The following is a 57,671-nucleotide window of genomic DNA, read 5'->3' as shown; positions in this document are numbered from 1 at the left end:
GCTTTTGCTCGGTTTGCAGCATGGTCTGCATTTGCTCTCGAAGGTGCATGATGTCAAAGAACTTCATGACCTGCTCGCTTGAGGGTGGTTGATTGGCAGCAGTTGCAGATTGCTGGCTCCACAACGAACACGTCGATAGCGCGAGTAAACACGCGATCACGAGAGAACGCCTCATAGAATCCTCCTCAATAACTTTTATCCCTTGTAGTTCAATGCCTTCAGTCCCAGGAACCTGGCCGCGCTACCCAATTCTTCTTCAATGCGAAGCAACTGGTTGTACTTTGCGACGCGATCGGTACGCGATGCCGAGCCGGTCTTGATTTGTCCCGCGCCGGTAGCGACGGCGAGATCGGCGATGAATGTGTCTTCACTCTCGCCGGAGCGATGCGAGATCACGCTGGTGTATCCGTTACGACGGGCGAGGTCGATGGCATCGAGGGTCTCGCTGACGGATCCAATCTGATTGACTTTGATCAGGATCGAATTCGCTACGCCTTTGTCGATGCCTAGCTGGAGGCGCTCGACGTTCGTAACGAACAGGTCATCGCCTACGAGCTGAATCTTGCTGCCGACTTCTCTGGTCAGCAATGCCCAGCCGTCCCAGTCATCTTCTGCCAGTCCGTCTTCGATCGACACAATCGGGTAGTCCTGCACCCACTTCGCCCAATACTTTGCCATCTCTGCGGAAGTCTTGGCCGACTTGTCGGATTTCTTGAATACGTATTTACCATCCTGATACAACTCGCTCACCGCCGGATCAAGCGCCACCGAAATATCTTTGCCGGGCTTGTATCCCGCTTGCTGAATCGCTTCCAGCACCACTTCGATCGCTTCCACGTTCGATTTCACCGACGGCGCAAATCCGCCTTCATCGCCGACCGAAGTGTTATAGCCGCGTTTCTTCAGGACGCCCTTGAGCGTGTGGAATACTTCCACTCCCCAGCGCAGTGCTTCGGAAAAAGACGGCGCGCCGACCGGCATCACCATGAACTCCTGGAAGTCGACGTTGTTGTCGGCGTGAGCGCCACCGTTCAGGATGTTCATCATGGGAGTCGGCAGCGTGTTCGCACCGGCTCCGCCGAGATAGCGATAAAGAGGCTGCTGAAACGCATTTGCCGAGGCCCGGGCGGCGGCCATCGAAACGGCGAGGATGGCATTCGCGCCCAACCGGCCCTTGTTGGCTGTGCCATCAAGCTTGATCATTTTGGCATCAAGGGCTCGCTGGTCGGCAGCGTCCATGCCGTGGAGGGCTTTTGCGATCTCGCCATTCACATTTCCCACCGCCTTCAAAACGCCTTTGCCCTTGTAACGCTTCTCGTCGCCGTCCCTCAGTTCGACGGCTTCGTGCTCTCCGGTCGAGGCGCCGCTCGGTACGATCGCGTGCGCCCTGGCTCCACCCGCAAGTAGGACTTCCGCTTCCACCGTCGGATTGCCACGCGAGTCGAGCACCTGGCGTCCGCGAATTTCGGTAATGCTGGTAACAGGCATGATTGCTTCCTTTATGGTCTGAAATATTTTCTTCGAAAGGTTGGGACTGGAAATTATAACGGACAGCCGTTGCCTTCGATGGTTCTCTTGCCCTTTCCACCGTTGTTCCCGCAATTCACGTGGCTTACAGTCAATGCAGCGTATTGGAAAGTCCCATCGTTGCCGGCGGACGCCGGCGTAACAAAAGTATTGAGGAGGTTCTGTGAAGAGATTTCTTGGAATTACGACTTTGGTTTTGTTGACGAGCGCGGCTTACGCGCAAACTTCCCTGCCTACCGGCACCGCACTCAAGATGAAGCTTGAGACCACGCTTGCCAGTTTCAGCAACCACGCCGGCGACCCGTTTCAGGCGCGCCTGACGGAACCTGTCGTCGTCGATGGCAAGACCGTGATTCCGATCGGCACGACCGTGCAGGGACGCGTCACCCAGACCAGCGAACCTCGCCGCGTCGCGGGCAAGCCGACCATTGCGCTCTTCCCTGAGAATCTAGTCCTACCCAATGGGGATCGCTTCATGCTCAACGCGACCTTGGTCGATACCAGCATGCGTCGCGGCACCGATGTCAATAACGAAGGGCAATTCAAAGGCGCTGGCCATGACGGTAAGGACTTGACGGAAGTCGGTATGGGCACAGGCGCTGGCATGTTGATCGGCGGCCTCGCAGGTGGCGGCAAAGGATTGCTGATCGGCGGCGCGATCGGCGCCGGAGCAACCGTAACCCACTGGCTCTCCAAACACCGCTCTGCAACACTTCCGGCGGGCACCGAACTGGTAATGGAACTGAATCGCCCGATGGTGATGAATCCGAGCGGACAATGAAAACCAGTGGATAGTGGTTAGTGAATAGTTCTCAGGAATTTTACTAACCACCAATCACTATCCACTAATCACTTTCTTTCACTGCCCCACCAGGTCCTCTTCTCGCAGTAATTCCAGATCGATCCATCCTTCTACAGGCAATGCGTCCACCGGCAAACGGTTGGACCAGAGACTGAATCGCATGCGCACGCGAAGCGCGAGTTCCGAGTTGTACGGATTTCGTATCTGGTGCAATTCCAGCGGCGCCGCCTGCAACGCTGCGAGAGGCAGGCCAAATTCAAAATTGCGCGCCAGCGCGACGCGTACCTCTCCGGGTTCGCTGGACGATGCCAATACTTTGTCCGTCTCCTGGCCGGTAACCTTCCACGAGATCATGCGGCCTTTCTGAACTTCTGCTTCGAGGCGCAGTTCACGGCGAGCTGGTGATCCGTGGTTCACCCATGACTCGAGGTTGACGACGACCTGAAAATCATCTTCCGGGACCTTTCCAACAAAATCCAACCGGCCATAGACGAACTTTTCGTCAATGCCAGCGTGTACCGCGTCCAGAAGGAACTGTTTGCCATGCATGGAGCCTGATCGCCGGTCGGCCGTGTAGCGAGCAGCTCCCATCCACTCAAAGTAGCGAACCATGTCGCCCGTGACGCGCGGATGGATATAGGCGCTTTGTGGAGTGAATGAAGGGCGAGCCACCGCGCCCGCGATCGGTTGCGCCAGGTAATCCGGCGGAGTGCCTCCAAGCGCCTGGTAAACGTTGGACAAATGCTTGCGATAAAGCTCGTCGAAATCGCGATCGTTGGCAGAGTGATGTTCGGGGCCGTACCACCAATTCCAATCACTGCCCTCGGCAATCAGGATTTCTTCGAAGGCCAGCTTCCGCTGTTCTTCGCTCGCGCTCGCCGCTCTCTCCGCATAAAACTCTCGTGCGCGATGGAGGTAGTCCCAAGCCTTGTTGTCCTCCGGCGCACCAATCCAGACGTTGAAGTTGGCGTTGATCCACGATCCCGGCACCAGCGAATTCAGATAACCAAAGCTCTGATGACGAGCAATCGCCTCAGTCACCGTCACCGCTTCAATCCCCGGATCTTTCGCCAGACCGTCATAAAAGCGGCGTAAGAATTCGCGCCCGGACTGCGGGTAATATTCCCATGCGTTCTCGCCATCCAGGATGATCGGAATCATGGCGTCTTGACCATGCGAGAGAAGCGGTTGCGCACATTCCCTAATCTTTTGGATGAGATTATTGGCGGCCTCTTGCGGCGGCATTCCGGAATACACGAACCCAACCAGATCCGACAGGGTGTGGTCCCGGAAGATCATGTTCATGCGAGCGTCGGCGTTCTCGTAACGATGAATCGTGTAGAGGCGATGGGCCTGGTCGGAATGCAGATGCCCGTAGCCGTCGCGCGAAAAGTGAAATCCCAAAGTGCGACCCAGCACGCCTTCGTCAGTCGCCATCCACTGAATGCCCAGGCGATGAGCAATCGCGAGCACTTCCTCGGAAACACTGCCCTCCGACGGCCACACTCCGGTCGGACGCATGCCAAAGACTTTTTCCTGAAAGTCCAAGCCGCGCAGCAGTTGTTCGCGAGCGTCTTCGGGACGTCGATAGCGACTCTGCGGAAGCGGCAGCCCCGGCGACGACGCTGCGCCCGCTTGGGTGTCGCACACGAGTGGCAAGATCGGATGGTAGAACGGCGAAGTTGAAATCTCGATTGAGCCCTTCTTCGCTGCATCGGCGTGGGCTGGGATCACCCGCCTCACCAGCTCCCGTTCCGTCTCGATGACAAATCGCTGGTCTTCCAGCGAGTAGTTCTGTCCCTTGCGAACCAGTTCCGCGATGTTTTTTTCCTGCAGAAAGTACTCGTCGAACCAGCCGATCTGCGAAAGAACCTGGAGATCCGTATAGTCCTGGTTCTGAAAATGCTTCTCTGCGCGTTCCGGAGAATCTCCAGAGCTATGAAACCTCTCCCACAGTTCGCGGTAGCGCGGATAGCGCCCGATCACATTCACGGGATGCGCCTGAAACAGGTATTGCAGGGCGAAGCGCCGCTCTTCGGCGGACAGATCCTTGGCCGGCTTGGAGGCCACTTGCAAAAAAGGATCCTGCGCGTTGCCCGAAGCGTAGTCTTGTATTTGCGTGACCAGCGAAGGCACGAGGTTGAACGTCTGGTGGACGTTCGGGAATTCGTCCAGCAGTTTGACCATGCCGTAGTAGTCTTTCAGGGCATGGAGGCGCGTCCAGGGCAGGCGGTACTCCCCTGTAACCAGGTCTTTATAGAACGGCTGATGCTGGTGCCAAAGAACGACAACTCGAATTTGAGCCATACCGTGGGTCTGTCTACCTTATCGGCAATTTTCCAGTATGGCATAGCCGTCCGCGATATCCTGATGAGTATTCGAATACACTAGACGCCTCGACAACCATGAGCCCGAAACTCGCACCCCCCGATGCCAATCCCGTCCGTTACGACGTATCCCTGTTGACTGCCGAGGACCTATATCTTTTCAACGAAGGCAGTCACTATCGCCTGCATGAAAAAATGGGCGCTCACGTGGTTGAGTCGAAGGGCGTGTCGGGCACAGTGTTCAGCGTCTGGGCGCCGAATGCCCGCAGCGTGAATGTGATTGGCAGCTTCAATGGCTGGAACCACACGTCTCATCCGCTCCATCCCCGTGAAAACTCGGGCATCTGGGAAGGCTTCGTGCCCGGCATCGGCAAGGGAGAGGGCTACAAGTTCCACATTGTGTCGAACCAACATGGCCACCGCGTGGACAAGGCCGACCCCTTCGGGCTGTTCATGGAAAAGCCGCCGCGCACCGCGTCGGTGGTGTGGGATATCGAGTATGGATGGAACGACTCGGCTTGGCTTGGCAAGCGTGCGGAACGTAATTCGCTGCACAGCCCGATGTCCATTTATGAAATCCACATGGGTTCGTGGATGCGCGTGCCCGAAGAGCATGATCGCCCGTTGAGTTATCGCGAGGCCGCTCCCCGCCTCGCCGAATACGTCGGGCGCCTGGGCTTCACGCACGTGGAATTTCTCCCCATCATGGAGCATCCGTTCTACGGGTCCTGGGGATACCAGACCACCGGCTACTTCGCGCCCACCGCGCGCTACGGCACACCGCAGGATTTCATGTACCTGGTGGACTACCTGCACCAGCACAACATCGGCGTCATCCTCGACTGGGTGCCCTCGCACTTCCCCACCGACGCGCACGGACTCGCATACTTTGACGGCACGCATCTCTACGAGCATGCGGATTCGCGCCAGGGCTTTCATCCAGACTGGAAAACGCTGATCTTCAACTACGGTCGCGCCGAAGTCCGCAGCTTTCTCATGTCGAGCGCGATGTTCTGGCTGGAGCGATACCACATCGATGGCCTGCGCGTTGATGCCGTCGCGTCCATGTTGTATCTGGACTACTCGCGCAAAGAAGGCGAGTGGATTCCCAACCAGTACGGTGGACGTGAGAATCTGGAAGCGATCGACTTCCTGCGTCGATTCAACTCCGAGAGCTACAAAGAGCAGCCCGGAATTCAAACCATCGCCGAAGAATCCACGTCGTATCCGATGGTCTCGCGCCCCACTCACCTGGGCGGTCTGGGATTTGGCCTGAAGTGGGATATGGGCTGGATGCACGACACCCTCGACTACTTTCAGCATGATCCGATCTTCCGCCAGTACCATCACAACTCGCTCACGTTCCGTATGCTGTATTCCTTCCACGAAAACTTCGTGCTTCCGCTGAGTCACGACGAAGTCGTCCACGGCAAAGGCTCATTGATCAACAAAATGCCGGGCGACGACTGGCAAAAGTTCGCCAACCTCCGCCTCTTGTTCGCATACATGTTCGCGCAGCCCGGCAAGAAACTGATGTTCATGGGCTGTGAGTTCGGCCAGTATCGCGAGTGGTCGCATGATCGCAGCCTCGATTGGAACCTGCTGGAAGGCCCGCTGCATCGCGGACTGCAGTCATGGATGGAGCAACTGAACCGCGCCTACCGCAGTGAAGGAGCCCTGCACTACTTCGACAACGATCCGCAGGGATTCGAATGGGTGGACTGCAATGACGCGCCCGCCAGCGTGATCTCCCTGCTGCGCAAGGGCAAGTCTGAAGACGACGCCATGTTGATCACGTGCAACTTCACACCCGTGCCACGAGTAGGCTACAAAGTCGGAGTGCCGTCGGGCGGCTACTGGAAAGAAATCCTAAATAGCGACGCCCGCGAATACGGTGGCAGCGGGATTGGAAACATGGGAGGCACCGAAGCGCTCAACGAAAGCGCGCACGGTCGCCCACACTCTTTGCGCCTGACTTTGCCGCCGCTGGGAGCGCTGTTCCTGAAGAAGTCCTAGGTGGTAGCGCCGGCAGCGTGCCGGCGCTGCAAGTGGCTACGGTTTCCAAATTCCCACGTAGGTCAGAAGGTCATCCAGCTTCGCATCTTTCAGAATGTCGCCGACCGCCTTATGGTCGATGTGGGCTGCGATCGGCTTGTCACTTTGCGCGACCGCGTAGGCCGTCACGGCGACGATTGCTTCTCCCGCTTTGAAATCCAGCGCGTCGACTTTGTCGATTGTGTCACTGGATTTGTGGTGGACCGGGAAATATCCAGCCATATCAACCCACAAATCAAGCGCCGGAACCCCTTGCAGCACGAACGGACCGTGATCTGTGTCGTAGGTCGTCTCCAGAGAGAGCTCCCCACCACTCAGGTCCTTGAGCAGTCCGTCACTCCACGGCTGCATGGCTTCTTTCAAGTCCTTCCGGCCTTCTACCTTCCAGCCCTTGGGATGTCCCGAACCGTTGTCCGTGTTCAGCAGTGCGACGCAGTGACTCATCTCATTTTGGTGGGCAATCGAATACGCGTAGGAGCCGAGCAGACCTTGTTCTTCACCGCCCCATAGGGCGAAACGAATAGTGCGGCGTGGAGCCTTGCCCAGGGTCGTCATCGCGCGAGCCACTTCGAGGACGCTGACCGTTCCGGCGCCGTTGTCTTGCGCGCCGGTACCGAAGTCCCATGAGTCGAGGTGCGCGCCGATCAGGATCCACTCATCGGGACGCTCACTCCCGCGAATCTCAGCAATGACGTTGTTTACTTTGGTCTCGCCTGCAGTTTCATTTTGGAGGGAGAACTGAAGCACGACCGGGCCATGGTCGAGTTCCCTCTCGATCAACTTTCCATCTTCCATTCCAATTTCCGCTCCTGGCAATGGAAGCAGTTTTGCGCCCCACGTCATGTCATGCGCATTCAGGACGTTGTTCTTTTCGCGATCGGTAGTGATTACCGCGAGCGCGCCAGCTTTTTGAAATATCGGCCATGCCGCGTCGAGTTTGGGCAGAGCTTTTGCGTATCCCTCGGCGAAAATCTTACTGGTGTCGATCAGCAGTATCTTTCCACGATATTGCTCGGTTTCTTTAAGCTTCTCGGCAGAAACATCAGAAACGACCAGGATGTTTCCTTTCACGCCGCCTGCGGGAGTCGAGGGCGACCAGCCTAGGGATGCAATCGAGAGCGGCCGCGACATCGGGGAAATCATTGCGCCGCTGGCTGTCCCGCGCTGCCATCCAGCCGGTATGGTGAATGGCTCGAGCTGAACATTCTGGATCCCATAACTGCGGAACTTGGCAGCCGCCCAGTCGGCGGAACGTTGATAGGCAGGGGAGCCGGTCAGCCGTCCTCCGTAGGTGTCGGTTAGCTCACGCAGCGTGGCCATGGACGGACCGGTATAGACCGACGCCGCCAGCTTGTCCGTGACCGGCTTCATGTCGGACGGGGATTGTCCCCACGAAAGCATCCCCAGGCAACCGCTAGCAATTAATACGACTGTGCGACGAATCATCAATTCCCATCTCCTGAACTCGAATCTGCCAAACCTCGCCACATACCGCAACCGGGCATTGTCTGATGAACCCCACGTGGAATGCAAACGGCACTTTCTCCTTCATTCCCGCATGCTAGACTCGCAATGAGTTCACAACACTGCGGATGCGCATCCTTACCCGCTACATCCTGGGCGAAGTCGTCTCCCACGCGCTGATCGGCGCGGCAGTTTTTACGTTCGTGCTTTTCACGCGCGACCTTGGACGCATTCTCGAACTCGTAGTCCGCAACAGTGCTCCGCTGCCCAGCGTTGCCCAAGTATTCTTCTTCACCGTTCCCGTAGCCCTTACCTACACCATTCCGATGGGAGTGCTGGTCGGCATCTTGATTGGACTCAGCCGCCTGGCAGCAGACAGCGAAATCACCGCGATGCGCGCCAGCGGCATCGGCGTGTGGACATTCCTGCGCGTGATCCTGATCTTCGTCATCGGCGCGTGGATGCTGGCCCTTGGCAACAGCGTTTATCTGGCACCTCGATCTCTCGCTGCGTTGGGAGATTTGCAAGCCAAGCTCAAAACCTCGCAAGCATCATTTGAAATTCAGCCACGCGTTTTCTATGAGGGATTCGCTAAGCACGTTCTCTACGTCCAGGATGTCAAAGCCGCTTCGGGTGCCGCCATCTGGAAGGGCGTGTTTCTTGCCGATTTAAGTCAGCCCTCTGCGCCCCGTATCACGCTTGCGCGTGAGGGGATTCTGTCCAGCCAGGGGCCAGACACGCTCGACCTGCATCTCGTTGACGGCTCGACCCACGAGACTGATCCCAAAAATCCGGACCAATACCAGATCTCAACGTTCGCGACCACGGACATCCCGATTCAGATTCCAGCCGCGCAGAATGGACAAGCACCCGAACCGCCGACGCTCGGCGAAATGGGAGTCGCGGAATTGCTCGAGAAGTCTCACAGTCCCGATCCGATGGCACAACGCTGGGCATTGCTCGAATATCATCGCCGGCTTTCACTGCCCACCGCGTGCCTGGTACTGGCGCTGGTTGGGATTCCACTTGGACTCTCATCCAAGCGCGGCGGAAAATCTACCGGCTTTGTTCTGACGATCCTGCTGGTATTTGCCTACTATTCGATTTCGCTGATCGGAGTTTCGCTGGCGCGGCAGGGGCGGGTTCCTCCCGGCGTCGGCGCATGGATGGCCGATATTGTCTTCCTTGTCACTGGACTCTTTCTGCTCTGGCGATCCGAGCGCCGCCCGATTGATCTTTCGGTCTTCCGGTCCTGGTTCAAAATGTGGAAGCGAAAACCTTCCGGGCAGAGCGCGGGACCTGCACTCTCCATCCAGAACGAAAGTACCGCCGATCGCCTGTCACGCCGCTGGCGATTGTTCAACCTGCACTTTCCGACGATCCTCGACGACTACGTGCTCCGGGATTTCGCAGTCTATCTGGGACTGATTGTCTCTTCGTTCATGATGTTGTTGCTCGTGTTCACCCTGTTTGAACTTTTGGGAGACATCCTCCGCAACCAGGTTTCTCCTTTGACGGTCGGTGAGTACCTGCTGAATGTCGTGCCGTACTTCCTCTACAACACGACGCCGTTGTGCATGCTGCTCGCCGTGCTGGTCACCTTCGGACTGCTGCAGCGCTCGAACGAGATCACCGCGATCAAGGCCACCGGCATCAGCCTGTATCGAATCATTGTTCCGGTCCTGATTGCGGCCACGCTGGTCTCAGGAATTCTTTTTCTTTCCGATCAGATTTATCTTCCCTACACCAACAAACGCCAGGACGCCCTTCGCAACCTGATTAAAGGCAAACCAGCCCAGACTTACTTGCGGCCCGATCGCAAGTGGATCTTTGGCGAGAACTCGACGATTTACTACTACCAGTTCTTCGATCCTGATCGGGACGTCTTTGGCAGTTTGTCGGTTTTTCAATTCGATCCGCACACTTTCCAGATCACCCATCGCGTGACGGCAGAACGGGCACACTGGTCCGAGAGCATGTCCCGCTGGCTCTACGAACAGGGATGGGAACGCGCACTCAACGGGTCGAGTATTCAGGACTACCGCAAGTTCGATGTGGCGACGTTCCCGGTGTTTGCCGAAACGCCGGGATACTTCAAGAAGGAAATCAAGCAGTCGTCGGAAATGAGTTATGACGAATTGCGCCGTTACATCCACGACCTGGAACAGAGCGGCTTTGACGTCGTGCGCCTGCGCGTACAGTTGCAGAAGAAACTTGCCTACCCTCTGATCACACTGGTGATGGCCGTGATCGCCATTCCCTTCGCGCTCAATGCGGGAAAGCGAGGCGCCCTTGCCGGTGTCGCCACGGCGATTGGCATCGGAGTCGTCTACTGGACGGTGTCAGGCCTGTTCGAAGCGATGGGTAATCTGAGCCAGCTTCCACCGGGAGTTGCGGCATGGTCACCGGACCTGGTCTTCGCCTTTGTCGGAGGCTATTTGATCCTCCGAATTCCCACTTAAATCAGATTCCAACTTAAATCGGGAGGGCATGGCTTCAGCCATGCCGTAGTGGACCCCGAAGAAACTTCAGCCCGTTGCGTGGGAAAGCCGGCGCTAATGCGCCACTCAATGTAGACGAGTAACGGCACGGCTGAAAGCCGTGCCCTCCGAAACATCAAGGTACGGGGAGCCTGCGAGCCCCGTCTCTGCGGTCGATTTACTTGGTCACCAATCCGGCCGGCTGCGCGGAACTCGTTACGGTGACCGCATTGCTTAAGGCCCCGCTGGTAATGTCAGCGTTAAAAGCGGACACATTGCTCGAGGAGTTATTCGATACAAAGAGAAACTTCCCGCTGGAGTGCATCGCGATCCCAACCGGACCTGATCCCGTCGACACGGTCGACGGATTCAAAGCGCTGAGTGCGCCGGTCGTCGGATTAATCCGAAACCCCGAGACCGAACTCGAAGTGTGGTTCACCACGTAGAGAAACTGATTGGTCGGATCGGCGGTCATCGCAATCGGATCCAGACCCACCGAAATTCCCGCTCCTCCCGAGATCATCTTGCCATTCTGAATATCGTCCGTGGTGCAATTCGTTCCATCCGCCACCGTACAAACTTGATATACGGTCACGTTGTTGGTCGTGACATTGGTGACATAAACGAAAAGGCCGCCCGCCCCGCCGGTGGGTGTGGTCTTCACGGCAAGCACCGAAGTAGGAGCCGATGCGGTCGTGTAGGGCGATCCGAACAGCGGACCAACCACCGCACCGGAACTTTGTACCGCAAATTCCGAAATCGTGTTGTCGCTCGTGCCCACCAGATCTTGGTTCCCGGTAACGTGGACCAGCGTTCCCGCAACTGTGCCGCCCTTCGGATTGTTGTAGGTTCCAGCGACTGAAGTCGTTACTGACGTTGGGACGAAATCGAGTGAAAACGGATCGCCGACCTGGCTCAAAGTTGCGGAGCCGGATTGTATTGAAAATACTGTTAACGCGGGACATTCGGTGTTTGGTTCGGGGTGTGGGCAAGGCGAACTGCCCGGCGGTAAGGGTATCGCTCCCTGGCTCACCACCACCAAGAATGTCCCGGCTGCGTCGCGCGCCATGGCCACCGCATGCTGAACCGTAAGCGCAGTGGGGGTCGGCGCGCTTAGGCTACCATCGTCGTTAAGCGTATAGCTCGTGAGAGAGCTCGGGTTTGATTTGTCTCCGGCATTGAGTACAAACGCAGCCTTGCCGCTCGGATCGAGAAGGATGCTGGATGGGGCGGTGTCGGATTCAGCCTTCTTGTTCGTGAGCGATAACTTACCGTTGCCCAGGTCGATCGCGTAGGACTCAACGTTATTCTCGCCCTGGCTGAGCACGTATAGCAGGCCTGCCGGCCGCGAGGACGAACTGCCGCAGTTCACAAGAAATATGGTGAGGCCAAGGAAGGCCAACAACGTAAGACATCCGGATATTTTCTTCGACATCTGTTCTCCCAGCCGCTTCCCGTCCGCAGGCGTTCGCCCGCCTGCCATCACGGCGATTGAAGCATTGAGCTGAAACATATTTGTGTATCAGGAATGGGCGGGAAGAGCAAACGCCGGAGCCGCTGGAATCCGGATTTCGACCTCTAAACCACCCTCAACACGGTTGGATGCACGCACCCGGCCGCCGTGTAACCGAATTGCCCTGTCGGCTATGGATAATCCTAATCCAGCGCCGCCTGTTTGGCGATTGCGGGCATCGTCGATGCGGTAAAAAGGCTGAAATATCTGTTGCAGAGACTCCTCGGGTACGCCCGGACCGGAATCGAGGACGCGAATCGCAATTTCTTCGCCCTGATCCCCAATTCGCCGCTCCAAGTGGACTTCGACGGTGGTACCTGCCGCCGTATAGCGGACTGCATTGCGCACCACATTTTCGATCGCGCTGCGCAACAAATCCGGAGCCGCTTCGACCCAATATTCGTCGGTCGGTTCCGCGACGACGCAACACCTGCGTCCCTGTCCTTCGTATTCCGCATCGTGGGCAATCGCCTCGCACAGTTCTCGCAACGAGAGGCGCTTCTTCAGGATTCCGTTGGAGCCGGTTTCCAGCCGCGAAATTGTCAACAGCCGTTGGATTAACTGGTTGAGGCGATCGGCTTCCAGCTCGATACGATTCAGCGCAGTCTCGGCTTCCGGAGCCGCCTTCTGGCGCGCCAGCCCGAGCGCGACACTGAGCCTCGCCAGCGGAGACCGCAGCTCGTGAGAGACATCTTTGAGGAGCCGCGACTGCGCGTCCATCAAAGCTTCAATCCGTTCCGCCATGCGGTCGAAATCGCGCATGAGTTGTGCGAGTTCGTCGCGCCGTCCGCCCTTGGGAGCTCCCGTGCGAGCCGTCAGGTCACCCGCCGCCAGCCGCTGCGCCGCACTGCGCAATCGCGTCACCGGATTGGTGAGCGACCGGGCCAGTAGAAAACACACCAGGCCCGAAGAGATCACAAGGATGGTGAGGCCGAGGCCAGGGATTTCATGGGGCCCAAAAAAAACAGTGGACCCGGTAAACACTTCCACAACGATCATGTAGGGCTGGCCGTCGATGGTCAGGGACTGGCGGGACAGCCGCGGCGCCATCATGGCCTCCATCCAGGAATGATGACGGTGCTGCCCGGTGCGCCGCATCTCTTCTATCCAGGGCGGCGCCAGGCGGCCGGTGATCTCACGACCGGATGGATCGTAGACATAGGCCCGGATGTGTTGCGCATGCTGTAAGTCTTCGAGGTATTGGCCCGCCGCGTGCTCCCCGCCACTGCGAAAAGCGTTGACCGCTTCCGCGAGCGCCTTGGCCAGCTCGACGCCCGGTTCACGCGCGGGGGTTGTGGCGCGAATCACGATCAATGCCAGCAGAAGGAACAGCACGACCGCCGCCCAGAACGAAAGAAATATTCGCAGGAACAGGCTTCTCACTTCTGCGCCCTCGCTCCCGGCCTCGCGAACATATACCCGACGCCGCGGATCGTCTTGATATGGTCGCCGTTCTCCTCCGAGTCGCCGAGTTTCCGCCGCACTTTGCTGACGTGCATATCGATGCTGCGATCGAATGGCATGAACTTCCGGCTCAGAACAGCGTTAACCAGCCGCTCGCGAGTCACGACTCGTCCCGCCTCCCGCAACAGGACTTCGAGCAAATTGAATTCGACGGAAGTCAGGTCCACCGGAGCACCGGCGCGGTAGACGTTGCGCGTTGCAGGATCCAATTCCACATCGCCGACGGCGAGAATCTCAGGAGCGGCGTCAGCAGCCTTGCTCGGTTTGGCTCGCCTTAGAATCGCTCGAATGCGTGCCACCAGTTCGCGCGGATTGAACGGTTTAGGAAGGTAGTCATCGGCTCCGATCTCCAAGCCGACGATGCGGTCGACGTCTTCTCCCCGCGCGGTGAGCAGCAGGACGGGAATCTTCGACACGCTGCGCAGGCGGCGCAGCACTTCAAAGCCATTGATCCCCGGCAACATCACATCGAGCACGACAAGGGCATATTCTCCCGAGAGCCCTCGCTGCAAGCCCTGTTCCCCGTCGTGGACAGCCTCCGACGTGAATCCTTCCGAGGTCAGGTATTCCTGCACCAAGCCACACAGCTCGATGTCATCGTCTACCACGAGTACACAATCCATATTCCGGTTCGTCATTCCGCGCCGCTCATTCTTCTTCATTAAACACCGCGCCAGGGCACCGCTCGGTAAAGATTTGTGATTGTATTCCGTTATCTTCCAGGATTCGCTTTACAAAACTTTACCGCGCTTGACCGACTCTTTACCGCGTCCATTGCGAAGACGTGTTCCTATCAACATGACAATCCGGTCTGCCCCGGACTCAGGAGGAAACATGAAAGTAAATCGTACTCGGTTTTTCGCAGCCGGAACCGCCTTGGTAGTCGTACTGGCAGTAGCCGCCGCGCTGGCGCAGGGCATGCATCACCACGGTGGATCGATGGGTGATTTCGGATTTGGCGACCACATGTTCAACTATCTTTCCGACGCCCTCGACCTGACCCAGGCTCAACAAGACCAGGCCAAGGCCATCAGGGAAAAGGATAAGGCCACGGTCCAGCCGCTCATGAAGCAGCTCATGCAAGCCCACAAGGACATGAGCGCCCTGGAAGACAGCGGCACGTTTGACGAAGCCAAAGTCCGCGCACTCGCGGCGCAGAACACTCCGATATTGACGGAACTGTTCGTCCAGAAGGCTCGCACCCACGCGGAACTCATGCAGATCCTAACGCCCGAGCAGAAAACAAAGCTGGCCCAGCTCAAGGCGAAACATCAATCGCGCATGAGCGAACATATGCAGAATCACGACCAAGAGTAAGAGTTTGACGCAAAGCAAGCGACTTCTCTCCTAACACCCCGGCCGAGCGGGAGGCAATCCGTCTCGACCGGGCACTTTTGCCGGGACTCAAGCTGTGAGCGATTCATACGAATTTGCGATGATCTTTCACAGCCTGGAGTTCGTAGCTCGGAGCTGACCATGCATCTCGCTGAGATCCTCTCCGCAGGCATGACATTCTTCGCGGAAGGCATGCTGTGGCTCTGGACGGCACTGCTGCTAGCCTCCGCTTACGTAGTGCTATGGCCCACCCTGTCAAAAAGCGCACCCGCCGCTGCTACAATCTCATCTACTACACTGCATGGTGCCAAAGAGTTTACGCCCGCTCGTCCCCTATCTAACGCGCTACCGTCGCGGCCTGATGCTGGGCGGAATTTGCGTCCTCTTCAATAACGGCGTCTGGATTCTCTTTCCACAAGTGCTGCGCAGGGCCGTGAATGGCCTGAACGCCGGAGTCACACCCAAGAAGCTAGCAACCTACGCCTTAATGGTGATCGGCGTCGCGCTCGTAAAGGGTATCTTCCAATTTCTGACTCGCTGGGTGGTCATCGGCATCTCGCGCGACATTGAATTTGATCTACGCAATGACCTCTTCGCGCACCTCGAGCGCCTCTCGTACTCCTACTACCAGCGCAATCGCACGGGCGACATCATGGCCAAGGCGACGAACGATCTGAACGCCGTCCGCAACCTGCTTGGTCCGGCGATCATGTATTCGGCCAATACCATTGTCTTTACCGCCGGAGCACTGGCCTTCATGCTGGCGATCAGCCCGAAGCTGACGCTCTACGCATTTCTGCCCCTGCCCGTTGCCAGCATCGTCATCCAATATTTTGGACGCCGCATCCACGAGCGGTTCGAACGAATTCAAGCAATGTTTTCGGACATTTCGGCCCGAGCGCAGGAGAATTTTTCTGGCGCCCGCGTGATCCGTGCGTACGTGCAGGAAGACGCTGAGATAGCCAACTTCGAGGCTGCCAACCAGGAATACATCCGCCGCAGCCTGGGACTGGCCAGATTGATGGGGATGCTCTGGCCGACGCTCGAACTCATGCTCGGGATTGCAGCCGTCACTGTTCTCTGGATGGGCGGACGCCTAGTCATCCAGGGTCGCATGAACGTCGGAGACTTCGTCGCCTTCACGACCTACATGGCGCAACTGACGTGGCCCGTAATCGCGCTCGGCTGGGTCATTAATATTTTCCAGCGTGGTACCGCCTCACTCGTTCGCATCAACGAAATATTTCTGGAGAAGCCGGAGATCGCTGACAATTCTGAGTTGTCTCCCGTCGCTCCCGAATCGCAACTCACCAAGGCCACGGAGAGTTCTGGGAACGGTCAGCCCCACGAAGAGCTGCGCGGCGAAGTTGAATTCTGCAATCTGAATTTCGGATACAACGGAGTTTCCGTTCTGCGGAACGTGAACCTCCGCATTCCCGCTGGCTCAAGTCTTGCGATTGTAGGACCGACTGGAAGCGGCAAGACGACTCTGGTCAGCCTGATCGCGCGCATCTACGACGCGGAATCTGGTGCAGTGCTGATCGATGGCCGCCCCATTCGTGAGTTCCCTCTCGAAACTTTACGGCGCAATATCGGATTTGTTCCCCAGGAAACGTTCCTGTTCAGCCTGACCATTCGCGAGAACATCGCGCTCGGCCGGGGCGAGGCTAGCCTGGATGAAATCAAATCCGCCGCCGAAGCCGCGAACATCGCACAGGATATTGAGAGCTTTCCCGAAAGTTACAACACTACCGTCGGCGAGCGCGGGATTACACTTTCCGGCGGTCAGAAGCAGCGCACTGCCATCGCCCGGGCTCTACTACGCGGCCCACGCATTCTGGTACTGGACGATGCTCTTTCCAGTGTTGACACCCACACTGAAGACAAGATCCTCAATCATTTGCGCGAGATTATGCGCGGACGCACGACCATTTTTATTTCTCATCGCGTCTCCACCGTTCGCAATGCCGATCGGATCGCCGTCCTCCACGAAGGCAGCATCGTTGAACTTGGCACCCATGACGAACTGATTGCTCTCAACGGGTATTACACGGACCTCTACAACAAACAGTTGCTGGAAGAAGAACTGGCGGAAGTTTAGGAGCTCAGTTGATCAAGGCCCAGGCGCCCCTTCCTCGATCAATCCCACACCAGCGTGGTCACGGAATCCCTGGCAACGCTGATCGCCGCCTGCATGGTATCCATCTGCACCGTCACTGTCTGGTCGGCCCCAGTATTCGAAAGAACCAAGACACGCCGGCCGCCGGGATTCTCTACTCCAATATGACTTACATCTCGGCCAGTGCTTTGCGAATCGAATCGCTTCGCGTCGCGGCGAATAAACCGTGAAAAATGTGCGAACGCCCAATATTGTCCGCTGCGCGTAATTTCCTTGCTTTGCGAATCAATGGTTACGACTCCACCGCACGGAAACGGTCCCAGATTCGGACGGCCTTTCTCGTCGAGCGCAAGGTTCCAGGCGGTAATCGACCGGCAGCCATTGCGAAGTACTGCAGCAAATGTCTTGCCCCATGACGCCCAGTCCGTCAGATAGTTGGGACTAGTGTAGTCAGGGCCACCCTCGGTCCAATGCATTGCCGCATCCGGATACGCCGTCTGGACCTTGCTCATCATCTCGGCGCCGCCAACATAGCCGTGCCATGCAATCGCGTTCGAATACTTGCGTACTGCCGGGTTGTCGAGTTCACAGATGGCCCGGCCCCATAGGTTGTAGTTGTGGTCGAGCATCCAGATCTTTGTGTTCAGTTGGTTCTGTTCGAGCAGCGGTCCCAGATGCTGAACAAATTCGATTTCATATTCCTGCGGCCAGATGCACGCGGGCATTCGACCGTCCTGGTCGGTGTCGACTTCATTCTGCGGAGTGACTGCTTGCACCGGGACGCCCTCAGCCGCATACGCTTGCAGAAACTTGACGAAGTATTGCGCGTACGCCGGCAGGTAACGCCGCCGCATCGAACCGCCCAACATCGAGCCGCCTGATTTCATCCATCCCGGCGGACTCCACGGGGACGAGAACAGGAACAATTCCGGGTTGGCGCTTCGCGCCTCCCGCAAAATCGGCAGAATATATTCGCGATCGTGTGCGATCGAAAAGCGCTCCAGCGTCGGATCGGCCTCTCCTTCGTCGTAGCTATACACGCTGGTGGAGTAGTCGCTCGCTCCCATACAGGTGCGGCAGACATTCAGTCCCAACTCGGAAGGGTGGAACATTTCGTGGAACAACAGCGCGCGCACACGAGTGGAGAGCTGGTTGAACATGTAACAGGCGGCGTCCGTGAACGCCGCGCCAAAGCCGAGCACGGTCTGAAACTGTTTCTTCGGATCAATCGTGATCACGTTCTCCGCGAAACCGCCGGAAGATGTCTTCCACGAAATGTCCGGCGCACGCGTGCAACGCAGATTTTGATTGGTTACCCACATCGACAACTCGCCGGTTGGAGGTGCGCTCGTGGCTGCGCCTCCTTTAAACGGATTTCGGGCGGCCGCAGCGGTTGCGGTCAGGCCAACGGCCGAAAACTTCAGAAAGTTTCTTCGAGTAGATTGGCGTGGCATTTTTCCCTCGCGTACATAATCGATTTTGTTCTGCGAAAAAATCAGATACTGCCCGACTCGCTGGATTCGAAACACAGCAGTCATGTCATGATCGCGTCTCCGCACCCGATTCAGTAACTATACAAACGTATAGTGCGCTCACCATTCGATCGTATGGTAGACAGGCTGCTCCTCGTTTCATAGACTTTGGTCGCGTCTGCGAGTGCTCTGCTTTCCAGTCGTATTGCCTCCACAATCGTGTGATTGTCATCACTGAATTCCGGTGCGAATCGTGTCAGAACTTAATGAGAGCGCACCATGTCCGTTGAAGGAGATAACATCATGAACCGTCCGCCCTGCATCAAGACCGTCCTCATACTCTGTATCGCAGTACTCGCGATTGGGAGTGTCCTCTGCTCCACTTCATTTGCCCAGGTCACATCCGGCACGATTTCCGGAAGTGTGAAAGACCCTAGCGGTGCCATGGTGAAAGGCGCATCGGTCACGATCACGAACCCCGCCAATGGATTCACGCGCACGGTCATGACGTCGGAAACCGGCGACTTCGTCGCTCCAGGTTTGTATCCCGGAACTTATACAGTCACCGTGGAGGCTTCCGGCTTCAAGAAGCTGGCAACTTCAGGCTTCGCCTTGAGCGCTGCCGACAAACTGAACGCGGGCGAATTTGTGCTGACGATGGGCGCGGCCGCTGAGTCTGTGACGGTCAGTGCCGACGCCGGTCAGGTCCAGTTGCAGTCGAACTCGGGCGAGCGATCGGATTTGATCAACAGCAAGCAATTGAACGATGTCGCGATGAATGGCCGCAACGTACTCGACTATTTGAAACTGGTTCCCGGCATGTCCGGGACGTTCGACGGGCATCAGTCGGGCACGGGCGGCATCGATTCTTACAACATCAACGGCACGCGCGCCAACCAACATGAATTCACGATCGACGGCGCTTCCAACGTCGACACAGGAAACAATGGCGGGACCCACGTCACCATCAATCCGGACGCGATCGAAGAAGTGAAGATCCTGACTTCAAACTACCAGGCGGAGTTTGGCAAAGCCGCGGGCGGCCAGGTCGCCATCACTACCAAGAGCGGCAGCAACCAGTGGCACGGTAACGGACGCTTCTTCCATCGCAATGAAGGATTGAACTCGAACGAACCATTCAATAAGTACAACCAATTACATCCAAAGGATCCGATCGCAAATCCGCCACACAACGACCCAGGCTTATATCGCTACAACTACGTTGGCTACCAGTTGGGTGGTCCCATCAAGAAAGACAAGTTATTTTTCTTCTGGAGCCAGGAGTTCTTCCGGCAATTGGTGCCGGGCGCAACTACAACTTTCTATACGCCCACGGCCCTGGAACGGCAGGGTGATTTTTCGCAGTCCACCGACGGTGAGGGCAAACAGATCGCCATCGCGGGTCCGAATATCGTCAACAACAAGATCGTCACCGATGGGATGACTGACGCGCAGCTCAAGGTATTCCAGAACGTTCAAAAAATACTCAACCTGTATCCATTGCCCAACGTGGATGGATATGGAACGGGACAAGATTTCAATTTCTCGACCACATACTCAGCCCATGCTCCACGTCGCGAAGACATCCTCAGGGTCGATTACCAACTCACCCCGAATGAGCGCTTGTATGGCCGCTGGATTCACAACAGCGAAAATGATGCGTCTCCTTTCACTCCATTCCCCGGACCGTTCGGTATTTTTGCCTGTTCGACATCGATTCAGTTCGCCGGCGGCTGCACCCAGAAACACCCCGGCTGGAACTTCTCCGCCAACCTGGTCAGCACCATCCGGCCGAACATCCTGAATGAATTCTCGATCGGCCCTAGCCACACACTCTCACTGGCTGAGAGCGTGGGTGGAAACATCTCAGTTGGCAAGAATGGAATCGACATGCCGCTGCTGTACCCCCTCACCCAGGCAGATTCCATTCCCGACATGCACTTCGGCGGACTATCGGGAACGAATTTCCCCGGACCTTACCTCGGTGCGACTCCGTGGAAACAAGCGAACACGACCATCAACGTGAACGACAACCTCAGTTGGGTCCTGAAAAACCACACGTTAAAGGGGGGGATGTTCTACCAGCGAAACCGCAAGGATCAAATCGCGTGGGGCAATATCAATGGTGAAATAAACTTCGATGTCGGGCCGACCGCGCCCGATACTTGCCCCGACGGCCCTTGCACAAAAGGCGATCCTCTTGCCAGCGCGCTAATCGGCGAGTTCAACGGCTTTGATCAGTCAACCGCGCGTCCCACTGGATATTTCCGCTATAACCAACTTGAGTTCTATCTCCAGGACACATGGAAGATCACGCCCCGCCTCACTCTCGACTACGGAATGAGGTTTGCCTGGATTCCTCCGCAATATGATGCCAAGAATCAGATCGCGATCTTCGATCCTAACGCTTATGACTCGAACAATGCGGTAACCATCACTTCCGGCGGGACCATCGATCCTGAAGCGGGTGGTGATCCTCTGAACGGCATTCGGTTTACCGCCGGCAATCAAATCCCGACCGGCGGATGGAACAGCCGCGGAATCATGCCGGAACCCCGCCTGGGATTTGCCTACGACCTGTTCAACAACCACAGGACAATCCTTCGCGGCGGCGCTGGCATGATGCACGATCGCGTACAGGGCAACCTGATCTTCAACCCTGTTTTCAATAACCCGGCCCTGGTACGAAAAGCACAAGTAGCGGCCAACAATATCGCCAACCTTCCGACCTTGCAGGGTGATTTCGGAAACGGCGTTCTGGGTGGAATCGTTGGTGCGGCACGAGACGGTAAGGTTCCAACGGTGTACAGCTTCAGCTTCGGCATCCAGCATGAACTTGCTCGCGGCACTACCCTCGACGTTGCTTACGTGGGCACACTCTCCCGCCACCTGGTAACGTCACGGGACATCAACGCGATTCCCTACGGCTACGCTTTCACCCGGGCAGCACAGGACCCCGCCAACTTCGAAGGCGGCGTGGTTCCAGACGTCGAGCCCGGCTTGAATCCAATCTATACAGCGGCGGGACTCAACTACAGCGGCAGCCTTGCCTATGGCAGGCCGAGTTATACGAACGCCCCGCTCGTGCCTTACAAGGGATACGATCAAATTGCGTATCTGCAATTCGACGGCACATCCAACTACAACTCGCTGCAAGTCTCGTTGCAGCGCCGCTTCAGTAAGGGCCTGACTTTCGGCGCTGTCTATACATGGTCGAAGTCTTTGACCACGGCAACCTCGGATCAGGACACGCAAAACCCATTCAATGCCCTGCTCGACTACCGTGCGGCGGGCTGGGATCGCACGCACGTATTCGCCGCGAACTATGTGTATGACATTCCCGGCGTCAGCAAGCATTTCGGCGGACCGAAATGGCTGTCCTATCTAACCGACAACTACCAACTGAGTGGCGTGACCAACTTCATGTCAGGCACACCGGCCGATACTGGGAACGGTTGGGCGTTCGAGTCAGGCGCTGTGGATGGCTCCAACATGTGGGGCGCCATCCAGTACTACTACGCGATTGATGGCAGCGGAAATCCAATCACCCCCACGGTCGGCCCTCCGATCCGTGGATCCCGCGACTTTCTCCGAAGCGGTGGATTGCAGAACTGGGATATGTCGTTGTTCAAGAACATTCCGTTCGGCGAACGCTATTCCATCCAGCTTCGGCTGGAAGCGTTCAATGCATTCAACCATCCAAACTTCAACTCCAAGAATTTCAACGTGAACGTGGATCACTTCCCCTTCCAATGGCAAACGGGCGACTCTATCGCAATTTCCAAAGCCTCGAACTGGGGACAGTACACCAACACCTACAACCCCGGCGTTGGCAGTCCACGCGTTCTGCAATTGGGCGCCAAGTTCTACTTCTAGCGTCTTTGCACTCAGCCCGCGGGGCCACCCGCGGGCTTTTTTATTGCAACGGCAGGAACATTGATTCGGCGGGCTGCAACAAGCTCTTGCTTTCCTCTGTATCGTGAACAGGGAGTAAGATGACTGTTCGTGACCGGCAGGAAATGGTTCAAAAGCGCGGTCTTCGACGTACATGCGGCACTAGAAGAAAGTCTCTTTGTCACGACCGTCTCCAATCCGACGCTCTCCTAAGAGTTGGGCTCTGTTTCCAATCGCCTTGCTCGCGCTGAGCGGGACGGTGTGGTCACAGCAGAATGCACATCCCCTCCCGCTGCTGACCCAGGCAAGTCAGATACGGCAACTCAGTCCGGAGCAAGCAGCCCAGGGATATCCCGTCCAGATCCGTGGAGTGATCACCGACGATGTTCCTTCTCCCGACTTTTTTGTACAGGACGCCTCCGCTGGCATCTACGTTGAGGGAAGTCAGTCTCCAAAATTCGATCATCATTTTGGAGACTCGATCGAACTGGAAGGAGTCACGGGCCCCGGTAAATACGCACCTGTGATCCGCGAGCTGAAAATACGAGTGATCGGCAAAGGAAATTTGCCTGCAACCACAATTTACCCCTTCGGCGAACTGGCGGGCGGACAGCAAGACAGTCAATGGGTAGGCGTTCGCGGAATCGTGCGGGCTGTTTCCATCGATCGCAATTCCTGGCCGGAAACCGTGCTCGCTATGACGATTGCTGCCGGAGGCGGCCGTTTTGCGGTTCGTGTCCCGATCAGTCAGGAGCAGGATTTTTCATCCTGGATTGACAGTGAAGTCCTGATCGAGGGAGTCTGCGGCAGCCTGTTCAATACGCAGCGGCAACTGATCGGCGTGCTGTTCTACGTTCCTGACCTGCGCCTGATCAAAGTCGAAATGCAGGCGAAAGAAGTTCCCTTCTCCTCTCTCATGCGTTTCTCTCCTGGCGGCGGACCGCAGCACCGTGTCCGCGTGCAGGGTACGGTGACCTACCAGCAACCGGGCCGAACACTCTTCATCCAGAACCATGGCCAGGGATTGCGCGTGCTGACCCAGCAGTCCGCCAAACTCAACATTGGCGATCTCGTCGACGTGATTGGGTTTCCGGCGGTGGGATCCTCCGCGCCTGTGCTCGAGGACGCAGTGTTTCACCGCATGGGCTCGGCATCGCCTCCGCAACCAATCAAGCTAGACGTCACGATCCCCTGGGAACAGTTTGACGGGGCTTTGGTTACAGCCGACGCTACTCTGCTTCGACTCGATGACGAGTCGGACGGCCGGCACCTGCGCTTACAGCAAGACGACATTATTTTTGACGCCCTGATCGACCCTTCCGGACCACTCGATCCTTCTCGCGACATTCCGGTGAACAGCAAGCTGCGCCTTGTGGGTATTTGCCTGGTCAGCAACGGCGGCCTTTGGTCAGTCCCACAATCTTTTCGTATCCTGTTGCGCTCAACACAGGACATCACGATCCTGCAATCTCCTCCCTGGTGGAACCTGCGGCACGCGCTCTGGCTGGTCGGCATCATGAGCGGAATCCTGGTCGTCGTGCTGGCCGGTATGTTCGTGCTAAGCCGCAAAGTACGCGGACAGATGATCGTCATCCGCCAGAAGTTGCAGCATGGCGCAGTACTGGAAGAACGGAACCGCATCGCCCGCGAGCTGCACGACACGTTGGAGCAGGAGTTGGCCGGCATCACGATGCAGCTGGACTTAGCCGTAGATTGTTTCCGGCAAGCACCGCCCGTCGCCTTTCAAGCTCTCGACGCGGCACGGAGTATGAGCCGCCACAGCATGGTGGAGGCACGCCGCTCGGTGTGGGATCTGCGGTGCGATTTGTTGGAACAAGGCGATCTGCCCTATGCACTCGGCCAGATTGTGCGCCCCCTGATCGCGGGCAATGCGGCGGGCATCGAGGTCAACGTGAGTGGAACGCCAGTCCGCCTTGCCGGCAAGATCGAAATGAACCTGTTACGCATCGGCCAGGAAGCCGTTGCCAACGCCGTCAAGCACGGCCATGCTTCTCACATGCAGATCGATCTGCGCTACGGGCTGGAAAGCGTAACTCTGAAGATCAGCGACAACGGCTGTGGCTTTGTGCCCGACCAGTCCAATGCGGTGGGGCATTTTGGAATGCTGGACATGCGCGAGCGCGCCGAGTCACTGGGTACCCGATTGCAGGTTCAAAGCGAACCCGGACGCGGCACGCAGGTTACTGTTGAAGTAAGTTCCCAGGATCAACCGATATCCGATGTCGAACCCAAAACCCATACGTATTCTGGTGGTGGATGATCATTTCATGGTGCGCATGGGGCTGTCCGCTTCCCTGAATGTCGAACCTGACATGGAGGTGATTGCGGAAGCCGCCAACGGCGACGCGGCTCTGTCCGCTTATCGCCGGCATCAGCCCACTCTGGTCATCATGGATGTCCGCCTGCCCGGTACCAGCGGCGCGGAGGCCACAGCTGCGATCATCGAAGAATTCCCCGACGCGCTGATTCTGATGCTCTCCACGCACTCGGGAGAAGAAGAGATTTTTCGATCCCTGCAAGCTGGAGCGCGAGGCTACACCTTGAAAAGTGCGATGCGCGAGGAACTCCTGCGGGCCATACGGGAAGTGTCTGCCGGCGGACGTTATCTCGACCCAGCCGTCGCTCAGTTGTTGGCTGCCCGAACTCAACATCGCTCGCTCACAACTCGCGAACTGGAAGTACTTCGCATGGTGGCAAAAGGATGGGGCAACAAGGAAATCGCGGCCTCACTCAGCATTGCGGAAATCACGGTCAAACTCCACGTGAGCCATGTTTTGGAAAAACTAAACGTGAAGGACCGCACGGAAGCCGCAACCGTAGCCATGCAGCGTGGCATTATTTCGATGGACTAGGCGGCACTGCCGCCGTGCTGTTACTCAATGACTGAAGACTGACTGGGGGGTCGGTTGTTGGTGTAACGGCGATATTACGCCAATTGATGATCCGCTTATAGAATGATGGCGTGGTGCGTTCCCGACGCGAAATTCCGGCAGTCCAAGTCGTAGGGTACCGTTTGCTAGGCATCGGCCTTGTAGTCAGTGGCCTTGCGATATTTGTGGCTGTGCTTCATAAACTCCAGGGATCGCAGCTTGGGGTTGCGGATTTGCTGGTACTAATCTTCGCCGGGGCAATGACAACAGCTTTCCTTTGGTACGGCTGGTACCTCATCAAGCAATCCGTTCGAGACAAGCGGTGAAGTTGGCCGGTTCGGGTCAACGAGTGAAATCGCGATTTATCGCCAACTATCACACAAGTCTGATTGTCTGGGACTGACACCGCCGCGCAGCCCTACTGAGCCTCAATGTTTGTAAGGTCAGGACATTTCCTTGGATCGCAAACTCAAGGCTTTGCGTTCTTGCCATTCGCGACCCAATGGGGGCCATCGCATCCGGTCGTAAGGACTTCTGACAAACGACTCTCAGTGCCGATATTCTCATCTCCGAGAAAAATCACATCGTCGATTGCAAACTGCCCATTTCTCGACATTACGACGGCTGCAACCTGCCAATTCCACGGTCTTTTCGCCGGACCTTCTGTTAGCCTCACGTAAACGCGAAAAGAGCCATCGGCCTCCGATTCCGTTTTGTCAATCTGGAAAGCATATGGATGACCTCGATCGTCGAAACCCGAGAAAAGTCCGAATTCAAACCACGTTGACGGTGCCTTTTCGTCATTCTTCGGGTGCAGGCGAAACCAATCATCACGACAGGCACGTGCCTGGTTGATTCTATGGATCAATGCGCTGCTTAGATAAGGGGATAGTACCTTCATCCTCTTCGGCGTCGGAATGCCCTCGACGGGATCAGATACTAGTTGCTCGTAGAACCTTCGAACAGTAACTCCGGCTTGCCTCGACAAACCAAGGCCATGCTCCTGCGGAGCTTGAGCATAACCGAACAGTTGGATCAAACACAGGAAAGCAACACAGCGAAGAATACTCATAGTGGCGCTATTCTACGGCCAGTTGGCGTAAACAGGCGTTAACACTCAGAGCCCGCCAGACCCTCACCCGCTACCCCGCATCGCTCAAGCTGCAAGAAGGATCAACACGATGCCCAAGGCGAAAAGGATTAACCCGAATTTCTTATCGTTTCTCACGAGAACATTGTGCCTGAAGCTTGACTGTTGTAAACAGGCGTTTACACCAACTACGGTTCGCTGCTCGCGACTGTCCAGACTTCGGTACCTGCCGGAATGTCCGCCTTGGTCAGGGGCTTGTTTAGACAGAGTCCGATTTTCTCGCGGCTAGGCACGAGAAAATCAAAGCAGTGGAGCCTAGTCTTGACCGAGGTCCCATCGGGGCGTAGTAATTCGAGTTGGTCGCCTTGTTTCAAGTTCTCAACGATCGCGAAAGGCACCGCTGGAGCGAGGTGTAGCGTTCCGTCCTGGAACTCGAACGTCTCGGCGACAACGATGAGAAGACTCACGGCGATGCGATTCTAAAGCATTGTTGATGTAACCAGGCGATTTCACGAACAACTGCCTGAACATTCTGCCAAGTCGAGTTGTTGGTGATATGGCGATTTAACAACAACCATGCGTTCACAGTGCAGAATTGACCATTCTTTCTGCGGACTGTCGAGGCAGAATGCGCTGCGAATACTTTGCTATGGGATCGTCCCCAACACTGCACCAGCAGGCAAATCATTGGCCGACATTGCAGTCCACGAATCGTTAAGCGCCTGAAGCGACTCTGCAAAAGGGACGATTTTGGGAACAAATGCCCATAGCCCCTGGAAGTCGCTACCCGGGCCGTTCAGAGGCACACCCGCGACCAGCCAGTATTTGGTTCCTGCGGTCACCGCAAAAGGTGGGAAATTAGCCACGGCCAGAGTACAACAAGTACCAGTGACAGGCAGGTTGGTTACCGTCACCGGTCCGGCCAGTCGCCCGGAGGGAACGCCATTATTGTCGCTCCAGACACTCAGATCGACCTGGTTAGCTCCGAAGCCCGCGTATTGAATCGCTGCTTGCACCTGCGACACATGGGAGTCCAGTTTGGGCGTGAAAGGTATCGCAATAGAAACTCTGTACGACCCACCAATGAACCAACCGCTTTGGTCGTAGTAGGCATCCGTCTTCTTGCCGAGATTGTTGTAAATCTTCGTTAGACCAACTGGGGCTTCCTGCGCCGGCACGTGGATCCCTGACTTCTCCTTTGTATGCACTATGCGAGTGCCTCGGGTTTGAGCCAGCAGTGTCACGCTGCAGAGAGTTAACAGGCACAAATACAACGCAATTTTCTTCATAGCTATCTCCTTAGTCTCCAATTTACCAGAGCGTAACTATTGTAAACAGGCCTTAGCACCAACTAACTGCCCTCAGCGTGCGGGGTCGAGTTGACATCTACGCAGAGCCATTACTTTCCCGCAATAACAAACAAATAGGAAGAGACAGTTGCTCCAAGAGCTAGTGGAATGGCCGAAATTGCTGAACTCCTGAACGTTTCGCGGACTATATGGAACTCCGGGTGCCATCTTCGATAACCGAGGAAGTGGCCCCAAAGGAAGAAGACAACGTAGAAGGCCACGAAGCCGCTTAGAAGATGTCGCCATGTTGCTTTGCGACCTAAAAGGGCGCAATGCCACAGTGCCGAATTCTATAAGGCCTACTATGATCCTGCGGATTAGGGTTGAATCGTCCGTTGTCTCAAACAGAGTTGGAATCTCCTACAAGAGCAATTTTAGACTGCACGTTCATGCCATCTCTATCGCCATAGTGGGTAACGTTAACAAGCAATTACACCAACTCTGATTCCGGCCCAGCCTGCCAAGGTCAGTTGCGGGTGGCATGGCGATCTATCAACCACTACCGCAATGATGACTACTGCGCTGGCAGAAGCGCGATGGATCTCGACAGATCAAGCATCTGCCGTGCGTGGTTTTGCTCTTACGGTTCCACGATTTGGATGACGGTTCCATGACTCATCTGGAACGTTGAATCCCCGGCATACACCGCTTTCATCGTGTGCTTTTTCGCGGATAGCGACGACGTGGTGAATGCTGCTGTTCCACCGGATACGGGCGCCGAGCCGAGCGCTTTTGCCCCGTCATAGAACGCGATCAGTTCGCCATCCGGGATTTTTCCAAAATTCGACGTCACCGACGCGGTAAAGGTCACGGACTCGCCCACGTGCGACGGAGAACCGGAGGTGGTAAGTATGGTCTTCGATCCGACCGGAAGCTGTCGAATGTACTCCGAAAGATTGAGGGATATGCTCCCGGAATTCACAGAATCGCCCATGTATTCGCACTGGACCCGGTGGGTACCGAGCGTCTTGTATTGAATGCTGAAAATTGCCTGGTTGTTCACCAGTGTCCCGCTGAAAAAGGGACTTAGATAATTCTTCGGATGGGCGAAGCACACAACCTGCCCTGGCAGTGGATTCCCAGTCGCGCTGGTGACCCTGACGGTATAGGTAACCGGTTGGTTCAGAGGAGCCGGATCAATGTCGGAAGTCACCGTAGTCGTGGTGCTGTTGAATACAACACCTGGGTTATTGAGGAGAACGCCGAGGCTGCCGTCAGGCCCCCTGCAGAAACTGTCGTTGCAGAAATTCACGGCGATCAGGTCAGGCCTCGCGTCCGAATTCACATCCTCGATAGCGGGTAGAACAATTCCAAAACCGGCTGTTTGAAAAAACAGCGGCGCCGAAAAACCACTGCCATTTCCAAGCAATACGGAAACAAAACTGACCGAAGTGACTCCAACCGAGATCAAATCAGGCTTTCCGTCGCCATTCAGGTCCTTCACTACAACGCCGGATGTGTAGCCCAGATTTCCATAAGTGTCCGGAAAAAGGAAAGTCCCATCTCCATTTCCCCGCAACACAACTGCATCGCGATCCGACACGACCAGATCAAGCTTCTGATCACCGTAAACGTCGGCAACCGCGATCGAAAAGACATTGCCGCCGCCCGAGTCATAATTCACCGCGCTCCGGAAAGCTCCGTCACCTTTGCCGATGAATACACTCACCAAGGCATCAGAAGCGCAATGGGATTTCACGAACTTACAAGAGTTTCCGACGAGTAGATCTGGGATGCCATCACGGTTCACGTCCGCGACCACCACGGGAGATGAATCTGCTCCCAATCCGGCCCGGGGATAGCTTGTGACCGCCCGGAAGGTACCGTCGCCCTTGCCCAACAGGATACCCACGGTCGCGACATCGCCGGGACACGCAGTTGATCCGGCCAGGCTGCAATTCAGTACAACAATATCTTGAATGCCGTCCGCATTGAGATCGGCAAGAGCGATCGAACTGACAAGAAAACCGCCGGAGTCGTAGACCTTCACGGCTTGCAACGTGCCGTCACCATTTCCCAGAAAAACGGCCGCGGATCCATTCTGATTGTTTTGATCGGTTTGGTTCACGACGATTACGTCCTGCTTGCCGTCTCCGTTGAGATCTGCAATCAGCGGGGGAACTGATCCGTCGCTGTACAGCCTGCCGTCCGAACCGTAGACCACCGCCGCTTTGACGGAACCATCGCCGTTGCCCAGCAACACACTGACATTGCCGGAACTGGCCACAATAAGATCGGGCTTACCATCGTGATTCAAATCGCCGACTGCAACTGTGTTCGCACCGCCTAGTCCCAGGTCGTAGAGAACCACCGGCTTGAACGTCCCATCGCCACGGCCGAGCATGACGCCAACCGTGCTATCCACGCCCTGCTCCGGGTTATTGTTGACGACAACCAAATCTGGTTTACCGTCGCCATTCAGGTCCACGACCGCGACGGACGATGATCGCGGCCCGCCAGAGTCATACGCAACCGCGGGCAAGAACAGGTCAGTGTTCGCGTCCACTGCTTGTGCCACAGGCAGGCTCCCTGCCACGCGGGTTGAAGGTGCTACCTGTCCGAGCATTGACAGCGGAGCAAGGACGATGAAGGCCGCAAGAACGCTCCGTGAGAAAGCCCCGCCAAGAGGCACATCGTGTTCGCTGTTCATAGAAGCCTCCGGAAGGCAAGAACCTTGAGTCCGTGGAATCGCGGGGGAGTCGCTTGGACCGATTGAATCAGTCCCGGAAATCACGGGAGCATAACTTCGCGCCGGGCGCGCGTCAATAGCTTTTACACGGCCCTTTATCGCCACCTATCGTCGCGAGACTCGAACACAATTCAGCCCCGTACTCCCATTTTTTGAGATTGATGACTAGCCACATCGGGAGCTTGAGAATGACTGGTGGGCAGTGCAGGGCTCGAACCTGCGACCTCCTGCTTGTAAGGCAGGCGCTCTAACCAACTGAGCTAACCGCCCGCGTCGCGGGGTGGGCGGACTCATCGACACAACGTGAATGGCGCCCAAATTGAGAATACTGGACGCCTCTAGCAGGGTCAAATCGTGCAGCCTGCAAACGCAACCGCCAAAGTAAAGTCGGCTGCTACACTCTCTCCGTGCGACGGCTGATTGTGAATGCGGACGACCTGGGCATGACGGCAGGCATCAACCGTGCCATTCGTGAAACGCATACGAGCGGGATCGTTACTTCAGCGACGTTGATGGCGAGTGGAGCCGCGTTTCGCGACGGCGTCGAACTGGCTCGCTCCTCACCTCGGCTCTCGGTGGGATGTCACGTTGTCTTGGTGGATGGCGCGCCGCTTTCCAGGCAGGAAGAGATACCCACTCTGCTTTCGCATCGCGGCGGGCCGTCCAGCCGTTTTCATTCGAGCATTTCGTCTGTGGCCGCCAGGGCGATGCTGCATCATTTCGACCCCGATCAACTGGTACATGAGATCGTGGCGCAAGTGAAGCAGCTTCATGCGGCAGGCCTGCAAGTCACTCACCTGGACACCCACAAACATACCCACATCTTTCCGCCGATCCTCCATGCACTCGTTCAGGCCGCCCGGATCACCGGCGTGCCTGCGGTTCGGAACCCGTTCGTCCCTGCTAGTTCCCTGCGGCCGCGCTTGTTTTCACGGCATCCCGGACTGTGGAAACGCTATGGACAGGTTCGCCTCTTGAATACCTTCTCGTTGCGCTTCAAAGAAAAAATGAAACGAGCAGGCCTCGCAACTCCGGATGGCGCACTTGGCGTGGTCGAAACCGGTTCGTTCGACGCTACCCTGCTTCGCCAGGCACTGACCGACTTGCCGGACGGTACATGGGAACTGGTTTGCCATCCCGGTTACGACGATGCGGACTTGCGGTCGGCACACACTCGGCTGCTTGCGTCACGCGAGCGGGAGCGCGAACTGTTGACGTCGCCGGAACTGCGGGAATTCCTGGATCAACAATCGATTCGGCTGATCGGCTATCGTGAATTTGCAGGACGCTGACGCGAGAAGCACAATCGAGGAACCACCTGAATATCCATGAGAATATTTGTGGCCATCGATCTTGAAGACAGCATTCGCGAGAAGATTGTCCGCTTTCTCGACGGAGTTCGCGAGTTCGTTCCCGAAGCACGCTGGGTTCGGCCGGAGTCGCTTCACGTCACGCTGAAATTCATCGGCGAGCAAAGAGAAGAACAAGTTGCAGCAATCAAGGAGACTCTGCGCGGCGTTTCCTGCGACAGCATGGAAATTCGATTCCGTGGCTACGGATTCTTCCCCACAGCCACGGCGCCCCGCGTATTTTGGATCGGCATTCAGGCCGGCGAAGCACTCGAGGTCCTGGCGCACAACGTCGACATAGCACTCGGGGCGCTGAAGATTCCTCGCGAAGAACGCCCTTTCAGCCCGCATTTGACACTGGCTCGAGCCGCCGGCGGTTCCGGCGCACCCAGGTGGCGCAAAGGGGATCGGGCAAACTCTACTTTTTCCCTGTTGCAGAAACGGCTCGCAGCCCTCCGCGAGATCGACTTCGGTACAATGACCGCTCGCGAGTTTTTTCTTTATCAGAGTCAACTCTCGCCGAGCGGATCGAAATACACGAAACTGCAAAGCTTTCCGCTGCACTGAAACTACTACGCTCACATGAATGCTTTCGTCATCACCGCGGCACTCAGTTATCTGCTGGGATCCATTCCCTTCGGATACCTGCTGGTGCGCATTTTTCGAGGCGAAGACGTGCGCTCCAGCGGAAGTGGGAACATTGGCGCCACCAACGTCGCGCGCAAATCGCCGGCGTTGGGCGTCGCGACCCTTCTACTTGACGCGGGTAAAGGAATTGCAGCAGTGGTGCTGACCAGGATTCTCATCGCGCATCCTCACCAGACACTCGTCCTGACCACGGCCGCCTTCTTTGCCGTAGTCGGACACATGTTCCCCGTGTGGCTGAAGTTTCGCGGAGGCAAGGGCGTGGCGACCGGCTTCGGCTCGTTTGTCATGATCGCTCCCAAGTCGATCCTCTGTATGCTCGGGATTTTTGTCGTGGTCGTCGCCATCTTCCGTTACGTCTCTCTGGGATCGGTCGTGGCGACTGCGCCTCTTCCGCTTCTTGCATGGGGACTACGTGAGGCGGTCGAACCCGGCGCGATTCTTCTCATGTTGGCTGCATCTTCCCTGATCATCTGGAAACATCGCCAGAATATCGCACGAATAGCCGCTGGCACCGAACCAAAGTTAGGGGCGCGAGCACGATGAGCCGCGTCGCAATTATCGGAGCAGGCGCCTGGGGAACGGCTCTAGCCATGGTTCTCGGCAGAAAGGGCGCGCATACAGTCCGTCTCTGGGCAAATGAGCCAGATGTTTGCCAGAGCATGGAGCAGCGTCACGTCAACGAGCGGTTTCTGCCCGGCTTTACGCTCCCCGACTCCATTCATGCCACTGGAGATTTGTCCCATGCCGTGGAAGGCGCCGAGATCGTGGTCAGTGTCATGCCATCGCAACATTGCCGATCATTGTTTGCGCGCATGGCACCCAGCCTTAAGCCACAAATGCTCTTCGTCAGCTGCACCAAGGGATTGGAAGATGGAACTCTTCTGCGGATCTCGGAAGTCATCACGGATACTCTCCGCAGCGTTCCCTTCACTCCGCGTATCGGCGCTTTGAGTGGGCCATCATTTGCCAAGGAAGTTGCGCGCGGCGATCCGACTGCGGTTACGGTGGCGTCCGTCGATACAGAACTAGCGCGCATCGTGCAAGAGGCGTTTAACGACTCCCGTTTCCGCGTCTACACCAATGACGATGTAATCGGAGTCGAACTGGGCGGAGCGCTCAAGAACATCATCGCGATTGCGGCTGGAGTTTGCGCCGGGCTCGGCCTGGGACATAATTCGGTAGCTGCGTTGATCACCCGTGGACTCGCCGAAATCGCACGCCTGACCGTAGCCTGCGGCGGCCGCCTCGACACGATGGCCGGACTCGCTGGCCTGGGCGACCTGGTCCTTACCTGCACCGGCGATCTGTCTCGTAATCGCAGTGTGGGCGTCGAACTCGGCAAGGGACAAAGACTCGCCGACATCATCGCCGGTATGCATGGCACCGTAGCGGAAGGCGTTTTCACGACGAAAGCCGCGGTCGGACTGGCGAGGAAGAAAAACGTCGAGATGCCGATCACCGAACAGATGTATGCGATCCTCGAAGACGGGAAATCTCCACAACGAGCGATCGAAGACTTGATGACGCGCGCTGCCAAGCGCGAAGCGTAATCATCTCAACATATTGTGAACGATTACTTATCCATTACTTCGAAATCCTGCGACGCCACCACCTGCCATTTGCCACTGCGTTTCACAAAGACATCTGTCCAGACCCAGCGCCCCGTCTTACCGTCCTTGCGTTTCCAGCTCTCACTGCCATTGACCACGGCCGTCTGGCCATAAAAGCGAATCGTCACATCGTCTTCGTTCAAACGATTGGAAACCAGCGCCTCTCCCGTTTTCACTTCTGCGATGATGTCAGCTTTCTTCACTCGCTTTCCATCCGTCTCCGTGCCCAGAAAATCATCGGCCACAATTCGTTGGTTGGCGGCAACATCCATCGCGACAAAGGACTGCGTCCAGTCCCGCTCCAGTTGCAGGATTTGTTCGCGATCGGCAGAGTTTCCAGTCGCAGATTGTGCACGGATAAGAAACGGCATTCCCAGCATCAAAATGGAAAGAACTATGCAACGCACCGGCAATTTCATGCAATTCTCCTCGAAATCACGGTAAAGCAGGCGCAATTGTACCCTCAGCTTGCCCGCCAGCGCCAAGACTGCTATTTTTTGAAGGCCGCAACGGCATGATCAGGCGAGTCGAGCTTGCTGCAATCCAACGATCACTTTGAGACGTACTTCAGGAGGACGAAGAATCCGCGTGGCGAGCGCTGAGACCAACGCGATTCCCCCTGACCTGGCGCTGGTAACGGCGATCCGGTCGGGCGATCAGGGCGCCATGGCGGCTCTCTATGATCGTTTTTCGTCCATTGTGTACGCGGTCGCGCTGCGTGTCCTGCAAGACACCGGCGCAGCTGAGGACGTCTTGCAGGACATCTTCATGCAACTCTGGCGCAACCCGGGAGCGTTCGATTCCAGCCGCGGCAACATGGCCGCGTGGCTCGCGGTGATCGCTCGCAACCGCGCCATCGACGCGCTTCGCAAGCGGCGTCCGCAAGACGATATCGAAGACGTGATCGTCTCGGTCGATACGGATCTCGCATCCGAGACGGACCGTTCGCGCGCCATGGTAAAAGTTCGAGACGCGTTGCAGGGTATGCCGTCGCCGCAACGATCTGCTCTTGAGATGGCGTATTTTGAAGGATTAACCCACACGGAAATCGCTGAGAAGACCGGCGAGCCGCTGGGCACGGTAAAAACAAGAATACGAACGGGACTTTTGTCGCTGAGAAAAATATTGATCGCATGAGCGCACACGAACAATTCGCGGACGATCTGGCGCTGCACGCGCTCGGCTCTCTGGAAGGTGACGAACGCATCGCCCTCGAGAAGCATCTCGATGGCTGTGCTTCTTGCCGTCGCGAGTTGGAGTCCCTGCGCGGCGATCTGAGCCTGCTCTCGCTGACGACCGCCGGCCCAAAGCCGCCCGCCCGTTCCCGCCAACGGCTGATGGCAGCAATCGCCGCCGAACCTCGTTTCCCAAAACCAGTAGCGGCCCCTGCTCCCCGTTCGCGTTCGTGGTGGGCAGTGCTCGGTTGGTCTGCAGCTGCAGCGATGGCTCTGCTCTGCCTCGGATTATTGCGCCAGAACTCCTCCCTTAGCTCGGAGATTGCAGGCCTACATTCACAAATCGTCGGCCAGCAGACGGAACTGCAAGAGACCAAAGAGATCGTAAAGACTCTATTGGATCCAGCGTCGCAGAAGATTGAGCTCGCCAGTGCCCGCAGCAAGCCCCAGCCGCGCGGCAAGGCGATCTACCAGCATCGCAATCGGAACTTGATCTTCCTCGCCAGCAATCTGCCCCAGCTGCCGCCGGAGAAGGTTTACGAGCTGTGGCTGTTCCCTGCCAACGGCGGCGCTCCCATTGCAGCGGGACTCTTCAAGCCGGACGCTCGCGGCAGCGCTACCATCGTCAATCCTCCACTTCCGGAAGGAGTGGAAGCCAAAACTTTCGTTGTGACTCTGGAACCCGAGAGCGGCTCCCACGAAGCTCCGCGTGGAACGCCAGTGATCGTTGGCGTTGGCGAATAGTTCGCCTAAGTGCCGGGCATTTCAGGGCGAAGTTTTCCTTTCATGCTTCCCTGTATCTTGCTTTTGGGTGGCGCAGCGGTTTACCGCTGCGATCAGCGGATATTTCTGGACGCGGCTTTAGCCGCCAAGGCTCGACGCCCGCTCCAATAGCAATGCCCGCTCGCGTGCGTTTTTTGTCAGCGAAGCCGCCCGCGCAAACTCCGAACGGGCTTCATCAAAACGTCCCAGTTTCTTGAGCAAGTCCCCGCGCACGCTGGGCAACAGGTAATAATTCGCCAGCGCAGGTTCAGCTACGAGAGCATCCACGAGATCCAGGCTGGCTTGTGGACCGCTCGCCATCCCCACCGCAACCGCGCGGTTCAACTCGATGATCGGGGACGGCGTTCTCCGCCCGAGTTCATCGTAAAGAGCCACGATTTGAGACCAATCGGTTTCGTCCGCAGTCCGCGCCCTCGCATGACAAGCAGCAATCGCAGCCTGTAGTGCGTAGGGTCCACGTAGCCCGCCAAGTTCCTCCGCGCGACCAAGAGCCGCCAGTCCGCGGCTGATCAGCATCCAATCCCATTGCGCCCGATTTTGCTCCAACAACAAGATCGGCTCGCCGTTTGGCCCCACTCGCGCCCTTGCCCGCGACGCCTGAATTTCCATCAGCGCTACCAACCCATGCACTTCAGGTTCTTTCGGCGCCAATTCGGCGAGGATGCGCCCGAGACGAAGCGCGTCCTCGCAAAGACCGGGGCGCATCCAGTCATCGCCTGCCGTCGCCGAGTAGCCTTCATTAAAGATGAGATAAACAACTTCCAGCACCGATGCGAGGCGCTCCGCAAGTTCTGTTCGGCGTGGCACCTCAAACGGCACACGCTTGTCCGCCAGCGTGCGCTTCGCTCGAACAATACGCTGTGCGATGGTTGGCTCGGGAACGAGGAAGGCGCGCGCGATCTCATCCGTGGTAAGTCCACCGAGCAACCGAAGGGTGAGAGCGACACGTGCCTCCGTCGAAAGCACGGGATGGCAGGAAACAAAAACGAGCCGCAGTAGGTCGTCACCCACTTCATCGTCGAGCGCTCGGTCGAGGTCCGCCATATTCGCCTCGGTGATCTCCTCACGCCGGTTCTCCAGCTGGCGACCGAGTTCTTCGTGCTTTCGGTCGAGCATCTGGTTGCGGCGCAGGCGATCAATGGCACGATTCTTGGCAGCGGCCATGAGCCAGGCGCCCGGATTGTCCGGAACGCCCGACTGCGGCCATTGTTCCAGTGCGATGACCAGGGCATCCTGCGCGAGATCTTCGGCCAAGCCGACATCGCGCACCATCCGCGCAAGTCCAGCGATGAGCCGGGGAGACTCAATCCGCCACACTGCGTCAATCGCACGATGCGTATCGGTAGCCGTCACAGCTACCGATCACATCATCTTTCGGCAGGGCAACGCAAGCCCACGGCGCCTTATTTCTTTTGAGCGAAATCCTCAGGACCAAACATCTGGCGAATTTCGGTTTCCCCTTGCCAGCCCGGCCAGTGTTGCCTGTGAAGCTCCATGAAGTGGACTGCCGACTTCACTGCCTCTTCTTTCGATTTCAACTCAAACTGCGCGTACCCGCCGATCACTTCTTTCGCTTCCGTAAACGGCCCGTCGGTGACCGTCAACTTCCCGTCCGCAAGGCGGACGCGCGCGCCCATGTTAGTCGGTCCGAGCCCGCCGGCGCCGAGCATCACTCCAGCTTTTGACTCCTGTTCGGCGAGCTTGTCAATTGCGTCCATCAGCGCCTTAGGCGGTGGACCCTGATTCTCAGCGGCCTTCACGATCATCATGAATTTCATGGTTCATTCTCCTAATAGTTTTGGTTGTGAGCCGAGTTCTCCGGCAGCGACGACTGCCATTCCCGGTCTCTATCTATGCGTCGAACGTGCCGCCGTTAAATCGACACGAAGATGAAGTTATTTGAGCGATCAATCTTTCTTTTTCGAGATCTCAGCGCGCAACCGCTCTTCTTGCTCCCGCAACTCAGGAGTGAACTCGGCGCCGAAATCCGCGGCTTCGAAAACCTGCCGAATTTCGATATCGCTTTCCTCGTTATGCGGATTGGGGCAGCGCTTCACCCACTCAATCGCCTCTGCCAGTGACTTCACTTGCCATAGACAGAAGCCGGCAATCAATTCCTTCGTCTCGGTGAAGGGGCCGTCGATCACGGTTCGTTTGCTGCCCGAGAAACGCACGCGCGCCCCTTTGGCGCTTGACTGCAAACCTTCTCCTGCCAGCATCACGCCGGCTTTGACTAGTTCCTCGTTGAATTTGCCCATCTCGGCAAGAATCTTCTGATCGGGGAGGGCTCCCGCCTCCGTCTCTTTCGTAGCTTTGACTATGACCATGAATCGCATCTTTAAGTCTCCTTAAGTTATGTAGAGCTGGAATCTTCGGGTTCTCAATCCCTGTTTGCGCTCTATTTAGACGACGAACATCGGACCACGAACTCGACAGGCAGTTTTTATTTTCTTACAGAAGATAGTGGGAAGGTTACAGACGGGAAGGCTGTGAAGTCCAAATCGCTTGCTGAAAGTACCTGCCGCGCCTGAATCTTGAATTGGAGTCACGATTTGCAGCCAGTTAGCGGTTTGGCCGGCCTGAAGGACAGCATTCCGCCGAGCAGAAATCCGGCCGCACACCCAGTACGCCTAACGCTGGCCGGGCGAGACTCTCTTCCGTCCGTTCCAGAACCAGTTCCCGAATCATACGGATGAATCTGGGATGCGTGCCCACCGTTCGAGCACGCACCATGTTCAGGCCCAACTCCCCACAGAGTTCGCGCGCTTGGGTATCCAGATCGAAAAGAATTTCCATGTGATCGGAGACAAACCCGATGGGCGCGATGACCACGTCAGAACTTCCGCCCGGGACTTTGATTTCACGCAGGCAGTCTAGAACATCCGGCTCTAGCCAGGGCTGCGACGCCGGGCCGCTTCGACTCTGGTAAACCAATTGCCAATTGTCGTGTCTGAGCGCTTCAGCTACCAACCGGCCCGTCTCCCGCAACTGCTTCTCGTAATCGCAACCCTGCGCCATCATCGTCGGAATACTGTGCGCCGTATACACGAGGTGAGCAGACTTACGCCGCTCTGCTGGAATCCGCGCGAATGCTGCCTGCGCGCGGTCCGTCACGGCTTCCACGAACCCTGGGTGGTTGTGGAAGATGCGGATCTTGTCCACGACCGGAGCGCCTTCTCCGACAGCGTCCTGTGCGCGTGCGATATCTTCCCGATATTGCCGGCAACTTGAATACGAACTGTAAGCCGAGGTCACGAAGGCCAACGCGCGGCGAACGCCATCCGCCTTCATCTTTGCCAGCGTGTCGGCAAGCATGGGACGCCAGTTTCGGTTTCCCCAGTAGATGGGAAGTCGTGGTCCGTGTTGCGCGAGTTCGATTTCCAGCGCCGCGATCAACTGCCGGTTCTGCCCGTTGATCGGGCTCTTCCCGCCGAAGTGATAGTAGTGTTGCGCCACTTCCAACATGCGCTCGCGAGGAACATTCTTGCCGCGCAGCACGTTCTCCAGAAATGGCATCACTTCATCGGGACCTTCCGGCCCACCGAACGAAGTGACAAGAATCGCGTCGTAGTTCATTCCGTCCCTGGTTCGGCCAGAAGAGTGCCGCTACTTTTGCAGTTCCGTGAGGGCGGCCAGGACCTCTTCGCTATGTTTGTTGGGATTCACTTCAGTAAAAGCCCGCGCAATCTTGCCATCAGGGTTGATGATGAAGGTATGCCGCGCAGCGAACTTCACCACACCCATGTTGGTCAATGATCCGTACGCGTTCGACACTTTATATTCGGTATCCGCAAGCAGTTTGAAGTTCAAGCCTTCCTTCGTGCAAAACTGCTTGTGAGAATCGGCGCTGTCCACGCTTACGCCCAGTACGACCGCACTCTTCTGTTGATATTGCGCCTGATCGCGCTGGAAATTGTGGGCCTCGACCGTGCAGCCGCTGGTGAAGTCCTTGGGATAGAAGTACAACACCACCCACGAGCCATGGAAATCCTTGAGGCTAACGGCTTTGCCTTCTTGCGAGTTCAGCGTGAACTCAGGTGCCAAACTGCCCACCACAGGAGGAGACCCAGCGAACACCACCATCGACGTAACCATCACCGCCACGAGAAGAACAACACCAGCAATAAGCCAACGGATCATAAAAACCTCATGCCGATAACGGCTCAATCTTTGGATTTATTCACACCCACGTACATCCACATTATTCTAACGAAAGCATCGACGTCCATTCGCATCGGGGCGCGAATGGCAAGGAGAACTGACCCCAGCCACCGGAAAGCGCAGTTCCTCAGATCCAACGTTCGATCATCACCACACGTCGTGCGCCCGGTCACTTCGTATCGCGGTCGGTTGATGACAGACTGGAGATGGCATCTGCGGAGGACAACCATGTCGGGAAACGTGCTGCTTGATTCAAAGCAGATGGTTACTGATTCTAAAGAAGATACCCGCGGCGCTCTACCTGGGAAAAGATCCGTGAAGACCTTCAATTCATTTCAGATAGCACAAGCCCAGTTCGACAAAGTGGCCGAGTACTTGGGCCTGGATCCTCCGACGCGGGACCTCCTCCGCTATCCCCTGCGCGAATATCAGTTCGCGATTCCCGTGCGAATGGATGACGGGCAAGTGAAAGTATTTCGCGGCTTCCGCGTGCAGCACAATGATGCTCGTGGGCCGGGAAAAGGGGGGATTCGCTTCCACCCCCAGGAAACCATTGACACCGTCCGCGCCCTTGCCATGTGGATGACATGGAAGTGTGCCGTTGTCGACATTCCACTGGGCGGAGCCAAGGGGGGAGTCATTTGCGATCCCCACAATCTCAGCATGCGCGAGCAGGAGCAGATCTGTCGCGGATGGGTTCGCCAGGTGGCCCGGAACGTGGGGCCGGTTGTCGACGTCCCGGCGCCTGACATCATGACGAACTCGCAACACATGCTGTGGATGCTGGATGAGTTCGAACAAATCCATGGCGGTCGATTCCCGGGTTTCATCACTGGCAAACCAGTGGGACTCGGGGGCTCCCTGGGACGCACCGAAGCGACTGGCTATGGAGTGATCTTCACCCTGCGTGAGGCCCTGAAGGACTTGAGCATCCGGCCCGAAAATACGCGCGCCAGTGTGCAGGGCTTCGGCAACGTGGCCCACTATGCCATCGAGTTGTATCAGCGCCTGGGCGGCCGTGTGGTTACGGTTTCATGTTGGGACCAAGCCGACCAATGTTCCTACACATATCGCAAGCGTGATGGTATTAACCTCGACCAGTTGGTATCGATAGCCGATCGCTTTGGGGGCATTGACAAAGGAAAAGCGCAGGAACTTGGATATGAACTGTTGCCCGGCGAGGCGTGGATCGAACAAGATGTGGAAGTCCTTATTCCCGCTGCCATGGAAAACCAGATCACCGGTGACAATGTCGACCGAATCAGTCCGAGCGTGCGAATTATCGCTGAGGGTGCGAATGGACCGACTACACCTGAGGCGGATGCGCGGATCAAGGAACGCGGCATTCTGGTCATCCCCGATTTCCTGGCAAACGCCGGCGGAGTCACCTGCAGCTACTTCGAACAGGTGCAGAGCAATATGAACTACTTCTGGGAGAAGGACGAGGTCCTGGGCAAACTCGACCTGAAGATGACGTCCGCGTACTTCGCCGTCTCGGAACTTGCTCGACGCGAGAAGCTTCACATGCGCGATGCAGCCTATGCGATCGCAATTGGCCGTGTGGCCCGCGCCTGCCACGATCGCGGCTGGCTTTAGTGCAGTAGTTGCTGACCGCGGACCAGGAACTTGTTTGCTTCATCGCGGGGCCGGAGGTCACCGATGATTCCTGCGGAAGTATTGGCTGCCGATCTACCGCCATTTGACCGGATTTTCCTGGATGGCGCCTTTCGTTTCACTCGCATTGGTACGGGATCGTTGGGCGGAAAGGCGACCGGACTTGCCATCATCAAGGACGCCCTGACAAGAGATTTTGACTTTGGACATTTTCCTGATTTCGATGTCGACGTACCCACCATGGCGGTGATCGCTACCGATTTCTTTGACGCCTTTATTCCCCAGAATCATCTCGCAGATCTCCCCATCGAACAGATGTCGGACGATCGGATCGGCCATGCCTTCCAGCAGGGCGACCTGCCCGTTGAGCTGCTGGGAGATCTTCGCGCACTCATCGAGCAGGTGAAGTCTCCTCTGGCGATCCGGTCATCGAGTTTACTGGAAGACGCCCGGGACCAGCCGTTCGCCGGTGTTTACGGGACGAAGATGATCCCGAATAACCAGTTCGACGCAGATAGCCGGTTCCGCCGCTTGGTCGAGGCCATCAAGTTCGTCTACGCTTCGACATATTTCCGAGAAGCGCGGAGCTACATTCGTGCAACAGGCCAATCCCCGAGCAGTGAGAAGATGGCGGTAATCATCCAGGAGGTGGTAGGGCACCGACACGGTGATCGCTACTACCCGGATATTTCTGGTGTCGCACGTTCCTACAACTTCTACGCAAACTCCCCGGCTCGACCCGAAGATGGTGTCGTCAGCCTGGCTCTCGGCCTGGGAAAGACCATTGTTGACGGCGACCTCGCTTGGACCTATTCGCCGGCCTATCCAAAGAAGGGGCCACCCTTCAGCTCGATACGACAGCTCCTGCGAAATAGCCAGACTCAATTCTGGGCAGTAAACATGGGCAAGCCCCCGGCCTATGATCCGGTCAACGAAGTTGAATATCTGGTCCGCGCCAACCTGACTGATGCCGAAGGAGACGAGGTTCTCGAGTATCTCGCTTCCACGTATGACACAAGTCGTGACCGTGTGGTTCCCGGGATCGGCACGAGTGGACCGAGAATTCTCAACTTCGCTCCGTTGCTCGTGGGGGAACGCCTGCCCCTGAATGCCCTGATTCAAGCCATGATTTCTTCGGCTGAGCGAGTCACCGGCGCCAAGGTGGAAATCGAATTTGCGGTCACGATTCATCAACGCAGAGGGGAGCAGCCGCGCGTTCGATTCGGGTACCTGCAGGTGCGACCCATCGCTGTTTCGGACCAACTCATCGAAGTCAGCGTCGAGGATCTTCATAGCCCTGATGCCGTGATCTCCTCCGATATGGCCCTGGGTAATGGCGTGGCCACCGACGTCCAGGATATTGTCTACGCGCGGCCGGAGCACTTTTCTTCCCTGCACACGCAGGCCATCGCAGAAGAGCTGGGAAAGATAAATCGGGAACTAGTGGACCAGGGGCGACCGTACGTGCTGATTGGCTTCGGACGCATTGGAAGTTCCCATGCCTCGCTGGGGATACCATCAGATTGGAGCCAGATTTCCGGCGCCCGTGTTCTGGTTGAATCTACGCTGCCGGAGATGGATGTGGAACCGAGCCAGGGATCGCATTTCTTTCACAATCTGGCCAGTTTTCACGCCAGCTATTTCACGGTGCGGCACGACGCGGCCCTCGGTATTGATTGGGACTGGCTGAACCATCAGCCGGTGATTCACGAGACCGACCTGGTTCGCCATGTGAGACCGACTCGGCCACTCATCGTTCGAGTCGATGGCCGCAACTCGCGGGGAGTGGTACTGAAAGGAAACGAGGAAACAGCTCGTGGGAAACAATGAAGAAGGATGAGACTCACCTCGGTACGGTTCTTCACGCCCTGCAGGAGCGTGCCAAGGAACTGAACTGCCTGTATAGGGTTGGAGAAGCGCTCAACCAGAGCGGGTTGCCGCTCGAGGACATTCTCAGGCAAATCATCGAGATCCTGCCCACGGGCTGGCAATATCCCGAAATTTGCCAGGCTCGAATCATCTTCGATGGCGAAGTCTTCGAGTGCGCGGACTTCAAAGCAACCGAGTGGGTACAGCGCGCGGAAATCGTTGTCCAGGATCAAGCCGCCGGAGTCGTAGAGGTTTACTACCGGGACGCAGTGCCGCCAGTCGAAGGCAGCCAATTTCTCAAGGAAGAGGGCCAACTTATTCGGACCATCGCCGAACGGATCGGCAGCGCAATCACACAGCGGCATTTGCGCACCGCGTTCGAATCGTGGGCAGCCGCGGAAGATGGCGAGGCCACGGACAAGGGCGAGTGGCGAGTGGTAGTCGAATTTCTGCGCGACACCGATCCCGTCCTGCTGCAGCGCATCTCGCGAAAACTCATTAACCATCTCAACTGGAGCGGATTCCCGGAAGCCCGCGAACTGCTCCAACATGGAGGAGCACTGAGCGGCGCGCGGGTGGCGTGGCAGGACAACCGGCCACAGGTGAGGGACGCCCACCACAAATTCCCCGATCTTACGAACGAAGCGTTCCAGATTGCAGACCAGCATCTCAGCGAAGACGAGATACTGGATCTCGTCACTACCTGGATCAAAGAAGAGAAAAGCAGCTTCCTTGTCAGCGCCCTTGAACACCAGGACACCCCGCTCGGCGAAATTATTGAGGCCCTCGAGCGTTATCGACACACTTCGGTAAAAGAGAGTGAACTCTCCCGCTCGACGCAGAAGGGGCTACGGGTGTCGCTGATCCGGCGCTTTTTCTCCGAGAGTCTTGATTTCATCAACGTCGCCAAGCAATTTGTTCGGATCGAAGATTTTTACGATCTGCTGAGCAAGATCATTTTCCCGCCGCGCTGTCACGGCAAACTGGGAGGCAAGAGCGCGGGACTGTTTCTGGCCAAGAAGATTATCGAAAAGTCGCCGGAGTCCTCGAAGTTGCTGGGCGAGGTGAAGGTGCCGAAGACCTGGTACATGACTTCAGACTGCATCCTCAGCTTTGTCCATCACAACGATCTGGAAGATGTGCTGAACCGCAAGTACATGGAGATCGACCAGGTGCGGCAGGAGTACCCCCATGTGGTGGCCCTCTTCAAACGATCTTCCTTTCCCTCGGAGTTGTCGAAAGGGATGGCGCTGGCACTGGAGGATCTGGGCGATCGGCCTCTCATCGTGCGCAGTTCCAGCCTGCTCGAAGACCGGCCTGGCTCTGCCTTCTCGGGAAAATATAAGAGCCTCTTCTTAGGGAACTGTGGCTCCAAGGAAGAGAGGCTTTCGGCCCTCATGGATGCGGTTGCCGAGGTCTATGCCTCCATCTTCGGACCGGACCCGACCGAGTATCGCGCCGAACGCGGACTGCTCGACATGCACGAAGAGATGGGGATCATGATCCAGGAAGTTGTGGGTCAGCAGGTGGGCAAGTACTTTTTGCCGGCTTGTTCCGGGGTGGCTTTCAGTAACAATGAATTCCGTTGGTCCGCTCGCATCAAGCGTACCGACGGCCTGATTCGCATGGTGCCGGGACTCGGTACGCGCGCCGTAGATCGCATGGCCGATGATTATCCGGTACTCATCGCACCGGGGCAGCCCAACTTGCGAATCAACATCACGCTGGACGAGGTGCTCAAGTACTCCCCAAAGCGGGTGGACGTAGTCAATCTCGAGACCAACTCTTTTGAAACGGTCGATGCGATCGAGCTACTTCGCCAGTGCGGAGCGCAGTATCCTCAGGTCCGCCAACTGGTTTCCCTGGTGGACCATGATCGGATCGAGCAGCCGGTTGGTCCCGTCCCCGATTTCCAAAAACGCGACGTTGTTTTCACCTTTGAAGGGTTGATACGGAACACGCCTTTCGTGGCTTGTATTCGAGAGATGCTGAACCTGCTGCAGTCGAAGCTGGGGGGCGCGGTCGATCTGGAATTCGCTTACGATGGCGCAGACTTCTATCTTCTCCAATGCCGTCCGCAGAGCTACGGGGCAGGTATGGTGCCCGTGCCGATCCCGCAAAACCTGCCATCGGATAAGGTCATCTTCACTGCGAACCGCTACGTATCGAACGGCAAAGTGCCGGAGATCACTCACATCGTCTATGTGGATCTGGAAGGCTATAGCCAACTGTCGGACGAGACCACGATGCGGGAGATTGGCCGCGCCGTGGGGCGTCTGAACAAACTCTTGCCCAAACGACAGTTCATTTTGATCGGGCCAGGTCGTTGGGGAAGCCGAGGTGATATCCGACTCGGCGTTCCCGTTACCTACTCCGACATTAACAATGCCGCGATGCTGGTGGAAGTTGCCCGGCAGAAAGGCAACTACTTACCCGATCTCTCCTTCGGAACTCATTTCTTTCAGGATCTGGTCGAGGCTTCGATCCGCTACTTGCCCCTTTACCCGGACGATCCGAGCGCAGTATTCAACGAACCTTTTTTCCGAAGGTCGGACAATGTTCTGGCCGAGATGATGCCGGATTTCGCGCACCTTGCCGACGTTCTCCACGTCATCGACGTGCCCAGGGACACGCACGGAATGGTTCTGCGAGTGGTCATGAATGCCGATCTGGACCAGGCAGTGGCATTTCTTGCACCGGCCCAGCAGAGAGATGGATCGATCGCACCCCGCGTAGAGTCTCTCGACCGGAGCGGTGAAGAGCACTGGCGCTGGCGTTTCCGCATGGCGCAACGCATCGCGGCACAACTTGACGGTACGAAGTTTGGGGTGAAGGCGTTCTACCTGATCGGCAGCACGAAAAACGCGACTGCAGGTCCAGCCAGTGATATTGATCTCCTACTGCACTTTCAAGGTACAGAAGGACAAGAAGGAGAACTCCAACTCTGGCTTGAGGGCTGGAGCCGCTGCCTGGGGGAAATAAACTTCTTGCGAACGGGGTACCGTTCCGACGGACTCCTCGACGTTCACCTGGTTACGGACAAGGACATTGCCGAGCGAAGCAGTTTTGCCGTGAAGATTGACGCCATCACCGATCCCGCCCGGAAGTTTCCCCTGAAAGCAGATCTGGGCGTCTAGAGGAGTTCGCGGGTCGCATCCTCTGGAGATTCCGGGTCGAAACGGACCAAGGCAAGTTCTGGCCCGTCGTGCGCTCCATTGATGCACACGGTGCGGCCCATCTTGATCTTCCACTTGCCGGTCAGACGAGTCGACTCATGTACGTGGCCGTGCAGAGTGAGCAATGGCTGTCGCTCTCCGATGAAGCGCTGCACGGCAATGCTGCCGACGTGCACGTCGATGGGGACGTGCTCGAACATGCGGCCGTCCAGCGCCGCCCGATCGAGCGGCGTCTCGTATGGAGGTGTGTGAAAGAGAAATATCGCGCGATCGAGAGAAACCTCGCCCGTCAGATTTGCCAGGTCTTTCTGAATTGTTCCCCATTTCACCGCGCTCTCGGAACAAGGCAGACTGCGGAGCCCTTCCTCTGGTGAAACGCAGCCCGGTGGGACGTAACGTGAGACATCGTATCTTTCCCAGTCCTTGAGTAGAAAGGGCGTAGGCGGCACCATCGCGTAGCCATAGATGTCGAATCGGTCTTGAACGGATTTTCGATCGTGGATGTGCTGCCATAAGCCCCGTTGGGCGGCCTGTTCAATGACACCCTCTTCGATACGGGGATCATCGTTGCCAAGGATGAGGAACACCGAAGGGTACAGACTACCGAGTTTCTCGCGGGCCCGTGAGAATTCAGGCACGAGATATTCCCCAATAAAATCCCCATGTTGTGCAGCGAGAGATCCGCCCAGGGAAAAAGCTCGCGGCAGCAGATCTCCGCCGATGAAGACCGCGGCCGGATGCTCCGATATGACTCGCGACAGGAGTGTTTCATACCGACTGCTCGCTCCGTGGAGGTCGGTTACAAAGAACCAAGAGGGCAATTACGACTCCGCGCCGGAAACCCCGGATGATTTGAATCGTACACCGCTCAATATCGCGACGCGGCACCGAAAAAGGAGCGATCAGGCGAGTGCTTCACAACATTCAGATATCTGGTGCCCGGAGACGGAATTGAACCGTCACGTCCTGTTAAGGACCCGGGATTTTAAGTCCCGTGCGTCTGCCAGTTTCGCCATCCGGGCACGCAAACAGGCGACTGAAGAGAGTTTATCAGTTCAATCCGTCGGAACTAATGTTCGAACTCACGCCCGAAAGCGGTGTCCGGGTTGTATATTTCTTGGTCGTCGCAGTTCACCAGAAATATTGAGGGTTCAAGCCGACTCGAATGACTCCGATTACGAAGTTTCCGACAATTATTTTGACCGTATTCCTCTGCGCGACGATTCTTGCCGCACAACAGCAGAAGCCCTTTCCTGTCACTTCAACCGTCGATGCCCCCACCATTGCCGGACATCCGGTACAACTGGACGCCCAAGGCAAGCTCCTCCCTTGGCCGATGCCCGACAATATCGGTTACTCCTACTCATCGCACGTCCTGACGCAATGGACCATCCTGTGGGATCAGTACAATCGGCAGCGCCTTCATTATTCCTACTGCTGCTTTGATTTTGATCGCACCACCTTCGAACTCATCCCTGACCAGCATTGGGCCAATTCCACCGGTTACCTGCGCGCCATGATGCAGGGATTCATCGAACGTCTCTATCCCTACACGGGAGATCCTCGCACACTTACATTCCTGCAGAGCTTCGTGGACTACGAACTTGAAAATGGATTGACCCCGGAAGGTTACGCTTGGCCGCAAGTGCCGTACGCATCCGCGAATCCAGGTGCGAAGCGCTACACCGGCTGGAGCCCGCTCGGCGAAGACTATATCGAGCCGCACGTGGTCGGTGAAGACGGCTACGGCTATTTGAAACTTTACGAGATGACCGGCAATACAAAATATTTACGCGCCGCGATCCACTGTGCAGACGCTTTGGCAAAGAACTACAAGGCAGGAGACGAAAACAACTCTCCGTGGCCCGTTCGATTGCTGGCTCGTGACGGAAAAGCCGAAGGCAGGGCGATGGGCCCGTATTCCGCCAATGTGATCGAGCCGATCATGCTGTTCGACGAACTCATTCGCCTTGGACAAGGCGATGTCGCCAGCTATACACGGGTCCGCGCGGGCGCATGGGATTGGTTTCAGAAGTACCCGCTCGCGAAGAATGTCTGGGTCGGATATTTCGAAGACACCATCGCCAGCATGGGCAACATGAATCAGGTGATCCCACTGGAGTTTGCCCGCTACGTCCTGCTCCATCCTGATAAAGACCCGCAGTGGCGCGAGCATGCGCGAGGCGTTATCGAGTGGGTGAAGACCACTCCGAAGTGGCCCAAGTACATTGTGCACGGCGCAACCGTTACCACCGAACAGGGGAACGGTATCAACTTTTGCTGCAACGAACCAAATCAATGCTGTGACAGTCACACATCCAGGCTGGCTGCCGTCGAAGCGCTCTATTTTGCAAAGACGGGTGACGTGTCGTACCGCGACGCCGCTTTCCGCTCCTATAATTGGGTGACCTATTTTCAGGGACTATCCTTCGCCGCCCACTCTCCATTCGCCATGCAGTGGTGGTTCACGGACGAGTATTCGGACGGTCCTCGGCGATTGATGGACGCCTTCTGGGCGGTGCCCGAATGGGCGCCCGCCGACGAATCACATTTGCTGGGATCAAGTTCCGTCGTCACTCGGATCAACTACGGCAAAGGGTCCGTCACCTATTCGACCTTCGATCCTGAATCGTCGGACGTTCTCCGCCTCGACTTTGCCCCTGAATTCATCACGGCCAACGGCAAGCCGCTCACGCTTCGCAAAGATCTCGACCAACCGGGATACACGTTCGATGAATCCACCCATGTCCTTCGCATTCGCCACGCCGATGCTCGCGACATTGATATTCAAGGAAAAGACGGCAACGCACCGGCCCACTACGTGACTTCCGACGATCCGCACCTTCCAGCGGGAACGATCTTGAAGGGGCAATATCCTTCCGGCGTCATCGATTGGGGTGCAGACCAGTGGCGCATGAATGTTCCACAAGGTGGGTTCGGAACGTTCAATCTCGCCCTCGCCGACACCAAAGCAACGTCCACGCAGTTCCAGTTCTACTGGCCGCGCATATTTGTCGGCATCGATGCCTACAACGACGGGCCTGGCGAGGCCACCGTCACCATGCGATCCCCCGAGCAACGCGAAATATCATTTACGCTCAAGCCCGGCCAGTTGAAACGCCTGCGCACCGAGTGGCGCGATCCCAGCAGCCGCGTGACCTTCGAACTAAAAAATGGAGGAGGCGTGCTATTCGACAACCTGGCCTATCTGCCGGAGTGAAACAGGTCAGCTTGCGGCTGCTGGCAGGAATCACGACCACGAAGAACACGAAGCCTCAGGCGACGGTCTAACAAGACCAAGCTTCCCTTCGTGAACCTTCGTGTTCCCTTCGTGACCTTCGTGGTTAAGACTTTTGCGACGTGACCCACTATCCCTTTGGAAGCGTTTTGGTCTCCACAATCGTCCGCAGCCACGCCGCAAATTCACGCATGGGACGGCTGACGAGATGGCGGCGAGCTCGCAGGTATCCGATACGACGAAAGCTGCCGCCACGAAGCGGGATAAGCTGGCATCCCGTTGCATGCGACGCAGTCATCGCAGGGACAACGGTCAATCCGAAGCCGGAGCGCACGAACTGAAAGATGCTGGCGAGTTGATCGGTCTCAAAGACGCGATGAAGTTCCTTGCGGCCCCGTAAGCAGGTTCGGAGCACATCGTCGCGCAGGCAGTGGCCTTCTTTGAGGAGAAGAAATCGTTCCCCCTGCAAATCCTCCAGGTCGATGGCCGTTTCATCCGCCAATGGATGCTTCTCTGACACGGCCAGAAAAAGCGGCTCGCGAGTCAGTTCGCTGCACACGATGTCGGGGTTTCGAACAGGGAGACCCGATACGGCCAGATCGAGATCCCCGGACTGCAACTGTTCGATGAGATGGGGTGTAGTGTCTTCGGTGAATTGCAGATCCACATCCGGGAAGCGGGCGGCAAAAGCGCCGACGCGGGGCGCGATCAAATACGGCATGATGGTGGGAATCACTCCGACGCGAAGCTTTCCGCGCACTCCTCGCTGAAGCTGATCGAGAGAACACTCCGTTTCCGCGACCTGTTGCAGAATGTCGGCGGCGGGCTTACGGAGCGCTTCGCCGTGGGCGGTCAAGCGGACGGATCGCCCCAGTCGTTCGAAGAGCGGGTTACCGATTTTTTGCTCAAGGATACGAATTTGCTGCGAGAGCGAAGGCTGGCTGATGCCTAGTTCAGCGGCGGCGCGGGTAAAGCTACCGGTCCGGACGATGGCAGAAAAATAACGCAACTGGCGGATATCCATGGCTAGGCGACTCGTAAGCTCTCGACATGAACCATAGGTTTATTCTATTTCACATATCGACACATTGGTCTTTTACCTATGATTTATTTTCTTTAGACTTTACTCACGCTCGCAATGGTTCATCGATGTAAAGTGGAATCGCGGCAACAGCCGGACGACTTTCGGCCGCTGACCGAACGTCTTGAGTCTCTGTCGCTGCCTCACAGAAACAAAACCGAGCATCCTGTAAACTGACTGGTTTCGAAGTTCATCACGGTATTCATTCGAGGAAGGAAACAAAATATGTCAACCGAATCAAAGTGCCCTTTTAATCACAATACCGCCAAGGCGGCGACGAATGCGAACTGGTGGCCGAATCAGCTGAATCTGCAGGTTCTGCACCAGCACTCTCCTCTATCCAATCCAATGGACAAGGAGTTCAATTACGCGGAAGAGTTCAAGAGCCTCAACCTCAATGCCGTGATCAAGGACCTGCATGCCCTGATGACGGACTCGCAAGATTGGTGGCCGGCAGACTTTGGCCACTACGGACCGCTTTTCATTCGCATGGCGTGGCACAGCGCGGGCACCTACCGCATCGGCGATGGCCGCGGTGGCGCAGGTGCCGGGCAGCAGCGCTTCGCGCCGCTCAATAGCTGGCCCGACAACGTCAATCTCGACAAAGCGCGCCGTCTACTGTGGCCGATCAAACAGAAATACGGACGCAAGATTTCCTGGGCCGACCTCATGATTCTGGCCGGCAATGTCGCGCTCGAGTCGATGGGCTTTAAAACGTTCGGCTTTGGCGGCGGGCGCCCCGACGTCTGGGAACCGGAAGAGGACATTTTCTGGGGACCGGAGGGCAAGTGGCTCGCCGACGAGCGCTACAGCGGCGATCGCGATCTGGCGAATCCTCTGGCTGCCGTGCAGATGGGCCTGATCTATGTGAATCCGGAAGGACCGAACGGCAATCCGGATCCGATTGCCGCGGCCCGCGATATCCGCGAGACGTTTGCGCGCATGGCGATGGACGACGAGGAGACCGTCGCGCTCATCGCTGGCGGACACACCTTCGGCAAGACTCACGGCGCGGGCGACGCGAAGTTAGTGGGCGCCGAGCCGGAAGCCGCAACCATCGAGGAGCAGGGACTTGGATGGAAGAGCAAATTCAAGACCGGCAAGGCCGGCGACGCGATCGGCAGCGGCCTGGAAGTCATCTGGACCACGACCCCGACCAAGTGGAGCAATAACTTCTTCGAAAATCTATTCAAGTACGAGTGGGAACTGACCAAGAGTCCCGCCGGTGCACATCAGTGGACTCCGAAAAACAATGGCGGCAACGGCACCGTGCCGGATGCGCACGATGCCTCCAAACGTCATTCTCCATCGATGCTGACGACCGACCTTTCCTTGCGCTTCGATCCTGCGTACGAGAAGATTTCGCGCCGTTTCCTCGATCATCCGGACCAGTTCGCAGACGCGTTTGCGCGAGCGTGGTTCAAGCTGACGCATCGCGACATGGGGCCGATCTCCCGCTACCTTGGCCCACTTGTTCCGAAGGAAGAACTGGTGTGGCAGGATCCCGTTCCTGCCGTCAATCAAAAACTGATCGGCGACAAGGAGATTGCTGCTCTCAAGGCGAAGGTCCTTGCCTCCGGACTGACAATTTCCGAGCTGGTGACGACTGCCTGGGCGTCGGCGGCATCGTTCCGCGGTTCGGACAAGCGCGGCGGGGCGAATGGAGCGCGTATTCGCCTGATGCCGCAAAAGAACTGGGAAGTGAACCAGCCCGCCGCACTGGCCAAGGTCCTGCAGAAGTTGGAGTCGATCCAGAAGGAGTTCAATGGCTCGCAGGACAACCATGGTACGAAGGTGTCGCTGGCCGACTTGATCGTTCTGGGCGGCAGTGCGGCCGTCGAAGAAGCAGCCAAAAAAGGCGGACACGACGTGAAGATTCCCTTCTCGCCCGGACGTACCGATGCATCGCAGGATCAGACCGACGTGCACTCGTTCTCCGTTATGGAACCGGTCGCGGACGGTTTCCGCAACTATCTTCGAAGCGGACAGCGGCTCTCGGCTGAGGAGTTGCTGTTGGATCGGGCGCAGTTGCTGACACTGACTGTCCCCGAACTGACGGTTCTCATCGGCGGCCTGCGCGCCCTGAATGCGAACTTCGGGCAGACCAAACACGGCGTTTTGACCACTCGTCCAGAGACGTTGACGAATGATTTCTTCGTCAACCTGCTCGACATGAATACAACATGGGACGCCTCTACATCGGAAGGGGTGTACGAGGGGCGCGACCGGGCGACTGGCCGGACCAAGTGGACTGGCACGCGTGTCGATCTCGTCTTCGGTTCGAATTCGCAGCTCCGGGCAATCGCGGAAGTCTATGCAAGTGACGACTCCAAGGAGGCGTTCGTGAAGGACTTCGCGGCTGCGTGGAACAAGGTCATGAACCTTGATCGCTACGACCTTGCCGGGTCTCGCCGATAGCTTGTTTTATCGTTTGTATCGGGGTATCGTCGCGTTCGCGGACTAAAAGCCGAGGGTAATGATGAACGGCAAACTGGCCACGGCTGGCGACTAGACTGCGTTTTCGTCCGGTTCCGCCGCGAGCGGCCGAATCCTGCACTTCCCCGCAGGATTCGGCCTTTTTTGTTATGTCAGTATTTTGCCCGCCCTTGACGCCTGTGGCCTGCATCCGCGACGATCATCCGGGAATCCAATGGAACAGTCTTGGGAGTTGGCATGAAGATTGGCATCACCTGTTATCCCACGTACGGCGGAAGTGGAGTGGTCGCCACCGAATTGGGGCTGGAACTGGCGCGGCGCGACCACGATATCCACTTCATCTCGTATTCCCAGCCCATTCGCCTGATCGACACCGCCTCCAACATCCACTATCACGAGGTGGAGGTCTCCCGGTACCCACTGTTTGAATATCCGCCCTACGACTTGGCCCTCGCCACGCGCATGGCGGAAGTTTCGCAGCTCTATGAACTCGACCTGCTGCACGTTCACTACGCGATTCCGCATTCGGTCAGTGCGATGCTCGCCCGGCAGATGTTGGCGGCCACTCCACCGCGCCGCCATCTTCCCTTCGTGACCACACTTCACGGCACTGATATCACGCTGGTGGGTCTCGACCGCTCGTACCTGCCGATCACGCGCTTTTCCATCGAGCAGAGCGACGGAGTCACCGCGGTCTCCCAATATCTGCGGGGACGGACCATCAGCATTTTTGACATCAAGAAACATATCGAAGTCATCCCTAACTTTGTGAACTGCGACGAGTATCATCGCGCCGCCGGAAGTCCGGAGCAGCGGCGGGAGTATGCAGCGGACGACGAACGCATCCTCGTCCACCTTTCGAATTTTCGCCCAGTCAAGCGATTGCTGGATGTGATTGAAATCTTCGACCGCGTCCGCAAGAAAATTCCATCGAAATTATTGTTGATCGGCGACGGCCCGGACCGTTCCCAGGCCGAGTGGCTGGCCGTGCAGAAAGGCATTCACGAACACGTACTCTTCCTCGGCAAACAGGATCGCGTGCAGGAAAAACTGGCCATCTCGGACATCATGCTCCTGCCCAGCGAACTCGAATCCTTCGGTCTGGCCGCGCTGGAAGCGATGGCTTGCGAAGTTGTTCCCATCGCGACTCGTGCTGGCGGCGTGCCCGAAGTCATCGAACATGGCATGAACGGCTACCTCGCCGATGTCGGCGATGTCGAGACCATGGCGCGTTATGCGATTGAGCTGTTAGGAGATGAATCGGCTCTGCGCGCGATGGGAAAGCGAGCCCGAGACGGAGCCCGCGCGCGTTTCTGCACCAGCAAGATTATTCCGCTTTATGAAGACTTCTACCGGCGGGTGCTGGAGCAATCGCGGTAGTCATTAACTCCGCGGAGTGCGGCACAACCGGTAACCGGAGCCGGATTTGCGTGCCCACTCCTTCGCGGCTCTCGATCATCATCTTGGCCGCATCGCCGTACAGGACTTTCAGGCGTTCGGCCACGTTCGCCATGCCGATCCCGGTTCCTGTCACCCCATCCGACGTTGAGAGCACTTGTGCGGCACCCATGCCCACTCCGTCGTCTTCCACTTCGATAATCAATCTCGACTTGATCACGCGGCTGCGCAGCGTAATGCTGCCCCCCTCCACCTTGGGAGACAGCCCGTGCTTCAAGCAGTTTTCCACCAGCGGCTGTAGGAGCATGGCAGGCACCATCACTTCCAGCGAGGCGGGTTCCAGTTCCTTGACCACGCGCAGCTTATCCCGTCCGAAGCGCACCACTTCAATGTCGAGATAGTTGTCGATGAACTCCAGTTCCTCTCGCAGCGGGACAAACGACTCGGTGCTGTTCAGCAGGCGGCGCAGGATCGTCGCCAGCTTGATAATCATTTCGCGCGCCGTGTCAGGATCGAATCGGACGAGCGATGAAATCGAGTTCAGCGTGTTGAACAGAAAATGGGGATTAATCTGATTCTGCAGCGCGACCATGCGCGCCTGAAGCAGCAGGCGTTCCTGCTCCTCCAGCTTGATCTGAATTCGTACGCTGTTGTAAATCTTCAGCTCCGTACCCACTACCATGATGGCAGACAAGTAAATCGCGCCTTCCACCCAGAAATTCGGATGTTCGAGGCTGAAGATCGATCGCGGCCAGAATCGCCATAATTCCGTCTGCAGAAATCGCAATCCAACGATGGTAAGAAGAAATGTAATCTGCCAGTCGAACAACCGCGGGACTGGCAGGTTGCGGCGAATCCAGTTATAGATACTCAGATCGATGAAGGGAGAGAACGACCAGATATCTTCTTCATCCGGAGCCACGTGCCGCAATTGCCCCGCGACCAACCCGCAGAAGATATCGAAAGGCAGCGCCGCCCATTCGCCATGCAGAGTTGCCGGAAGCGCAATCAACGCGCCCCCCACACCACCCGCCAATCGGCCGCAAAGAACACCGAGCAGCACCGTGGTTTCCAGCGCCACATCGCCCGCAATAAAGCTGCGGTTCGTAAAGCGAATCCACACGCCCAGCGCAATCGGAATCGCCATCCACAGAGTCAGGTAGATTTTTTGGCGGGTCTCTCTCTTCTCGGCAAAAAGCAGTTTCTTAAATTCTTTCGACCGCACCAGCGCGCTCGACACGGCCGCAGCCACGCCCAGCTTGATCAAAAGATTGACGAGAATCAGCCTTTGTTCCATGAGATCGATTTGACCGTTGCGCCGGCGACCTGCCGGCAGTCGTGGGGTTGGTCTCGCTCCCACATGCGAATTCACCGCCTGGCAGTTACGATTGCTCTCGTTCGCAGCTCGCAAGCACGTTGCCAGAACGAACCCGCTCTACGCTTCGATTGTACCCATCGCTTCTTCAAGCAACCGCTTTACATCAGTGCCGACGGGAAGTCCTCCCTGCGCGAAGTCCCGTGTTCCTCCGCCACGCCCACCGACGGTTGCAAGCATCTGCTTCAGGAGAGCTCCCATATCCCCGGCCCCGCCAGCAGCCTGCGCGAAGATGACTCCCGCCGGCTCGATCGTACTGGCGACCAGCGCCACGGCTGGCACTCCTGCACGGGCTACCTTCTGTGCAAATAACTTTGCAAAGCTGGTATCCCGGTCGTCGAACTGCCGTACCACGACCTTGCAGCCATTCTTCTCCTGCTGATAGCTCAGTGCCGACGATGCCATAGCGGCGGCGAGTTCCTCCAATGCCTCTTCCCGCTGCTTACGAACCGACTTCGTCTCGTCAAATGTTTTGCGAATCTGTTCCGGCACGTCCCACAACTGCGTCGAAAACAGCTTGGCGGATTCGCTCAGAGCACCATAGTCGCGACGCGCCGTCCGCACCGCGCGTCCGCCGCAGACGAACTCCACTCGTATTCCCTGCCGCACGGTTTCCGTCTTGCGCAACAGGATGGATCCGATCTGTCCCGTGGCGCTGACATGTGTTCCGCCGCACGCTGACAAATCAAAGTCCGCCACTTCGATCAATCGCAATTCGTCCCGCTCTGCGGGAGGCAATTTACGCAAGCCGAGTTTCTCTGCCTCCGCTCGCGAAACAAACCGAATCGTCACCGGGCGATTCTCGAAGATGATTTCGTTTGCCCGCCGCTCTGCCCCCTCGATCTGTTTCGCACTCAACGACGGCGTCGTGAGATCAATCGAGCAATAGTCTTCTCCCATATGAAACGAAACTGTAGGAATCTGATACAACTCGATGAACGCCGCCGACAGAACGTGCTGGCCGGAATGTTGCTGCATGTGGTCGCGACGCCGCTCGGCATCAATATTCCCGCGCAGGACTTCGCCCGGAGCCAGTTTCGCTGGCGCCTCCAGATAGTGAACAATCCTGCCGTCTTCCATGTCAGCCACTTCGGCGACTCTCACTCGATCCTGCGCGCCGGCCGTCAACCAGCCCGTGTCAAACACTTGTCCGCCGCTCGTGGGATAAAAAGCAGTCTCCCGCAAAATTACGCCATGACGATTCTCGGCACCCGAGGGAGGCAAGACATCTTCGACCACCGATTCAAATTCATGCAGCTGAGGATTGGTGTAGTAGAGACGATTCGT

42 protein-coding genes and 2 tRNA genes (1 of these 44 running past the window's edge) are annotated in these 57,671 nt (G+C 57.0%); 20 read left to right on the top strand and 24 right to left on the bottom strand.

Going from position 1 to position 57,671, the window contains the following annotated elements:
• On the bottom strand, nt 1-175 hold the 5' end (the start) of the coding sequence (locus tag HY010_16085; GenBank protein MBI3477252.1) for a DUF2059 domain-containing protein. It extends 398 nt beyond the left edge of the window; only the first 175 of its 573 coding nucleotides appear in the window; it begins with the start codon at nt 173-175; its stop codon lies beyond the left edge, outside the window.
• A gap of 20 nt (nt 176-195) precedes the next feature.
• Nucleotides 196-1,488 carry a phosphopyruvate hydratase gene (eno, locus tag HY010_16080; GenBank protein ID MBI3477251.1) on the bottom strand — a complete coding sequence of 431 codons (1,293 nt, stop codon included), beginning with the start codon at nt 1,486-1,488 and terminating at the stop codon, nt 196-198.
• Between the two features lie 202 nt (nt 1,489-1,690).
• On the opposite strand from eno, the gene HY010_16075 reads away from it, so the two are divergent.
• Nucleotides 1,691-2,308 carry a hypothetical protein gene (locus tag HY010_16075; GenBank protein ID MBI3477250.1) on the top strand — a complete coding sequence of 206 codons (618 nt, stop codon included), beginning with the start codon at nt 1,691-1,693 and terminating at the stop codon, nt 2,306-2,308.
• 78 nt (nt 2,309-2,386) lie between these two features.
• On the opposite strand, the gene HY010_16070 is transcribed toward HY010_16075, so the two are convergent.
• On the bottom strand, nt 2,387-4,636 hold the full coding sequence (locus tag HY010_16070; protein MBI3477249.1) for a glycoside hydrolase: 2,250 nt from the start codon (nt 4,634-4,636) through the stop codon (nt 2,387-2,389).
• Between the two features lie 98 nt (nt 4,637-4,734).
• Between HY010_16070 and glgB the strand changes: the two genes are divergently transcribed.
• Entirely contained in the window at nt 4,735-6,672 is a 1,938-nt protein-coding gene (gene glgB, locus HY010_16065) for a 1,4-alpha-glucan branching protein GlgB (protein MBI3477248.1), read from the top strand.
• 36 nt (nt 6,673-6,708) lie between these two features.
• Here the strand turns inward: glgB and HY010_16060 are convergent, their stop codons facing one another.
• The gene (locus HY010_16060) at nt 6,709-8,157 is read right to left on the bottom strand and encodes a M20/M25/M40 family metallo-hydrolase (GenBank protein MBI3477247.1); all 1,449 of its coding nucleotides are present in this window, start codon (nt 8,155-8,157) and stop codon (nt 6,709-6,711) included.
• 146 nt (nt 8,158-8,303) lie between these two features.
• Between HY010_16060 and HY010_16055 the strand changes: the two genes are divergently transcribed.
• Nucleotides 8,304-10,637 (top strand): LptF/LptG family permease, encoded by a 2,334-nt coding sequence (locus HY010_16055; protein MBI3477246.1) that lies wholly within the window; start codon nt 8,304-8,306, stop codon nt 10,635-10,637.
• Between the two features lie 196 nt (nt 10,638-10,833).
• Here HY010_16055 and HY010_16050 read toward each other — a convergent pair whose 3' ends face one another.
• Genes HY010_16050 through HY010_16040 form a run of 3 tightly spaced genes read right to left on the bottom strand, consistent with a single transcriptional unit; the run spans nt 10,834 to nt 14,255 of the window.
• The gene (locus HY010_16050; protein ID MBI3477245.1) at nt 10,834-12,168 is read right to left on the bottom strand and encodes a beta-propeller fold lactonase family protein; all 1,335 of its coding nucleotides are present in this window, start codon (nt 12,166-12,168) and stop codon (nt 10,834-10,836) included.
• A 9-nt stretch (nt 12,169-12,177) separates the two neighbouring features.
• Nucleotides 12,178-13,551 carry a HAMP domain-containing protein gene (locus HY010_16045; GenBank protein MBI3477244.1) on the bottom strand — a complete coding sequence of 458 codons (1,374 nt, stop codon included), beginning with the start codon at nt 13,549-13,551 and terminating at the stop codon, nt 12,178-12,180.
• Nucleotides 13,548-14,255: a response regulator transcription factor gene (locus HY010_16040; GenBank protein MBI3477243.1), complete on the bottom strand. Its 708-nt coding sequence runs from the start codon at nt 14,253-14,255 to the stop codon at nt 13,548-13,550. Before HY010_16040 ends, HY010_16045 begins: the two co-directional genes overlap by 4 nt.
• Nucleotides 14,256-14,466: 211 nt before the next feature.
• On the opposite strand from HY010_16040, the gene HY010_16035 reads away from it, so the two are divergent.
• Nucleotides 14,467-14,949: a Spy/CpxP family protein refolding chaperone gene (locus HY010_16035; protein MBI3477242.1), complete on the top strand. Its 483-nt coding sequence runs from the start codon at nt 14,467-14,469 to the stop codon at nt 14,947-14,949.
• 322 nt (nt 14,950-15,271) lie between these two features.
• Nucleotides 15,272-17,068, top strand: a complete 1,797-nt coding sequence (locus HY010_16030) for an ABC transporter ATP-binding protein (protein MBI3477241.1) — start codon at nt 15,272-15,274, stop codon at nt 17,066-17,068.
• Nucleotides 17,069-17,106: 38 nt separating this feature from the next.
• Here the strand turns inward: HY010_16030 and HY010_16025 are convergent, their stop codons facing one another.
• Nucleotides 17,107-18,540 carry a glycosyl hydrolase gene (locus HY010_16025; GenBank protein MBI3477240.1) on the bottom strand — a complete coding sequence of 478 codons (1,434 nt, stop codon included), beginning with the start codon at nt 18,538-18,540 and terminating at the stop codon, nt 17,107-17,109.
• A gap of 321 nt (nt 18,541-18,861) precedes the next feature.
• Between HY010_16025 and HY010_16020 the strand changes: the two genes are divergently transcribed.
• The 3 genes from HY010_16020 (at nt 18,862) to HY010_16010 (ending at nt 25,325) form a co-directional block, all read left to right on the top strand.
• Nucleotides 18,862-22,434: a carboxypeptidase regulatory-like domain-containing protein gene (locus HY010_16020; GenBank protein MBI3477239.1), complete on the top strand. Its 3,573-nt coding sequence runs from the start codon at nt 18,862-18,864 to the stop codon at nt 22,432-22,434.
• A gap of 196 nt (nt 22,435-22,630) precedes the next feature.
• The gene (locus HY010_16015) at nt 22,631-24,733 is read left to right on the top strand and encodes a sensor histidine kinase (protein ID MBI3477238.1); all 2,103 of its coding nucleotides are present in this window, start codon (nt 22,631-22,633) and stop codon (nt 24,731-24,733) included.
• Nucleotides 24,693-25,325, top strand: coding sequence for a response regulator transcription factor (locus HY010_16010; protein ID MBI3477237.1), 633 nt, complete (start codon nt 24,693-24,695; stop codon nt 25,323-25,325). Before HY010_16015 ends, HY010_16010 begins: the two co-directional genes overlap by 41 nt.
• 487 nt (nt 25,326-25,812) lie before the next feature.
• Here HY010_16010 and HY010_16005 read toward each other — a convergent pair whose 3' ends face one another.
• The 5 genes from HY010_16005 to HY010_15985 form a co-directional block, all read right to left on the bottom strand.
• Complete coding sequence (locus tag HY010_16005) at nt 25,813-26,415, bottom strand: hypothetical protein (protein MBI3477236.1); 603 nt, start codon at nt 26,413-26,415, stop codon at nt 25,813-25,815.
• Between the two features lie 206 nt (nt 26,416-26,621).
• Nucleotides 26,622-26,900 (bottom strand): hypothetical protein, encoded by a 279-nt coding sequence (locus HY010_16000; protein ID MBI3477235.1) that lies wholly within the window; start codon nt 26,898-26,900, stop codon nt 26,622-26,624.
• 180 nt (nt 26,901-27,080) lie between these two features.
• The gene (locus tag HY010_15995) at nt 27,081-27,722 is read right to left on the bottom strand and encodes a hypothetical protein (protein ID MBI3477234.1); all 642 of its coding nucleotides are present in this window, start codon (nt 27,720-27,722) and stop codon (nt 27,081-27,083) included.
• Nucleotides 27,723-28,362: 640 nt separating this feature from the next.
• Nucleotides 28,363-30,432: a VCBS repeat-containing protein gene (locus tag HY010_15990; protein MBI3477233.1), complete on the bottom strand. Its 2,070-nt coding sequence runs from the start codon at nt 30,430-30,432 to the stop codon at nt 28,363-28,365.
• Nucleotides 30,433-30,664: 232 nt separating this feature from the next.
• A tRNA-Val gene (locus HY010_15985) sits at nt 30,665-30,741 on the bottom strand.
• A gap of 137 nt (nt 30,742-30,878) precedes the next feature.
• Here HY010_15985 and HY010_15980 point away from each other — a divergent pair.
• The 4 genes from HY010_15980 to HY010_15965 are packed head-to-tail and all read left to right on the top strand — an operon-like array spanning nt 30,879 to nt 34,018.
• Complete coding sequence (locus tag HY010_15980; protein MBI3477232.1) at nt 30,879-31,763, top strand: ChbG/HpnK family deacetylase; 885 nt, start codon at nt 30,879-30,881, stop codon at nt 31,761-31,763.
• A 36-nt stretch (nt 31,764-31,799) separates the two neighbouring features.
• On the top strand, nt 31,800-32,387 hold the full coding sequence (gene thpR, locus HY010_15975; GenBank protein MBI3477231.1) for an RNA 2',3'-cyclic phosphodiesterase: 588 nt from the start codon (nt 31,800-31,802) through the stop codon (nt 32,385-32,387).
• Between the two features lie 15 nt (nt 32,388-32,402).
• Complete coding sequence (gene plsY, locus HY010_15970) at nt 32,403-33,011, top strand: glycerol-3-phosphate 1-O-acyltransferase PlsY (protein ID MBI3477230.1); 609 nt, start codon at nt 32,403-32,405, stop codon at nt 33,009-33,011.
• Nucleotides 33,008-34,018 (top strand): NAD(P)-dependent glycerol-3-phosphate dehydrogenase, encoded by a 1,011-nt coding sequence (locus HY010_15965; GenBank protein MBI3477229.1) that lies wholly within the window; start codon nt 33,008-33,010, stop codon nt 34,016-34,018. Before plsY ends, HY010_15965 begins: the two co-directional genes overlap by 4 nt.
• A 23-nt stretch (nt 34,019-34,041) precedes the next feature.
• On the opposite strand, the gene HY010_15960 is transcribed toward HY010_15965, so the two are convergent.
• Nucleotides 34,042-34,497: a nuclear transport factor 2 family protein gene (locus HY010_15960; protein MBI3477228.1), complete on the bottom strand. Its 456-nt coding sequence runs from the start codon at nt 34,495-34,497 to the stop codon at nt 34,042-34,044.
• 247 nt (nt 34,498-34,744) lie between these two features.
• Between HY010_15960 and HY010_15955 the strand changes: the two genes are divergently transcribed.
• Together HY010_15955 and HY010_15950 are read left to right on the top strand one after the other, a co-directional pair.
• On the top strand, nt 34,745-35,215 hold the full coding sequence (locus HY010_15955; protein MBI3477227.1) for a sigma-70 family RNA polymerase sigma factor: 471 nt from the start codon (nt 34,745-34,747) through the stop codon (nt 35,213-35,215).
• Entirely contained in the window at nt 35,212-35,997 is a 786-nt protein-coding gene (locus tag HY010_15950) for an anti-sigma factor (protein MBI3477226.1), read from the top strand. The genes HY010_15955 and HY010_15950 overlap by 4 nt, the downstream gene beginning before the upstream one ends.
• Before the next feature lie 117 nt (nt 35,998-36,114).
• Here HY010_15950 and HY010_15945 read toward each other — a convergent pair whose 3' ends face one another.
• The 5 genes from HY010_15945 to HY010_15925 all read right to left on the bottom strand — a co-directional run bounded on the left by HY010_15945 (nt 36,115) and on the right by HY010_15925 (nt 40,176).
• Nucleotides 36,115-37,389, bottom strand: a complete 1,275-nt coding sequence (locus HY010_15945; GenBank protein ID MBI3477225.1) for an RNA polymerase sigma factor — start codon at nt 37,387-37,389, stop codon at nt 36,115-36,117.
• A 50-nt stretch (nt 37,390-37,439) separates the two neighbouring features.
• Nucleotides 37,440-37,814, bottom strand: a complete 375-nt coding sequence (locus HY010_15940) for a hypothetical protein (protein ID MBI3477224.1) — start codon at nt 37,812-37,814, stop codon at nt 37,440-37,442.
• A gap of 129 nt (nt 37,815-37,943) precedes the next feature.
• On the bottom strand, nt 37,944-38,372 hold the full coding sequence (locus tag HY010_15935; protein MBI3477223.1) for a YciI family protein: 429 nt from the start codon (nt 38,370-38,372) through the stop codon (nt 37,944-37,946).
• A 226-nt stretch (nt 38,373-38,598) separates the two neighbouring features.
• Entirely contained in the window at nt 38,599-39,612 is a 1,014-nt protein-coding gene (locus HY010_15930) for a ferrochelatase (GenBank protein MBI3477222.1), read from the bottom strand.
• A gap of 30 nt (nt 39,613-39,642) precedes the next feature.
• Nucleotides 39,643-40,176, bottom strand: coding sequence for a peroxiredoxin (locus HY010_15925; protein ID MBI3477221.1), 534 nt, complete (start codon nt 40,174-40,176; stop codon nt 39,643-39,645).
• 282 nt (nt 40,177-40,458) lie between these two features.
• Here HY010_15925 and HY010_15920 point away from each other — a divergent pair, with 282 nt between their 5' ends.
• The 3 genes from HY010_15920 to HY010_15910 all read left to right on the top strand — a co-directional run bounded on the left by HY010_15920 (nt 40,459) and on the right by HY010_15910 (nt 46,817).
• Nucleotides 40,459-41,793 (top strand): Glu/Leu/Phe/Val dehydrogenase, encoded by a 1,335-nt coding sequence (locus HY010_15920; protein ID MBI3477220.1) that lies wholly within the window; start codon nt 40,459-40,461, stop codon nt 41,791-41,793.
• A gap of 63 nt (nt 41,794-41,856) precedes the next feature.
• Entirely contained in the window at nt 41,857-43,641 is a 1,785-nt protein-coding gene (locus HY010_15915) for a hypothetical protein (protein ID MBI3477219.1), read from the top strand.
• Entirely contained in the window at nt 43,638-46,817 is a 3,180-nt protein-coding gene (locus HY010_15910) for a pyruvate, phosphate dikinase (GenBank protein MBI3477218.1), read from the top strand. Before HY010_15915 ends, HY010_15910 begins: the two co-directional genes overlap by 4 nt.
• Here HY010_15910 and HY010_15905 read toward each other — a convergent pair.
• Together HY010_15905 and HY010_15900 are read right to left on the bottom strand one after the other, a co-directional pair.
• On the bottom strand, nt 46,814-47,677 hold the full coding sequence (locus HY010_15905) for a hypothetical protein (GenBank protein MBI3477217.1): 864 nt from the start codon (nt 47,675-47,677) through the stop codon (nt 46,814-46,816). The two genes, HY010_15910 and HY010_15905, sit on opposite strands and share 4 nt — an antisense overlap.
• Before the next feature lie 112 nt (nt 47,678-47,789).
• Nucleotides 47,790-47,878: transfer RNA gene (locus tag HY010_15900), tRNA-Leu, on the bottom strand.
• A 200-nt stretch (nt 47,879-48,078) separates the two neighbouring features.
• Between HY010_15900 and HY010_15895 the strand changes: the two genes are divergently transcribed.
• Nucleotides 48,079-50,076, top strand: a complete 1,998-nt coding sequence (locus tag HY010_15895; GenBank protein ID MBI3477216.1) for a hypothetical protein — start codon at nt 48,079-48,081, stop codon at nt 50,074-50,076.
• Nucleotides 50,077-50,224: 148 nt separating this feature from the next.
• On the opposite strand, the gene HY010_15890 is transcribed toward HY010_15895, so the two are convergent.
• On the bottom strand, nt 50,225-51,118 hold the full coding sequence (locus tag HY010_15890; protein ID MBI3477215.1) for a LysR family transcriptional regulator: 894 nt from the start codon (nt 51,116-51,118) through the stop codon (nt 50,225-50,227).
• Nucleotides 51,119-51,400: 282 nt separating this feature from the next.
• On the opposite strand from HY010_15890, the gene katG reads away from it, so the two are divergent.
• The gene (gene katG, locus HY010_15885) at nt 51,401-53,593 is read left to right on the top strand and encodes a catalase/peroxidase HPI (GenBank protein MBI3477214.1); all 2,193 of its coding nucleotides are present in this window, start codon (nt 51,401-51,403) and stop codon (nt 53,591-53,593) included.
• Between the two features lie 255 nt (nt 53,594-53,848).
• Nucleotides 53,849-54,991, top strand: coding sequence for an N-acetyl-alpha-D-glucosaminyl L-malate synthase BshA (bshA, locus tag HY010_15880; protein ID MBI3477213.1), 1,143 nt, complete (start codon nt 53,849-53,851; stop codon nt 54,989-54,991).
• On the opposite strand, the gene HY010_15875 is transcribed toward bshA, so the two are convergent.
• On the bottom strand, nt 54,939-56,306 hold the full coding sequence (locus HY010_15875; protein MBI3477212.1) for a histidine kinase: 1,368 nt from the start codon (nt 56,304-56,306) through the stop codon (nt 54,939-54,941). The two genes, bshA and HY010_15875, sit on opposite strands and share 53 nt — an antisense overlap.
• 138 nt (nt 56,307-56,444) lie before the next feature.
• Nucleotides 56,445-57,671, bottom strand: a 1,227-nt coding sequence (locus HY010_15870) for an alanyl-tRNA editing protein (GenBank protein MBI3477211.1), incomplete at its 5' end; no start/stop codon positions are given.

The organism is Acidobacteriota bacterium, assembly GCA_016196065.1.
Taxonomy (GTDB): domain Bacteria; phylum Acidobacteriota; class Terriglobia; order Terriglobales; family Acidobacteriaceae; genus Acidiflorens.
The sequence above is the reverse complement of the archived record's forward strand: the minus strand, read 5'-3'. Positions and strand labels throughout refer to the sequence as shown.

Bases quoted from the DNA above. Each gene is read 5' to 3' on its own strand.
- HY010_15930 (MBI3477222.1), bottom strand. From the start codon at position 39,612: ATGAACTACGACGCGATTCTTGTCACTTCGTTCGGTGGGCCGGAAGGT.
- HY010_15990 (MBI3477233.1), bottom strand. From the start codon at position 30,432: ATGAACAGCGAACACGATGTGCCTCTTGGCGGGGCTTTCTCACGGAGC.
- HY010_15915 (MBI3477219.1), top strand. From the start codon at position 41,857: ATGATTCCTGCGGAAGTATTGGCTGCCGATCTACCGCCATTTGACCGG.
- HY010_16035 (MBI3477242.1), top strand. From the start codon at position 14,467: ATGAAAGTAAATCGTACTCGGTTTTTCGCAGCCGGAACCGCCTTGGTA.
- HY010_15890 (MBI3477215.1), bottom strand. From the start codon at position 51,118: ATGGATATCCGCCAGTTGCGTTATTTTTCTGCCATCGTCCGGACCGGT.
- HY010_16060 (MBI3477247.1), bottom strand. From the start codon at position 8,157: ATGATTCGTCGCACAGTCGTATTAATTGCTAGCGGTTGCCTGGGGATG.
- HY010_15960 (MBI3477228.1), bottom strand. From the start codon at position 34,497: ATGAAATTGCCGGTGCGTTGCATAGTTCTTTCCATTTTGATGCTGGGA.
- katG (MBI3477214.1), top strand. From the start codon at position 51,401: ATGTCAACCGAATCAAAGTGCCCTTTTAATCACAATACCGCCAAGGCG.
- HY010_16010 (MBI3477237.1), top strand. From the start codon at position 24,693: ATGTCGAACCCAAAACCCATACGTATTCTGGTGGTGGATGATCATTTC.
- HY010_15925 (MBI3477221.1), bottom strand. From the start codon at position 40,176: ATGATCCGTTGGCTTATTGCTGGTGTTGTTCTTCTCGTGGCGGTGATG.
- plsY (MBI3477230.1), top strand. From the start codon at position 32,403: ATGAATGCTTTCGTCATCACCGCGGCACTCAGTTATCTGCTGGGATCC.
- HY010_15940 (MBI3477224.1), bottom strand. From the start codon at position 37,814: ATGAAATTCATGATGATCGTGAAGGCCGCTGAGAATCAGGGTCCACCG.
- HY010_16050 (MBI3477245.1), bottom strand. From the start codon at position 12,168: ATGTTTCAGCTCAATGCTTCAATCGCCGTGATGGCAGGCGGGCGAACG.
- HY010_15950 (MBI3477226.1), top strand. From the start codon at position 35,212: ATGAGCGCACACGAACAATTCGCGGACGATCTGGCGCTGCACGCGCTC.
- glgB (MBI3477248.1), top strand. From the start codon at position 4,735: ATGAGCCCGAAACTCGCACCCCCCGATGCCAATCCCGTCCGTTACGAC.
- bshA (MBI3477213.1), top strand. From the start codon at position 53,849: ATGAAGATTGGCATCACCTGTTATCCCACGTACGGCGGAAGTGGAGTG.
- HY010_15965 (MBI3477229.1), top strand. From the start codon at position 33,008: ATGAGCCGCGTCGCAATTATCGGAGCAGGCGCCTGGGGAACGGCTCTA.
- HY010_16070 (MBI3477249.1), bottom strand. From the start codon at position 4,636: ATGGCTCAAATTCGAGTTGTCGTTCTTTGGCACCAGCATCAGCCGTTC.
- HY010_16055 (MBI3477246.1), top strand. From the start codon at position 8,304: ATGCGCATCCTTACCCGCTACATCCTGGGCGAAGTCGTCTCCCACGCG.
- HY010_15995 (MBI3477234.1), bottom strand. From the start codon at position 27,722: ATGAAGAAAATTGCGTTGTATTTGTGCCTGTTAACTCTCTGCAGCGTG.
- eno (MBI3477251.1), bottom strand. From the start codon at position 1,488: ATGCCTGTTACCAGCATTACCGAAATTCGCGGACGCCAGGTGCTCGAC.
- HY010_15955 (MBI3477227.1), top strand. From the start codon at position 34,745: ATGGCGGCTCTCTATGATCGTTTTTCGTCCATTGTGTACGCGGTCGCG.
- HY010_15935 (MBI3477223.1), bottom strand. From the start codon at position 38,372: ATGCGATTCATGGTCATAGTCAAAGCTACGAAAGAGACGGAGGCGGGA.
- HY010_15910 (MBI3477218.1), top strand. From the start codon at position 43,638: ATGAAGAAGGATGAGACTCACCTCGGTACGGTTCTTCACGCCCTGCAG.
- HY010_15875 (MBI3477212.1), bottom strand. From the start codon at position 56,306: ATGGAACAAAGGCTGATTCTCGTCAATCTTTTGATCAAGCTGGGCGTG.
- HY010_16005 (MBI3477236.1), bottom strand. From the start codon at position 26,415: ATGAGTATTCTTCGCTGTGTTGCTTTCCTGTGTTTGATCCAACTGTTC.
- HY010_15920 (MBI3477220.1), top strand. From the start codon at position 40,459: ATGGTTACTGATTCTAAAGAAGATACCCGCGGCGCTCTACCTGGGAAA.
- HY010_16025 (MBI3477240.1), bottom strand. From the start codon at position 18,540: ATGCCACGCCAATCTACTCGAAGAAACTTTCTGAAGTTTTCGGCCGTT.
- thpR (MBI3477231.1), top strand. From the start codon at position 31,800: ATGAGAATATTTGTGGCCATCGATCTTGAAGACAGCATTCGCGAGAAG.
- HY010_16020 (MBI3477239.1), top strand. From the start codon at position 18,862: ATGAACCGTCCGCCCTGCATCAAGACCGTCCTCATACTCTGTATCGCA.
- HY010_16040 (MBI3477243.1), bottom strand. From the start codon at position 14,255: ATGGATTGTGTACTCGTGGTAGACGATGACATCGAGCTGTGTGGCTTG.